Annotated in this window: 48 protein-coding genes, 1 tRNA gene and 1 rRNA gene (1 of these 50 running past the window's edge); 20 read left to right on the top strand and 30 right to left on the bottom strand. The window is 66.7% G+C overall.

The genetic code is table 11. The annotated features are described in order from the left end of the window. The 7 genes from ctaD to BMW51_RS13660 all read right to left on the bottom strand — a co-directional run. A protein-coding gene (ctaD, locus tag BMW51_RS13690) for a cytochrome c oxidase subunit I (RefSeq protein WP_093007407.1) crosses the window boundary here: on the bottom strand, positions 1-1,111 show its beginning. The gene continues 1,412 nt to the left of window position 1, outside the view; only the first 1,111 of its 2,523 coding nucleotides appear in the window; its start codon is at positions 1,109-1,111; the stop codon falls past the left edge of the window. 22 nt (positions 1,112-1,133) lie between these two features. Beyond that, positions 1,134-2,009, bottom strand: a complete 876-nt coding sequence (gene coxB, locus BMW51_RS13685) for a cytochrome c oxidase subunit II (RefSeq protein ID WP_245708545.1) — start codon at positions 2,007-2,009, stop codon at positions 1,134-1,136. 145 nt (positions 2,010-2,154) lie between these two features. Further along, a complete protein-coding gene (locus tag BMW51_RS13680) occupies positions 2,155-2,457 on the bottom strand; it encodes a cytochrome o ubiquinol oxidase subunit IV (RefSeq protein ID WP_093007403.1) in 303 nt (100 codons plus the stop codon). Next, positions 2,454-3,080, bottom strand: a complete 627-nt coding sequence (locus BMW51_RS13675) for a cytochrome c oxidase subunit 3 (protein WP_093007401.1) — start codon at positions 3,078-3,080, stop codon at positions 2,454-2,456. Before BMW51_RS13675 ends, BMW51_RS13680 begins: the two co-directional genes overlap by 4 nt. After that, positions 3,077-5,167, bottom strand: coding sequence for a cbb3-type cytochrome c oxidase subunit I (locus BMW51_RS13670; protein WP_245708542.1), 2,091 nt, complete (start codon positions 5,165-5,167; stop codon positions 3,077-3,079). Before BMW51_RS13670 ends, BMW51_RS13675 begins: the two co-directional genes overlap by 4 nt. Positions 5,168-5,171: 4 nt before the next feature. Continuing rightward, a complete protein-coding gene (locus BMW51_RS13665) occupies positions 5,172-6,026 on the bottom strand; it encodes a cytochrome ubiquinol oxidase subunit II family protein (RefSeq protein ID WP_093007397.1) in 855 nt (284 codons plus the stop codon). A gap of 23 nt (positions 6,027-6,049) precedes the next feature. After that, the gene (locus BMW51_RS13660) at positions 6,050-6,346 is read right to left on the bottom strand and encodes a hypothetical protein (RefSeq protein ID WP_143051874.1); all 297 of its coding nucleotides are present in this window, start codon (positions 6,344-6,346) and stop codon (positions 6,050-6,052) included. Between the two features lie 303 nt (positions 6,347-6,649). On the opposite strand from BMW51_RS13660, the gene BMW51_RS13655 reads away from it, so the two are divergent. Further along, positions 6,650-7,192 (top strand): hypothetical protein, encoded by a 543-nt coding sequence (locus tag BMW51_RS13655; protein WP_143051873.1) that lies wholly within the window; start codon positions 6,650-6,652, stop codon positions 7,190-7,192. 94 nt (positions 7,193-7,286) lie between these two features. On the opposite strand, the gene BMW51_RS13650 is transcribed toward BMW51_RS13655, so the two are convergent. Then, positions 7,287-9,497 (bottom strand): beta-glucosidase, encoded by a 2,211-nt coding sequence (locus tag BMW51_RS13650; protein WP_245708539.1) that lies wholly within the window; start codon positions 9,495-9,497, stop codon positions 7,287-7,289. Between the two features lie 402 nt (positions 9,498-9,899). On the opposite strand from BMW51_RS13650, the gene BMW51_RS13645 reads away from it, so the two are divergent. From BMW51_RS13645 to BMW51_RS13610, 8 genes are all read left to right on the top strand, one after another. Next, entirely contained in the window at positions 9,900-12,902 is a 3,003-nt protein-coding gene (locus BMW51_RS13645; protein WP_143051872.1) for a TonB-dependent receptor plug domain-containing protein, read from the top strand. Between the two features lie 28 nt (positions 12,903-12,930). Then, positions 12,931-14,616 carry a carboxylesterase/lipase family protein gene (locus BMW51_RS13640; protein ID WP_093007389.1) on the top strand — a complete coding sequence of 562 codons (1,686 nt, stop codon included), beginning with the start codon at positions 12,931-12,933 and terminating at the stop codon, positions 14,614-14,616. Between the two features lie 61 nt (positions 14,617-14,677). After that, positions 14,678-15,607, top strand: coding sequence for a LysR family transcriptional regulator (locus BMW51_RS13635; RefSeq protein WP_143051871.1), 930 nt, complete (start codon positions 14,678-14,680; stop codon positions 15,605-15,607). A gap of 92 nt (positions 15,608-15,699) precedes the next feature. Then, positions 15,700-17,004, top strand: coding sequence for a CitMHS family transporter (locus tag BMW51_RS13630; RefSeq protein WP_093007385.1), 1,305 nt, complete (start codon positions 15,700-15,702; stop codon positions 17,002-17,004). After that, the gene (locus BMW51_RS13625) at positions 17,001-18,332 is read left to right on the top strand and encodes an acyclic terpene utilization AtuA family protein (protein ID WP_093007383.1); all 1,332 of its coding nucleotides are present in this window, start codon (positions 17,001-17,003) and stop codon (positions 18,330-18,332) included. The genes BMW51_RS13630 and BMW51_RS13625 overlap by 4 nt, the downstream gene beginning before the upstream one ends. Then, on the top strand, positions 18,333-18,650 hold the full coding sequence (locus BMW51_RS13620) for an AtuA-related protein (protein ID WP_093007381.1): 318 nt from the start codon (positions 18,333-18,335) through the stop codon (positions 18,648-18,650). Beyond that, positions 18,650-20,650 carry an alpha/beta hydrolase domain-containing protein gene (locus BMW51_RS13615; RefSeq protein ID WP_093007379.1) on the top strand — a complete coding sequence of 667 codons (2,001 nt, stop codon included), beginning with the start codon at positions 18,650-18,652 and terminating at the stop codon, positions 20,648-20,650. The genes BMW51_RS13620 and BMW51_RS13615 overlap by 1 nt, the downstream gene beginning before the upstream one ends. A gap of 32 nt (positions 20,651-20,682) precedes the next feature. Then, a complete protein-coding gene (locus tag BMW51_RS13610) occupies positions 20,683-22,917 on the top strand; it encodes a beta-glucosidase family protein (protein ID WP_093007377.1) in 2,235 nt (744 codons plus the stop codon). A 171-nt stretch (positions 22,918-23,088) separates the two neighbouring features. Here the strand turns inward: BMW51_RS13610 and BMW51_RS13605 are convergent, their stop codons facing one another. The 11 genes from BMW51_RS13605 to BMW51_RS13560 form a co-directional block, all read right to left on the bottom strand. Beyond that, the gene (locus BMW51_RS13605; protein ID WP_093007375.1) at positions 23,089-24,486 is read right to left on the bottom strand and encodes an FAD-dependent oxidoreductase; all 1,398 of its coding nucleotides are present in this window, start codon (positions 24,484-24,486) and stop codon (positions 23,089-23,091) included. Beyond that, positions 24,486-26,996 carry a TonB-dependent receptor gene (locus BMW51_RS13600; RefSeq protein WP_093007373.1) on the bottom strand — a complete coding sequence of 837 codons (2,511 nt, stop codon included), beginning with the start codon at positions 26,994-26,996 and terminating at the stop codon, positions 24,486-24,488. Before BMW51_RS13600 ends, BMW51_RS13605 begins: the two co-directional genes overlap by 1 nt. Then, positions 26,993-27,298: a hypothetical protein gene (locus BMW51_RS15905; RefSeq protein WP_143051870.1), complete on the bottom strand. Its 306-nt coding sequence runs from the start codon at positions 27,296-27,298 to the stop codon at positions 26,993-26,995. Before BMW51_RS15905 ends, BMW51_RS13600 begins: the two co-directional genes overlap by 4 nt. Positions 27,299-27,463: 165 nt before the next feature. Continuing rightward, positions 27,464-28,864, bottom strand: a complete 1,401-nt coding sequence (locus tag BMW51_RS13595; protein WP_093007371.1) for a carbohydrate porin — start codon at positions 28,862-28,864, stop codon at positions 27,464-27,466. Between the two features lie 31 nt (positions 28,865-28,895). Further along, a complete protein-coding gene (locus BMW51_RS13590; RefSeq protein WP_093007369.1) occupies positions 28,896-29,966 on the bottom strand; it encodes a phosphotransferase in 1,071 nt (356 codons plus the stop codon). Between the two features lie 58 nt (positions 29,967-30,024). Beyond that, positions 30,025-30,804 (bottom strand): SDR family NAD(P)-dependent oxidoreductase, encoded by a 780-nt coding sequence (locus BMW51_RS13585; protein WP_093007367.1) that lies wholly within the window; start codon positions 30,802-30,804, stop codon positions 30,025-30,027. Continuing rightward, positions 30,801-32,294: a class I adenylate-forming enzyme family protein gene (locus tag BMW51_RS13580; RefSeq protein WP_093007365.1), complete on the bottom strand. Its 1,494-nt coding sequence runs from the start codon at positions 32,292-32,294 to the stop codon at positions 30,801-30,803. The genes BMW51_RS13585 and BMW51_RS13580 overlap by 4 nt, the downstream gene beginning before the upstream one ends. After that, a complete protein-coding gene (locus BMW51_RS13575; RefSeq protein ID WP_093007363.1) occupies positions 32,287-33,093 on the bottom strand; it encodes an SDR family NAD(P)-dependent oxidoreductase in 807 nt (268 codons plus the stop codon). The genes BMW51_RS13580 and BMW51_RS13575 overlap by 8 nt, the downstream gene beginning before the upstream one ends. Next, on the bottom strand, positions 33,086-33,424 hold the full coding sequence (locus BMW51_RS13570) for an EthD family reductase (RefSeq protein ID WP_093007361.1): 339 nt from the start codon (positions 33,422-33,424) through the stop codon (positions 33,086-33,088). Before BMW51_RS13570 ends, BMW51_RS13575 begins: the two co-directional genes overlap by 8 nt. Positions 33,425-33,428: 4 nt before the next feature. Next, complete coding sequence (locus BMW51_RS13565; RefSeq protein WP_019517662.1) at positions 33,429-34,259, bottom strand: enoyl-CoA hydratase/isomerase family protein; 831 nt, start codon at positions 34,257-34,259, stop codon at positions 33,429-33,431. Between the two features lie 35 nt (positions 34,260-34,294). After that, complete coding sequence (locus BMW51_RS13560) at positions 34,295-35,002, bottom strand: carboxymuconolactone decarboxylase family protein (protein ID WP_093007359.1); 708 nt, start codon at positions 35,000-35,002, stop codon at positions 34,295-34,297. A gap of 222 nt (positions 35,003-35,224) precedes the next feature. Here BMW51_RS13560 and BMW51_RS13555 point away from each other — a divergent pair, with 222 nt between their 5' ends. The 6 genes from BMW51_RS13555 to BMW51_RS13530 all read left to right on the top strand — a co-directional run bounded on the left by BMW51_RS13555 (position 35,225) and on the right by BMW51_RS13530 (position 42,893). Continuing rightward, positions 35,225-36,463, top strand: a complete 1,239-nt coding sequence (locus tag BMW51_RS13555; RefSeq protein WP_093007672.1) for an acyl-CoA dehydrogenase family protein — start codon at positions 35,225-35,227, stop codon at positions 36,461-36,463. Beyond that, the gene (locus tag BMW51_RS13550; RefSeq protein WP_093007357.1) at positions 36,460-37,536 is read left to right on the top strand and encodes a phosphotransferase family protein; all 1,077 of its coding nucleotides are present in this window, start codon (positions 36,460-36,462) and stop codon (positions 37,534-37,536) included. The genes BMW51_RS13555 and BMW51_RS13550 overlap by 4 nt, the downstream gene beginning before the upstream one ends. A gap of 70 nt (positions 37,537-37,606) precedes the next feature. Continuing rightward, positions 37,607-39,976 carry a TonB-dependent receptor gene (locus tag BMW51_RS13545; RefSeq protein ID WP_093007355.1) on the top strand — a complete coding sequence of 790 codons (2,370 nt, stop codon included), beginning with the start codon at positions 37,607-37,609 and terminating at the stop codon, positions 39,974-39,976. Between the two features lie 19 nt (positions 39,977-39,995). Next, positions 39,996-41,246, top strand: coding sequence for a spinster family MFS transporter (locus BMW51_RS13540; protein WP_245708537.1), 1,251 nt, complete (start codon positions 39,996-39,998; stop codon positions 41,244-41,246). Further along, positions 41,243-42,133, top strand: a complete 891-nt coding sequence (locus BMW51_RS13535) for an SDR family NAD(P)-dependent oxidoreductase (protein WP_093007352.1) — start codon at positions 41,243-41,245, stop codon at positions 42,131-42,133. Before BMW51_RS13540 ends, BMW51_RS13535 begins: the two co-directional genes overlap by 4 nt. Beyond that, positions 42,111-42,893: an SDR family NAD(P)-dependent oxidoreductase gene (locus tag BMW51_RS13530; protein WP_245708536.1), complete on the top strand. Its 783-nt coding sequence runs from the start codon at positions 42,111-42,113 to the stop codon at positions 42,891-42,893. Before BMW51_RS13535 ends, BMW51_RS13530 begins: the two co-directional genes overlap by 23 nt. A gap of 3 nt (positions 42,894-42,896) precedes the next feature. Here the strand turns inward: BMW51_RS13530 and BMW51_RS13525 are convergent, their stop codons facing one another. The 7 genes from BMW51_RS13525 to BMW51_RS13495 all read right to left on the bottom strand — a co-directional run bounded on the left by BMW51_RS13525 (position 42,897) and on the right by BMW51_RS13495 (position 49,689). Next, positions 42,897-43,910, bottom strand: a complete 1,014-nt coding sequence (locus BMW51_RS13525; RefSeq protein ID WP_093007350.1) for an NADP-dependent oxidoreductase — start codon at positions 43,908-43,910, stop codon at positions 42,897-42,899. After that, positions 43,907-44,920 (bottom strand): acyl-CoA dehydrogenase family protein, encoded by a 1,014-nt coding sequence (locus BMW51_RS13520; RefSeq protein ID WP_093007348.1) that lies wholly within the window; start codon positions 44,918-44,920, stop codon positions 43,907-43,909. The genes BMW51_RS13525 and BMW51_RS13520 overlap by 4 nt, the downstream gene beginning before the upstream one ends. Before the next feature lies 1 nt (position 44,921). Beyond that, on the bottom strand, positions 44,922-46,097 hold the full coding sequence (locus tag BMW51_RS13515) for an acetyl-CoA C-acetyltransferase (protein WP_093007346.1): 1,176 nt from the start codon (positions 46,095-46,097) through the stop codon (positions 44,922-44,924). An 18-nt stretch (positions 46,098-46,115) separates the two neighbouring features. Continuing rightward, complete coding sequence (locus tag BMW51_RS13510; RefSeq protein ID WP_093007344.1) at positions 46,116-47,291, bottom strand: acyl-CoA dehydrogenase family protein; 1,176 nt, start codon at positions 47,289-47,291, stop codon at positions 46,116-46,118. Next, positions 47,291-48,439, bottom strand: a complete 1,149-nt coding sequence (locus BMW51_RS13505) for a thiolase family protein (protein WP_093007342.1) — start codon at positions 48,437-48,439, stop codon at positions 47,291-47,293. Before BMW51_RS13505 ends, BMW51_RS13510 begins: the two co-directional genes overlap by 1 nt. Then, a complete protein-coding gene (locus BMW51_RS13500; protein ID WP_093007340.1) occupies positions 48,436-48,852 on the bottom strand; it encodes a Zn-ribbon domain-containing OB-fold protein in 417 nt (138 codons plus the stop codon). Before BMW51_RS13500 ends, BMW51_RS13505 begins: the two co-directional genes overlap by 4 nt. Positions 48,853-48,915: 63 nt before the next feature. Beyond that, on the bottom strand, positions 48,916-49,689 hold the full coding sequence (locus BMW51_RS13495) for a helix-turn-helix transcriptional regulator (protein ID WP_093007338.1): 774 nt from the start codon (positions 49,687-49,689) through the stop codon (positions 48,916-48,918). Positions 49,690-49,835: 146 nt separating this feature from the next. Between BMW51_RS13495 and BMW51_RS13490 the strand changes: the two genes are divergently transcribed. Next, entirely contained in the window at positions 49,836-50,582 is a 747-nt protein-coding gene (locus BMW51_RS13490) for an SDR family NAD(P)-dependent oxidoreductase (RefSeq protein ID WP_245708535.1), read from the top strand. Further along, the gene (locus BMW51_RS13485; protein ID WP_245708534.1) at positions 50,579-52,294 is read left to right on the top strand and encodes a class I adenylate-forming enzyme family protein; all 1,716 of its coding nucleotides are present in this window, start codon (positions 50,579-50,581) and stop codon (positions 52,292-52,294) included. The genes BMW51_RS13490 and BMW51_RS13485 overlap by 4 nt, the downstream gene beginning before the upstream one ends. Here BMW51_RS13485 and BMW51_RS13480 read toward each other — a convergent pair. After that, complete coding sequence (locus BMW51_RS13480; RefSeq protein ID WP_245708530.1) at positions 52,291-52,914, bottom strand: TetR/AcrR family transcriptional regulator; 624 nt, start codon at positions 52,912-52,914, stop codon at positions 52,291-52,293. The genes BMW51_RS13485 and BMW51_RS13480 overlap by 4 nt on opposite strands. 46 nt (positions 52,915-52,960) lie before the next feature. Then, positions 52,961-53,656, bottom strand: a complete 696-nt coding sequence (locus BMW51_RS13475; protein WP_093007332.1) for a carboxymuconolactone decarboxylase family protein — start codon at positions 53,654-53,656, stop codon at positions 52,961-52,963. 156 nt (positions 53,657-53,812) lie between these two features. Between BMW51_RS13475 and BMW51_RS13470 the strand changes: the two genes are divergently transcribed. From BMW51_RS13470 to BMW51_RS13460, 3 genes are read left to right on the top strand one after another with little or no spacing between them, the layout of a single operon-like run. Further along, complete coding sequence (locus BMW51_RS13470) at positions 53,813-54,553, top strand: SDR family NAD(P)-dependent oxidoreductase (RefSeq protein WP_093007330.1); 741 nt, start codon at positions 53,813-53,815, stop codon at positions 54,551-54,553. 10 nt (positions 54,554-54,563) lie between these two features. Then, positions 54,564-55,325, top strand: a complete 762-nt coding sequence (locus BMW51_RS13465; protein WP_093007328.1) for an SDR family NAD(P)-dependent oxidoreductase — start codon at positions 54,564-54,566, stop codon at positions 55,323-55,325. After that, entirely contained in the window at positions 55,322-56,491 is a 1,170-nt protein-coding gene (locus tag BMW51_RS13460; protein ID WP_093007326.1) for an acyl-CoA dehydrogenase family protein, read from the top strand. Before BMW51_RS13465 ends, BMW51_RS13460 begins: the two co-directional genes overlap by 4 nt. 882 nt (positions 56,492-57,373) lie before the next feature. Here the strand turns inward: BMW51_RS13460 and BMW51_RS13455 are convergent. Together BMW51_RS13455 and rrf are read right to left on the bottom strand one after the other, a co-directional pair. After that, positions 57,374-57,450 (bottom strand) — tRNA-Met (locus BMW51_RS13455). Between the two features lie 93 nt (positions 57,451-57,543). Beyond that, a 5S ribosomal RNA gene (gene rrf, locus BMW51_RS13450) occupies positions 57,544-57,658 on the bottom strand. Between the last annotated feature and the right edge of the window lie 13 nt (positions 57,659-57,671).

Genomic DNA, 57,671 nt, shown 5'->3' with positions numbered 1-57,671 from the left:
TCGCGATCGCGCCGAGTGCGAATAGCAGCGGGGTCGAGAAGACGACGCGCCCGGCCCAGAGCGTCGCGATGAACACGAAGATCTGCACGCCTGTCGGTATCGCAACCGCTTCGGATGCGGCGGAGAAGAACGCCAGGCTGATCTTGGGCAGTCCGGTCGCGAACATATGGTGGACCCACAGACCGAAGCTCAGGAACGCGGTGCCGACCGCCGCCAGCACGATCCACGGATAGCCAAGAATGTGGCGCCGCGCGAAGGTCGGGATCATCATCGCGAACAAGGCGATCGACGGCAGAAAGACGATGTAGACCTCCGGGTGGCCGAAGATCCAGAACAGGTGCTGCCACAGCAGCGGATCGCCGCCCTTCGCGGGATCGAAGAAGGGCCAGCCGAGCAGCCGCTCGAGCTCGAACAGCACGTCGCCCGCGATCAGCGGCGGGAAGGCGAACAGGATCATGACCGCGACGACCAGGATGTACCAGGCGTATAGCGGCATCAGGTTCAGCCGCATGCCCGGCGGGCGGCATTTCAGCACACCGACGATCAGCTCGACCGCGGCGGCGACCGATGACACCTCGATGAAGCTCAGCCCCAGCATCCAGATGTCGGCGCCCAGCCCCGACAGATCGGTGCGGGTGGTGAACGGCGGGTACATGAACCAGCCGCCGTCGGGCGCCACGTCGAAGAAGATCGAGCCGGAGACGAACACGCCGCCGATCAGGAAACTCCAGTAACCGAAGGCGGACAGCCGCGGAAACGGCAGGTCGCGCGCGCCGAGCAGCTGCGGCAGGAGGATGATCGATACCGCCTCAAACATCGGGACGGCGAACAGGAACATCATCATCGACCCGTGCAGCGTGAACAGCTGGTTGAAGGTCGATGCGGTGACGAGATCGTTGGACGGGACGGCGAGCTGCGCGCGCATGATCAGCGCCAGCACGCCCGCGAACAGCATGAAGCCGAATGCGGTCAGCGTGTACCACACCCCAACTCGGTTGTTGTTGACATCGGTCCAGCGGAAGAACCACCCCGACGGCGGCTTCCACACCGCGCGCAGGCGCTCCTCCTGCGCGGCGCGGAGCGCGGGATCGTCCTGCGCGTGAAGGCTCATGCCGGCGTTCCCGCGCGAGAAATCATTTCAGCGTTTCCAGATAGCGCGCGATCGCCAATGCGTCGGCGGGCGCGAGATGCGTGTAGCGCGGCATGCGCGCGCCGGGCTTCACCGCCGGTGCGTTGCGAATGAAGCGGACGAGATTGGCGGTGCTCATCGGCATGATGCCTGCGCCCAGCGTCGCGCGACCGGCGATGTGCGAGAAATCGGGTCCGATCCTGCCAGTGGCTGGCGTGCCCGCGACCGCGTGGCAGCCGCCGCAGCCGTTGTCGGCGAACATGCGCGCGCCGCGTTGCGCCACGAGCGTGGCCGGCGTGGGCGGCGGACGGCGTTGCTCGGTGAGCCAGCGATCGAACGCGGCCGGCTCCATCGCGACCACGTCGAACGCCATCAACGCGTGGCTCAACCCGCAGAATTCTGCGCACTGCCCGCGGTAGCGCCCTGCCCTCGTGGCGCGCGCCACCAGCCGGTTGGTGCGGCCGGGGATCATGTCGACCTTGCCCGCCAGCCCGGGTATCCAGAAACTGTGGATCACGTCGCCCGCACTCAGGCGAAAGTCGACCGTACGGCCGACCGGAATACGCACCTCGTTCGCCGCAGCGAATGCGCCGCCGTCAGCCGCGCGGTAGCCGACGCGCCACCAGAATTGCTCGCCCGACACGTCGACCACCAGTGCACGATCGTCGGCCTTCATCGGGCGCATCGCCGGCAAGGTGCCGATCAACAGCGCCGCGAGCACCACTGTCGGCACGATCGCGCCTGCCCACAGGACAAGCCGCATCCCGCCGCGATGCCCGATTGCGCCCTGCCGCGATCGAATCGCGATCGTGAACAGGGCAGCGACAATCACGAAGATCAGCACGCCGCCCGCCGTCATCAGCAGCGTCAGGTCACGCATGCTCGCAGCTTCGCTACCGAAGGTCGAAAAGGCGGACTGGCGCGACATATGGCCGTTTCGACCCGTAAATCGCCATTGATGCAAGCGGCCAGTGGCCGCGCAACAGAACGTTACACGCCGAAACGGATCGAGAGCGCGTCTGCCGTCACATCATCCGCTCGCGCAGGTTGAACAGGATGACGAGCGTCCCTGACACCATCAGCGTCACGATCAGGGTCGAGAACAGCACCAGCAACAGGTCGTCGCGGGACGACCTAGCGAGGCTGATGTGAAGAAAACAGCGGAACTGCACGACCACCTGCACCAGACCGAGCCCGAGAATGATCGCGAGCGTAGTGCCCGCAGACGCGACCGGCCAGTGCACTGCGGCGAAGGCGGCAAGCGTCAGCGCGAGCGCTAGCATGAAGCCGGTCAGATAGGTCAGCGTCTCGCGCCGGCGGTCGTTCATGGCAGATGCGCCTGCAGGTAGACGACGCTCAGGATCGCGATCCAGATCACGTCGAGGAAATGCCAGAACAAACTGAGGCGCAGCACGTTGATCCGCACGCGCGCGTCGAAGCCGTAGGCGCCGATCTGTGCTGCCATGACCAGCATCCAGACGCAGCCTGCCAGCACGTGAATCCCGTGAAGCGGCACGAGTGCGAAGAACGCCGACAGGAACGCGCTGCGCGTCGGATAGGCGCCGTCGGCGAACATGGTCGCCAAATCGTGCCCCTCCAGCGCCAGAAACGCGATGCCGAGCACGAAGGTCAGGCCCATCCACGCCAACACCGCGCGCCTTGTCTCGTCATACTTCATCGCCAGCACGGTCAGGCCGATCGTCAGGCTGCTGGTGAGCAGCAGCAGCGTCTCGGCGAGCGCGCTGTCGAGCTTGAACTCGCGTGCAGGCGTCGGACCGCCCGCGGTCGCGGCGAGTGCGGTGCCGTAGATCGCGAACAGCAGCGCGAAGATCACGGCGTCGCTCATCAGGAAGATCCAGAAGCCGAAGATGCCGCTCTCTGCGTTGGCGTCGGGCCGGTTCTCGGTCCCGCCCATGTTGATGCCGGCGTGCTGCAGCGACGGCTCGCTCATGCCGCTGTCTCCGCCAGTCCCTGATTTCGCGGCGTGAATTCCACGTCGCGCCCGATCGGTGTCGCCGCGTTCAGCGCGTCGTGCCAGCGATGCTCAGTTTCGGCGACCTCCGCCGCGGGGATGGTGCGGTGCGTGTCGCGCACGAAGCTGCGCAGGATCAGAGCGGCAACGATCCCCAACACGGCGATGATCGCGAGCCACCACATGTGCCAGACGAGCCCGAACGCCGCACCCAAACCGGCCACGCCGATCGACAGGCTGGTGACACTGTTTCGCGGTACGCTGATCGCGTCGTAATGCGCGTGTCGGCGATAGTGACCGTTGTCGCGCTTGCCGTCGTAGAAAGGGTCTCGGCCGTCCACGTGCGGGATCACCGCGAAATTATATTCGGGCGGTGGAGAGGAGGTCGACCATTCGAGACTGCGTCCATCCCACGGATCGCCCGCGAAAACGCGGTTCGCGTCGCGTTCGCGGATGCTGACCACCAGCTGCACCACCAGCGAGGCGAGCGCGCACAGGATAACGAGCGCGCCGGCACCGGCGACGTAGAGCCACGGGCGGAAATCGGGCTCGAAAATTTCGCTGGTCCGTCGCGCCATCCCGCTCGCGCCCAGCACGTAGAGCGGCATGAAGGCGAGGTAGAAGCCGATCACCCAGCAGGCGAAAGCAATGCGTCCCCAGCGCTCGTTCAGCCGGACGCCGAACGCCTTGGGAAACCAGTAGGTATAGCCCGCGAGCAGGCCGTAGAGCAGGCCCGGGATCAGCATGTTGTGGAAGTGCGCGACCAGGAACAGCGTGTTGTGGAACACGTAGTCGAGCGGCGGGATCGCGAGGATGATGCCGGTAAAGCCGCCGATGACGAACGTCACCATGAACGCCAGCGAGTAGAGCATCGGCACGCTGAAGCGCACCTCGCCGCGGAACATGGTCCAGATCCAGTCGTAAATTTTTACCCCTGTCGGTACGCCGATCGTCATCGTCGCGATGCCGAACACCGTGTTGATGTTCGCCGACTGCCCCATCGTGAAGAAATGGTGCACCCACACGGTGAAGCTCAGCACCGCAATCGCCATCGTCGCCAGCACCAGCGAGACGTAGCCGTATAGCTCCTTCGACGAGAAGGTGGAGACAACCTCGGAATAGATGCCGAACGCGGGCAGGATCAGGATGTAGACCTCGGGATGACCGAACAGCCAGAACAGGTTGGCATAGTTCATCATGTTGCCGCCAAGGTCGTTGGTGAAGAAGTGAAAGCCCAAATAGCGGTCTAGCGCGAGAAGCGCGGTCGCGACGGTCAGCGGCGGCATGGCGAAAATCATCAGGATGCTGGTGCACAGGCTCGTCCAGCAGAACATCGGCATACGCATGTAGGTCATGCCCGGCGCACGCAGCTTGAAGATGGTGCAGGCGATGTTGATGCCGCCGAGCGTCGATCCGATCGAGCCGAGCGTCACCGCCCATATCCAGTAATCCGGCCCGACGTCCGGACTGAAAGCAAGCCCGGTATACGGCGGATAGCCGCTCCACCCGCCAGTCGAGAAGCGGCCGACGACCAGGCTCACCATCATCAGGATCGCGCCGCCGCCCGTCAGCGACAGCGCGACCGAGTTGGCCCAGGGAAAGGCCATGTCGCGAGCCCCGATCTGCAGCGGCATCACGTAGTTGATCACGCCGGTCAGGAACGGCATCGCCATGAAGAACACCATGATCGAGCCGTGGGTCGAGAACAGCTGCGAGAAATGGTCGGACGAGAGGAAGCCGGGATCGCCGATCGCTGCGGCCTGCTGCATCCGCATCAGCACCGCTTCCACCACCGCGCGCGACAGCATCACCAGCGCGATGGCGACGTACATGATGCCGATTTTCTTATGATCGAGGCTCGTCACCCATTCCACCAGCGTGCCCCAGCGTCGATAGCGGGTCAGCAGCGCGACGGTAATGACGAAACCGATGATGACGAGCGAGGCGGCGCCGGCACCGATGATCTCGCTCGCATTCGGGTTCTCCCACGCGCGGACGAACGGCAGGTCGTGCCAAGTGAAACGGCCGAGTACGGCGGGCCAGATCGGAGAATAAGCGGTCTGCACGAGCTCAGGACGCCTTTCGCATGGCAGAACGGTGGCCGGCGTGGGGGTGAGAAGCACCGCCCGTCGCAGCGATGACGTGGTCGAAGAACTTTGGCGGCACCGCGGAAAAGGTCTGTGGACCGGTCGTATTCTGCCGCGACAAGGCAGCCCAGGCGCGCTGATCTAGCGGCCGCCCTGTCCCTCGGGCACGCGCCAGCCACGCGGCGTATGCCGGACCGGTCATGCTGATGACCGGAAACTTCTGCTGCGCGAACTTCTCGCCGCTGAACTGCGTGTTCTCGCCGCGAAAGATACCCGGCCGGTCGACCGCAAAATTCATCCGCGTGCGCATGCCCGCCATTGCGTACACCTGCCCCGCCAGTTGCGGCAGCAGCAGCGACTGCATCACGGTGCCGCTGGTCAGCGAGACATGGATGGGCCGGCCGGCGGGCACCGCCAGCTGGTTGACGGTCGCGACACCCTCACCGGGGTAGATGAACACCCATTTCCAATTCAGCGCGATCGCCTGAACACGGACCGGCTCGCCCTGCCCGGCCCGGCGTGTGTAAGGATCGTCGCGCTGCGTCGCCGGCCACAGGAGGATCGCAAGAAGCACGACGATGCCGATCGGCGGTATCCAAATGAAACCTTCGAGCGTCCAGGAGAACGCCCATTTGGGCCGATAAGCGTCATTGGTGTTCGATCGCCGATAATGCCACGCGATCAGCGGAACCAGGATCACGACCGGCACCCAGACGAACAACAGGATGCCCGACACCAGCAGCAGCAGATGGCGCTCGTGGCTCGCGACCGGCCCTTGCGCATTCAGGATGCCGTGGTCGAGCGCGGCACAGCCGTTCAGAATGGCGAGCGCAAGCATCGCTGCGGCCGATCGAACGCCCTTCAACGAACGCGTCGGATCGTGGCGCGGCGGAGTTCGCGGTCGTCGCGCGCGTCGTACAGCCACAGCGTTCCCTTGTTGTCAGCCAGCGAGGCCGAGAAGGCGATATCCCGTGAACCGTCTACGTCGTTCTGCGGCGATATCAACGGCTCGCGCAATCGCACGTCGACGCGTGTGCGATCAGGTGCGAACGCAACTTGGCCGACAGCCCTGGCAGGATTCTCGGCCGAACCATTGTAGAACATAATCGCGTGTCGAGTCCGCCGCGCGCGCTGTTGCGTAGTGCGACCCTCGCCCATTTACCGAGCCTGGCTGCGAAGACCTGCGTCGTGTCAGCCGACGGGCGATGACGGTGCACCAGCGTACACTCATCGACTATGCCACCGTGGCGGGCTCGTCTTACCTTCAGATAGGCAAATATCTGAACAAGCGATAGTCGTCTTACATGCGAGCAGAACTATCTCGATAAGGTAGAAGCCTTGCCTATATCTTAAACAAGGACCATCGAAAGCACCGACACTATGTCCATATTGCTAAGTGGCCAACGGGATCTCTCGACAATCGATGTATCGAAATTGTAAATCTAAGCGCCGAGATCGGCGTTGATCACGCCGCACTCGCAGCCAATAGCTGGTAAAAAAGAAACACGTGGGGCTACATACCTGATGTCTATACGGCTCTTCATCGGCGTCCTCGCCTCGATCGTTACACCAGCGATGGCTCAGCAAGCTCCGGCGCCGGTCAGCAATGCGCCGCTCTCGCTCGACCTGATCTGTACGGGGCGCGGCACGCTGCACACGACGCAGAAAGTGCCGGACGGCCGCGACAAGGAAGGACGCAAGCGAACGCGCAGCCAGAGCGTGGATGAGCCGTTCGGTGGAGCCCTACGCTTTCGCATCCGCGATGCCGTTGCCGAGGCTCTGCCGCCCGAGCCGATGTTGTCCCAGGTCGGCGTCGGTGGCTGGCGCCCGGTCAAGAAGCTGGCGACGACGGACGCGACGATCACCGGAAAGATCGATCTCGGCTTCCTCTACGCGCCCGTGTTCGAGATCGATCGTTACGCCGGAACGATCTCGATCTCCGGCTCGATGAACACGTTCCAGGGCGAGTGCCAACCCTATGACGGCAGCCAGCGACAGTTCTAGGAAAGATCGATAAAGGCTGTTGCGGCGATCAAGACCGGCTTCAACGCTGCCAAATTACGGCAGCGTTGAGCAAGGTGGCTGGGTCGACAGCTGCTCAGGACGCCGGCCGCCATCCCGCCGGCAGCTCCAGCTTCGGCAGCGTGACGGTTGCGGTCTGGTCGATCTGGTCGGAGGCATGTCCCAGCATGACCTGGTAGGTTCCGGGGGCGATGGTCCAGTTTCGCGCTGCCTCGTTGAAGGTTGCGAACAGACGCGGGTCGATCGCGACGCTCACCTGCCGCGTTTGACCCGGCGCGAGCATCACGGACGCGAACCCGCCGAGCCGCTTGGGTGCTTCCCACCCGTTCCCCGCGACATAGACCTGCGGCACCGCTTTCCCAGCCACCTTGCCCGTGTTGCGGACGGTGAAGTCGGCGCGCACGCCCTGCCCGGCCCGCGTCGCGCGCAGCCCGTTCATCGCGAAGCTGGTGTACGACAGGCCGTGTCCGAACGCGTAAGCGGGCTTCTGCCCCTTCTGCTCGAACCATTTGTACCCGACCGTCGCACCCTCGCTATAGGTCACGTCTCCCTTCGCCGGCTCACCCGGGTGCGGCAGCTGCGCGACGGCGTCGGGGAAGGTCACCGGCAGATGGCCCGAGGGATTGAAGCGCCCGAACAGCACGTTGGCGATCGCCTCGCCGCCCGCGGTTCCGGGAAACCACGCCGCGACCAACCCTGCGACCTTGTTGCGCCACGGCGTCAGCACCGCGCCGCCGCTTTCCAACACCACAACAGTGCGCGGGTTTGCCGCGGCAACGGCGTCGATCAGCCCATTCTGGTTGTTCCCGAGTTCAAGCGGCACATCGAACGCCTCGCCCGCCCATTGCGTCGCGAACACGATGGCGACATCGGCGTCTCGTGCAGCAGTGGCCGCAGCGGCTGAATCGCTGCCATCGACGAACGTCACCTGAGCATCCGGCGCCTGCCGCCTGATCGCCTCCATCGGCGATGACGGATAATACATGATCGGCCCCGGCCAGAACGTCGGCTGCAAGCCTGGCACCGCGTTTCCGCCCTTGGGGTAGACCAAGGAGGAACCGCCGCCTGCCAGTACGCCCTTGTCGGCGTGCCCGCCGATCACGACGATCCGCCTGGCCGCGCGCGACAACGGCAGGATCGCGCCTTCGTTGCGCAGCAGCACCATGCTCGCTTCCGCTGCCTGCCGGGTCACATCGGCGTGCGCGGCGAGCGTCGCGTCGGGCAGGTCGAATGGCGCAGCCTCGATCGGATGATCGAACAGCCCCTTGGCGAACATCGTGTGCAGGATGCGCCCGGCCATCTGGTCAAGCTGGGCCTGCTTGACGGTGCCGTCCATCAGCGCCTTGTCTAGGTCAGCGCCGAGATACGGTTCCTTGTCGAACGGATAGCCCGATTGCTGGTCGAGACCGGCGGTAATCGCGGGCGCGGTGGAATGAACCGCGCCCCAGTCGGACATGACATAACCCGGCCAGTTCCAGTCGCGCCGTAGCACCTCGTTCAGCAGCCACGGGTTCTCGCACGCGAAGGGGCCGTTGACCCGGTTGTACGAACACATGACCGAGCCCGGATCGGCACGCTCGATCGCGAACTGGAACGCGAGCAGGTCGGACATGCGCGCCTGCGCGGGGTCGATGATCGAGTTACCCGCGTTGCGATCGGTTTCCTGATCGTTGATGGCGTAGTGCTTGATCGTGGAGACGACATGGTTCGACTGGATGCCCGCGATCTGCGCGCCGACCATCGTGCCCGCGAGCAGCGGGTCTTCGCCGCCATATTCGAAGTTGCGCCCGTTGCGCGGCTCGCGCGCCAGGTTGACGCCGCCGGCCAGCAGCACGTTGAAGCCGGACGCGCGCGCTTCCGCGCCGATCATCGTGCCACCGCGTTCGGCGACCGCGCGGTCCCACGTCGCCGCGATTGCGAGGTTGGAGGGCAGCGCGGTGCGCTCGCGCTTGCGTGGCGCGCCGCCCTGGCTGGCGACGCCGATGCCCGCATCCGCCTGCCACTGCGGCGGGATGCCGAGCCGCGGAACGCCGGGAACGTAGCCCGCCGACCCATTGCGCGCCTCCGCTGGCGCGGTGAACTGCTTGGGCGGGAAGTCGGTGGCGAAGAACCCCTGCACCAGCACGCGTTTCTCCGCGCGCGTCATCTGCGGCAGCAGCAGCGCGACGCGGCGGTCAGCGGGCAGCGACGCGTTCATCCACGGACGCGCGCCGGCTGGCATGTTCCGGTTTGCAGGCGCCTGCGCCGCAGCACCGGCGAGCGGCAGCGTGGTGAACAGGGTCGCCACCAGCAATGTAGCGCGAGCGAGCCTTTGTGACTGGTTACGCAAGATAATACCTCCCCCACATGTGCATGCTCGCGCGTGGCAGCGCGGCAATCGGCCGGCCGCTATCATGCACGCGATCGTTGCAGCGATAATGAGCATCGCATCAATCGCGTCAAACTTCGAATTGTTATCGACCGATCAGCTTGCGGCATCAATGCCACTCCGAGATCGATAGTGTTTCCGAATAGGTCGATCGCCAAATTCTATTTTTTTGTTGGTCGGGCTTGCGGCACATCAATCAACAACGGTCTCCTTGAACGCCGCCGGCCATCGCTGACGCTGCCAAACAGCCAGCGATTTCACGAACGCACGAGGAGGCGCGACAAGCCGCGCGGGAACGCGGCGCCGATGGGGAGGATATTCGTGAAGCCGACAAAGCGCGTCATTCATCTGGGCTCGAGCACGCTGGCACTCGCCATCGCCGCCCACGTCTCCGTAGCGTCGGCGCAGGCGCCAGCGCAGGGCGGTGCCGCCTCGCCCGCCACGCCCGCGCAGTCGACCACCGACGAGCCGGTCGCACCGCCGATCCCCACCAACGCGCAGACCGCCGACGCACCCGCCGGCGCGCAGGTCACGACCATCGAGCAGCCCGCGTCCGAGCCGGAAGCCGCCCAAGCGACGGACGACGCGGGCGCGGGGCAGGACATCATCGTCACCGGCACCAACATTTCGGGCGTCAAGCCGGTGGGATCGCAGACGCTGGCGATCGACCGCTCGCAGGTGCTGGCGACCGGTTACACCAACGTCAACGACGTGCTGCAGACGATCCCGCAGGTGCAGAACAATCCGAACTCGGGCGGCTCAGGTCCGGTCTATCGCCAGGGTGGCACTGCGGGGTACGGCGGCAACTCGACGCAGGGCACCGCGATCAACCTGCGCGGGCTCGGCACCTCCGCGACGCTGACTCTGGTCGACGGCCGCCGCGTCGTGCCGAGCGGCGCCGCCAGCACCTTTACCGAATCGATCCAGATCCCGGTCGCCGCACTCGAACGGATCGAGGTGGTGAGCGACGGCAATTCGGCAATCTACGGCTCCGACGCGATCTCGGGCGTGATTAATTACGTCCTGCGCAAGAAGTTCGACGGGCTGGAGGTGTCGGGCCGCGACACGTTCAACCGTTACAACAACGTGTGGGGGGTCTCGGTCACCGCAGGCAAGAGCTGGGACACCGGCAACATCATCGTCACCTACGATCACGAGGACCGCGACCCTTTCACCAGCGGACGCTCGAAGTTCCTGCGCCGCGACCTGACCCCGCTCGGCGGTGTCGACTCGCGTGCCAACAACGCGACACTGGGCGTGTCGACGCCGACGCTCGTCACCGGCGGCAACGGCGTTCCCTACGCTTACTATACCATTCCGACGAACGCCGCGCCCGGCACCACCTTCGCACAGCTCACGCCCGGCGCGAATCTGGTCGATCAGTCTGATTTCACCGACTTCGTCGGCCGACAGAAGCGCGATCAGGCTGCGGTATTCATCAACCAGGACCTGACGCCGACGCTGTCGCTGTACCTCGAGTCCTTCTACACCAAGCGCGAGACGTCGAGCCGGAGCTACGGTAATTCGCGCGTCGGCAACAACGTGCTCGTCTGCCAGGGCAGTCCGTATTACATCAACGGCGCGCCGGCTTCGGCATCGGCCGCCAACGCGGACTGCGGCGGCGCGCTGGCGCAGACGGTCGCGGTCGATCCGATCACCTTTTTCGGTGGGCCGTCGGTGACGAAGAACCCGACCGAGACGGTCAGCGTGACCGGCGGCATGACCGGGCATCTACCCAACCGCTGGAACATCGATACCTACTTCACCTACGCGCACGATTCGACCTGCGGCATCTGCAATTTCGACAACAACGCGAACGGTGCGGCCCTCGCCGCGCAGATCACCGCGGGCCGCATCAATCCTTACGGCAACGCGCCGCTCTCCTCCGAGCAGTACGCGACCTTCCTCGGCACCAACACGCAATACTCGTACAACACCTTCGTCGATTCGGTGGTGAAGCTCGACGGACCACTGTTCTCGCTGCCCGGCGGCGAGGTGCGCACCGCATTCGGCGGCGAGCTCGCCTACAATCGACAGCATCTACGCAACGGCAGCAACAACGCGTTCGAGAACGATCGCACCAACAACAACTTCGCGATCACCAACGATAGCACCACGCAGCGCAGCACCGCGAGCGTGTTCGCCGAACTGTTCGTGCCGATCGTCGGCAGTGACATGAACGTGCCGCTGATCCAGGAGCTGAACCTCGACGCCGCGGTCCGTTACGACGATTATTCCGACTTCGGCGGCACCACCAATCCGAAGTTCGGCGCGACCTGGACCGTCAACGACTTCCTGTCGATCCGCGGATCATGGGGCACCTCGTTCCGCGCACCCGCGCTGACCGACACCAACCCGAACAATTACTCGTCCGCGGTGATCGGCCTGCCATTCGCGAACAATTCGGGGCGGCAGGATATCGCACTGCTCTATCCTGGGTTCAGCAGCACCTACATCCTGCTCGGTGCGAATCGCGACCTGCGTCCGGAGACGGCCACGACCTGGTCGGCGGGCTTCGACGTCAAGCCGGCGGGCAGCGGGTTCCGCTTCTCCGGCACCTATTACAACACGCATTATTCGAACCAGATCGTCGGGCAGAATGTCGGGCTGTTCCTGTCCAATCCGGCCAATGCGGCGCTTTACAGCCAGTACATTCAACCGGTCAGCAACCCGGCGAACTGCGTCAACGGCAACCCGGCAACCTATGACCCGCGTCTCGCCAATTTCATCGCCGCCAATCCCGCGCTCTACAACACGCCGGTCCTCAGCGCCTGCACGGTCGGCGTGATCCTCGATGCGCGCAACGCCAATGCCGCCACGACCTTTCAGGACGGACTCGACTTCCAGACCTTCTATCAGTTCGAGACCGGCTTCGGTCGCTGGAACATCGGCGCCAGCGTGACCAAGATCCTGAACCAGACGCTGCAACAGGTACCCGGCGGCGCGACGGTCAACGTGCTCGACACCTATTACTACCCGGTCAGCCTGCGCGGACGCGGGCAGTTGAGCTGGAACTTGGGCGGGCTCGGCGTCAACGCGTTCCTGAACTACACGGGATCGTACACCAACACGATCCCGATCACGGGGCGTGACCAGACCAAGGTGCCGTCGTGGAAGACGCTCGACATCGGCATCACCTACTCGGTCCCGCGTACCAGCGGCGTGCTGGGCGGCGTGCGGCTGAGCGCCAATTTCCAGAACATCACCAACGAGGACCCGCCGCTCGTGCTGACGCAGGCCGGGGCGAATTACGGCGCGTATGACCCTTCCAACGCCAACATTCTCGGGCGTATCGTGACGTTCCAGCTAACCAAAGCCTTCTGACGCGCAGCCTTCAACGGAGTTTCATCCCATGACCAAGTCACCTTTCGCGGTGCTGGCGGCCGTCGCCGCCCTCGCCACGCCCGTTGTCGCGATTGCGCAAGCCGGCGCGCCCGTCGTCAAGACCGACCGCGGCCAAGTGCGCGGCAGCGTCGAAAACGGCGTCGCCAGCTGGAAGGGCATCCCCTTCGCCGCTCCTCCGGTCGGGCAGCTCCGCTGGCGCGCGCCCCAGCCCGCCGCCGCCTGGACCGGCGTGCGCGACGCGACCGCCTATTCGCACGACTGCATGCAGGTGCCCTTCCCCAGCGACGCCGCCCCGCTCGGCACCACACCCGCGGAGGATTGCCTGTATGCCAACGTGTGGAAACCGGCGAGCGCGGGCGCGAACGCCAAGCTGCCGATCATCGTGTGGATCTATGGCGGCGGCTTCGTCAACGGCGGCGCCTCGCCCCCGACCTACTCGGGCGCGAACCTCGCCAAGCAGGGCGTCATGTTCGTCAGCTTCAATTACCGCGTCGGGCGCTTCGGCACCTTCGCACTTCCGCAGCTGACCAAGGCGAACGCCGACAACGGCATGCTCGGCAATTACGGTGTCATGGACCAGATCGCCGCGCTCAAGTGGGTGCAGCGCAATGCCGCCGCGTTCGGCGGTGATCCGAACAACGTCACCATCATCGGCGAGAGCGCGGGCGGCATGTCGGTGCACATGCTCAACACTTCGCCGCTCGCGCGCGGGCTGTTCAACAAGGCCTTCGTGATGTCGGGCGGCAACGGCCAATCGGATAAGAAGACGCTCGCCGATGTCGAGCAGGTCGGCGCCGCCTTTGCGCGGTCGAAGAATATCGATCCCGCCGCGCCCGATGCGCTGGCGAAGCTGCGCGCGCTCAGCGCCGAAGACGTGACCGACGGCCTCAGCATGATGCAGATGTTCCGTCCCAAGGCCGGGCCACCCACCAACACCGGCCCGTTCGTCGATGGCAAGGTCGTGGTGAACCTGGGCGACGCGTACAGCAGCGGCAATTTTGCGCGCGTGCCGACGATCATCGGTGCGACCAGCGCCGACATGGGCGGCAAGTCGGGCTTCATGATCGCGGGCGCGCGCGACGCGTCGGCCGCCATCGCCGACAAGGGCGTGCCGGTGTGGGAGTATCGCTTCTCCTACGTCGCGGACTCGGTCGGGCAGCCGGGCGCGCAGCACGCCACCGACATCCCGTTCTTCTTCGACACGCAGGCGATCAAGTACGGCGACAAGACCACGCCGCGCGACAATCAGGTCGGCGACACGATCAGCCGCTACGTCGTGAATTTCGCGAAGACGAGTGATCCGAACGGCGGCAGCCTGCCCGAGTGGCCGCGCTACACGCGCGCCGGCGACCAGATCATGGACTTTACCGCCGACGGCCGTGCGGTGGCACAGCGCGATCCCTGGGGCGCGGACATCGAAGCGGGCAAGGCGCGGCTGGCGGCGGCGACCGCCTCGGGTCGCTACAACACGCTCACCACCACGCTCGGCACGCTGCTCGACAATCCGGGCGCGAAGGCGGTGCTCCAGCGACAGATCCCCGACGTGCTCGCCAGCCCGCAGATCGGCATGGCGCGCGGCGTGACGCTCGAGGCGCTGCAGTCCTATCTGCCCGCGCTCACCGATCAGAAGCTGCGCGCGATCGACGCCGATCTCGCCAAGGTGCCGGTGACCGACACCGCGGCGGGCAAGTAGACCAGACGATCTCGTCCTGTGTCGCCGGCAAGCGGCACAGGACGGATTGACCACGTCGTTCGTGCCCGCCACCCTCCCGCCGATGCGCCGCTCGCCCAGCATGTCCAGCCTGCGCCTGTTCATGCAGGTCGCGTACAACCGCAGCTTCAGCGAGACCGGGCGGCTCACCAACGTCTCGCAACCGGCGCTCAGCCGCACGATCCGGCTGCTCGAGGAACAGCTCGGCACGCGATTGTTCGACCGCGACAGCCGCAACGTCCGCCTGACCAGCGCGGGAGAGGCGTTGCTGCCGATCGTCGAACGGCTGACAGCCGACTTCGACCATGCTTTCACCGAACTGGCGCAGAATTTCGCCGGGCAGCGCGGGCGCGTCGTCATCGGTGCCCTGCCGTCGGTCGCGGCGGGTGCGCTGCCGCGTGTCATGGCAACGTTCCTGGCTGCGCACCCACAGGTCGAGGTGATCGTGCGCGATCACCTGTCCGGCACCTTGTACCAGCAGATGCAGGACCGGCAGGTCGATCTGGCGGTCACCACGCCACCGCCCAGCAGCGACTTTCATTTCGCGCCCTTGTTCGACGATCGGCTCGACCTGATCGTACCCGCGGGCAGCGCGCTCGACGTTCCCGCGCCGGCACGCTGGGACATATTCGTCGACCATCCATTCATTGCGATGGCAGCGCGCAGCAGCGTGCGCGACCTGACCGACGCCGCGATGAGCAAGGCGGATGTCGCGGTGCGCCCCTTGTACGAATGCACCCAGCTGGCGACGGTCGGCGCGATGATCGAGGCTGGGCTCGGCATCACCGCGCTGCCACGCTCGTGTCTGGGCATGCTGCACATGGGGGCGCTCGCGGCGCGGCGGCTCGAGGCGCCGGTGATCGAGCGGACGATCGGCATCGCGCACCCCGTCAATCGCACCCTCGCCCCCGCGGTGAAGGCGTTCCGGCTCCACTTCCTCGCGCATCAGCACACCTGCACCGCGATCGCATAAACTGATCGATCGATCAGAATTTTCTAATTGCTGAATAGCGTCGCCGCCCGCAATTTGTCGGACGACCGGCAACAGCCGGGTCGGGGAGGATCATGCTCGCACTCATCGGCGCATCGGCGATTCTGTTGCTGTTGCTGCTCATCCTCTCGAACCGCATCTCGCCCCTCGCCGCGTTGATCCTGGTTCCCGTGGCGGCTGCCGTGATCGCCGGGCAAAGCGCGGACGTGCCCGGCTACGTCGCCGCCGGCTTGTCCAAGATCGCGCCGGTCGCGGCCATGTTCGTCTTCGCGATCCTGTTCTTCGGCATCATGACCGATGCCGGGCTGCTCGCACCACTGGTCGCGCTGGTGCTGCGCCTGGTGGGCGAGCGACCGAGCCGGATCACGCTCGGCACCGCCGCGCTCGCGCTGCTGATCCACCTCGACGGGTCAGGCGCGGTCTGCTTCCTCGTCACGATTCCGGCGCTGCGTCCGCTCTACGATCGGCTCGGCATGGATCGCCGCGTGCTCGCCTGCACGGCCTCTCTGGCGGCAGGCGTCAACTTCCTGCCGTGGACCGGCCCGACGCTGCGCGCGTCCGCCGCGCTGAAGGTTCCGATGACCGACCTGTTCACGCCGATGATCCCGGTGCAGGCGACTGGGCTTGTGTTCGTCTTCGCAGCCGCCTGGTGGCTCGGCAAACGCGAGGAACGACGCATCGCCGCCGGGAGTCCACGCCCGACCGTGCAGGGCGATGCAGCCATTCCAAACACCGCCGACGATGATCGAACGCTCCACCGCCCCCGCCTCTTTCCCCTGAACGTCGCGCTGACGATGTTGGTGGTCGGCGTGATGATCGCCGGCGTCGTCGAGCCCGCGATCGTGTTCATGGTCGGCACCGCAATCGCGCTGGTACTGAATTATCCCGATGCAATGGCGCAGCGCGCCCGCGTCGACGCGCACGCCCGCGCGGCGCTGCTGATGGCCACCATCCTCCTCGCCGCCGGTGCGTTCACCGGCATCATGAACGGATCGGGGATGATCGGCGCGATGGCGCAGACCGGCGCGACGCACGTTCCGGCTCCGCTCGGACAGCACCTGCCGGCCCTCGTTGGCGTGGTGGCGATGCCGCTCAGCCTCGTGTTCGATCCCGATTCATTCTACTTCGGCGTGCTGCCCGTGATCGCGCACGTGTCCGACGCTTTCGGAACGTCGGGGATTGCGGTCGCGCGCGCGGCGCTGCTGGGGCAGATGACGACCGGCTTTCCGGTCAGCCCGCTGACGCCGGCGACCTTCCTGGTGGCCGGGCTGAGCGGCGTCGAACTCGGCGCACACCAGCGCTTCTCCATTCCCTGGCTGTTCGCCGCGAGCCTCGTGATGCTCGCCGCCGCCCTGCTGCTCGGAACGATCCCGCTGTGAACCGCACCATCCGCATCGGCGCCGGCGCGGGCTTCGCCGGCGACCGGATTGAACCCGCGATCGAACTGGTCGAGCACGGCGACCTCGACTTCCTCGTGTTCGAGTGCCTGGCCGAGCGTACCATTGCGCTGGCGCAGGCCGCGCGCCGCGCCGACGCAACCTCAGGCTATGACCCGCTGCTGCTGAACCGGATGCGTCGCGTCCTGTCGGCGGCGCGTGCGCGCGGCGTGCGGATCGTCACCAACGCGGGCGCGGCAAATCCCATAGCAGCCGCAACCGCCGTCGCAGCGCTCGCACGTGACATGGGGATCACCCGGCTGAACGTCGCGGCCGTCACCGGCGACGATGTGCTAGACTATATCGTCACTCACGATCTGCCGCTAATCGACCGCGCGGGTCGCACCGGAGACCTGGCCGGCGTCATTTCCGCTAACGCCTATCTGGGTGCCGCACCCATCATGGATGCGCTCGCGCAAGGGGCCGATGTCGTGATTACCGGACGGGTCGGCGACCCCGCGTTGTTCCTCGGGCCAGTGGCGCACGCGTTCGGTTGGTCGCTCGACGATCCCGAGATGGCGGGCCGTGGCACGTTGCTCGGCCATCTGCTCGAATGCGCCGGGCAATTGACCGGCGGCTATTTCGCCGACCCGCCGCGCAAGCACGTCCCGGACCTGGCCCGGCTCGGCTTCCCGATCGCGGAGGTGGCAGCGGACGGAAGCGCGGTGCTGACCAAGGTCGCAGGGTCCGGCGGGCGCCTGACGCTCGCCGGGTGCAAGGAACAGTTATTGTACGAAATCCTCGATCCCGGCGCTTACCATCAGGCCGACGTGGTCGCCGACTTCCGCCGCGTTCGTTTTCGGGAGCTCGCGCCCGATCGGATCGCGGTCGATGGCGGAACCGGCCTTGCGCGTACGGGCAAGCTCAAGGTGTCGATCGGCCACGACGACGGCTTCATCGGCGAAGGACAGATTTCCTACGCCGGCCCCCGCGCCGCCGAGCGCGCGCGGCTGGCGGGTGAGATCGTGCGCGAGCGGCTGCATCTGATCGGCGCGCAGCACGACGAGCTGCGTGTCGATCTGATCGGTGCCGACCTGCTCGATCGATCGCGCGACGACCATGCAGCGCGCGAAGTGCGGTTGCGTGTCGCCGCGCGCGCCGCAACCGAACAGGCCGCAGACTTGGCGGGCATGGAGGTCGAAGCGCTCTATACCAATGGCCCCTTCGGCGGCGGCGGCGTGGTGCGCAGCGTGCGCCCGGTGGTGGCGATCGCCTCCACGCTGATTCCCGACGATGTGGTCCGCCCGCGCGTGACGATGGTGGAGGCGTAGATGCTGCTGGGTGACGTGGCGCACGTGCGCACCGGCGACAAGGGTGAAACCTCGCAGATTTCGGTGATCGCTTATGATCCGGCCGACTTCGCCTTGCTCGCCCGCGAGGTGACGGAGGTGCGTGTCGCGCGACATCTGGGGCATCTGCCGATCAGGCAGGCGACGCGCTACGAATTGCCGGAGCTCGGCGCACTCAACTTCGTGCTCGACGGAGCGCTCGCGGGTGGCGTGACCCGATCGCTCGCGCTCGATGCGCACGGCAAGACCATCGGCGCGCACCTGCTCGACCTCCCGATCGGCGAGGAAGAGCCCGCGTGATGACGCGCAAGCAGCTCGCCTTCCTCCTGCTGGCTGCCAGTAGCGCGAGCGTCGCCAATGCACGGCTGACGCGCCTTCTCGTCACCAGCCAGGAGGACGTGGCCCCGGCCCGTCCGGGTGCTCCCGCCTATCGCGTCATGCGCGGCCATTACGACGGCGAGGTTAATCCCGCCGACGCACGTAATCTTATCATCACCGATCTCAGCAGTGCACCGCGGCTCGCCAACGGCCGTGTCGCCTATCGCGCCACCTTCGCGATCGCGGTTCCCGCCGACCTTACACGAACGAACGGCTTCCTGTGGTACGACGTGCCCAATCGCGGCAACGGCAGCGTCGCGGCGGACCCGGACGGCGCGATCCGTGTGGTGAGCGGATGGCAGGGTGACCTCGCCCCGCAACCCGGCGCGCAGACGCTGGAGGTGCCGGTCGCACGCGGTCAGGACGGACCGCTGACCGGCCCGGTGCTCCAGCGCTTCACCGACGTGCCCGCCGGCACGCGCAGCGTTGCAATCACCGGCAGCATCGGGCGCCCGACCGCGCGGCCCCTACCCGTCACGCCCGACACCCACCGCGCGCAACTGTTCCACCAGGCGAGCGATCATGCTGCGCTGGTGCCGGTGGCCGCACGCGACTGGGCCTTCGCCGACTGCCGTGACCGCCCGTTTCCGGGCCGTCCCGACCCGACGCAGCTCTGCCTGCGCGGCGGCTTCAAACCTGCCACCGCCTATACGCTCACCTATCGGGGCCGCGATCCGAAGGTGCTGGGATTGGGGTTCGCGGCGGTGCGCGATCTGAATGCATTCCTGCGCTACGTTGCGCGCGACGATGCGGGAATGCTCAACCCGGTGGCGGGGCTGGTGCGCTGGCCGATCATCACCGGCACGTCGCAATCGGGCAATTTCACACGCAGCCTGATCGCGCTCGGCTTCAATGCGAGCGAAGACGGGCGGCGTGTGTTCGACGGCGCCAATCCCAACATCGCCGCGCGCCAGGTGCCGCTCAACATCCGCTTCGGCGTACCCGGGGGTGCCGCGGGATTGTTCGAGCCCGGCAGCGAAGGTGCTTTGTGGTGGTCGCGCTACGACGACCGCGCGCGTGGCCGCGGTGTGTCGAGCCTGCTCGATCGTTGCCGCGTCGACAACACGTGTCCGCGGATCATGGAAACCTTCGGCTCGGCCGAGTTCTGGGGCCTGCGCATGTCGCCCAATCTGGTCGGCACCGACGCGCGCGCGGACCTGCCGTTGCCGCCTGAGGTACGCCGCTACTATTTTCCCGGCACGACGCACGGCGGATCGTCCGTCGGCGGCTTCCCGCCGGGAGGCGAGAAACCGCCCGCCGGCGCCCCGGCGTGCCTGATGGCATGGAACCCCAATCCGTCCGCGGACACACGCCGCGCGCTGCTAAAGGCGCTCGCGGAGTGGGTCGCGCGCGGCAAGGAACCGCCCGCCAGCCGCTATCCCACGCTGGCGCGGGGCGAGCTGGTCGAGCCGACGGCCGCGGCGATGAACTGGCCGCGCATTCCGGGTGAACCGCTGCCCGACGGCAAGCTGAACGCCTTCCTCGATTACGATTTCGGCCCCGGCTTTCGCTACAATGACCTGTCGGGCGTGATCGCACGACAGCCGCCGGCGATCCGGCAGGTGATCCCCTCCCTCGTCCCCCGCGTCGACCGCGACGGCAACGAGGTCGGCGGCGTGCCATCGGTGCAGATGCTGGTACCGCTGGGCAGCTATACCGGCTGGAACGTGCAGGCACGCGGTTATGGTGCCGGTGGCGGCTGCGGCTTCGTCGGCGGGTTCATCCCCTTTACCCGCACCGAAGCGGAACGGCGTTCGTCGGGGGACCCGCGCCCCTCGCTGGAGGCGCGCTACCGCGACCACGCCGGCTTCGTTGCGCAGGTCCGCCGTGTTGCCGCCGAACAGGTGCAACACGGCTGGCTGCTCGCCCCCGACGCCGAACGGCTGGTGAAGCAAGCCGAGCAGAGCAACGTGCTCCGATGAGCCGACCACACACACCAAACCGGGAGAACCACATGATCCGTCACACGCTGTCGCTTTGCTCCGCGCTCGCTCTGGTGCTCGTCGCCGATGCCGCCACCGCGCGTGAGGCGCCGCCCGCCGATCAGGCGGGCGCGCGCGCCGAGGCGACGCTGGCGAAGATGCGGACGGAGGAGAAGACGATCCTCACCCACGGCATCATGCCGCTGCCGTTCGGCCCAAACCCACCCAAGCTACCCGCCGATGCGATCGCCGGCGCGGGCTATGTCGCGGGTATTCCGCGGCTGAGCGTGCCATCGCTGCGCGAAACCGATGCGAGCCTGGGCGTCGCCTGGGTCGGCGGCATTCGCAAGGATGGCGCGACCGCCCTTCCCTCCGGTCTCGCAATGGCATCGACCTGGAACGACGCGCTGATCGAGCAGGGCGGGCGCATGATCGGCGGCGAGGCCCGCGCGAAGGGGTTCAACGTGCTGCTGGCGGGCGGCGTGAACCTGCTTCGCGATCCGCGCAACGGCCGCAATTTCGAGTATCTGGGCGAGGACCCGCTGCTCGCCGGGACGCTCGCCGGGCACGCGATCCGCGGCATCCAGTCGAACCACATCATCTCGACGATCAAGCATTTCGCGCTCAACGGTCAGGAGACCGGGCGAAAGTTCGTCAACTCGAAGATTTCCGAAGCCGCCGCGCGCGAGAGTGACCTGCTCGCGTTTCGCATCGGCATGGAGATCGGCAACCCCGGCTCGGTCATGTGCGCCTATAATCAGGTCAACGGCGAACAGGCGTGCGCGAGCGAGTGGCTGCTCAACCGCGTGCTCAAGCAGGACTGGGGCTACAAGGGCTTCGTCATGTCCGACTGGGGCGCGGTGCCGAGCCTCGATGCCGCGTTGAAGGGGCTGGACCAGCAATCGGGTGCACAGCTCGACAAGGCGGTGTTCTTCGCCGACAGGCTAGCCGCTGCCGCAGCTAGCAACCCTGCCTACCGGACGCGGCTCGACGACATGAACCGCCGCATCCTGTGGGCGATCTACGACAACGGGCTTGACCGCTTCCCCGCGCGCGCCGGCGGTGCGATCGATGCGACCGCCAACGCGCAGGTCGCCGAAGAGGTCGCGAAGCAGGGCATCGTGCTCTTGCGCAACGAACGCAATGCGCTGCCGCTCGCGGCGTCGGCGAAGCGGATCGCAGTGATCGGCGGATATGCCAACACCGGCGTTCTGTCGGGTGCGGGTTCGAGCCAGGTGCAGAGCGCGGCAGGACCGGCGCTGTCGATCCCGCTCGGCGGCACCGATCCGTTCTCCGCCTTTCTCTCGCAATCCTACCAGCGTTCGGTCCCGCTCGAGGCGATGAAGGCGCTCGCGCCGCAAGCTGACTTCCACTTCCGCGATGGCCGCTACATCGCCGACGCGGTGACACAGGCGAAGCAGGCCGATGTCGCGATCGTCTTCGCAACGCAGTGGTCGACCGAGGGGCTCGACCAGCCCGACCTGAGCTTGCCGAACGGGCAGGATGCGCTGATTGACGCGGTGACGCGGGCCAATCCGAACACGATCGTGGTGCTGGAAACCGGCGGCCCCGTGCTGATGCCGTGGCTCGACCGGACCGCGGCGGTGATAGAGGCGTGGTACCCCGGCGCGCGCGGCGGCGAGGCGATCGCCGCGGTATTGTTCGGGAAGGTCAATCCGTCCGGCCACCTGCCAGTCACTTTCCCGGCATCGATTGACCAATTACCGCGCAAGTCGGTCGACGGTTTCGACGCACTCGAACCCGATTTCGCGGGCAATCCGCCACACGGCGACATGAAGCTCGACGCCGATTACGACATCGAAGGATCGGACCTCGGCTACCGCTGGAACGCACGGCGCGGGTACAAGGCGCTGTTCCCGTTCGGCCACGGCTTGTCCTACACTCGTTTTGGGATCAGTGCGCCGCGCATCAATGGCCTGAGCGCAGCGATGACCGTCACCAACACCGGGCAGCGCAGCGGGGCCACCGTGGCGCAGCTCTATCTCACCAAACGTGGTAGCGAGGCGACGCAGCGGCTGGTCGGCTATCGCCGCGTCGATCTCGCCCCCGGCGCGTCGCAGACGGTCACGATGGCGATCGATCCGCGCCTGCTCGCCGACTGGCAGGGTGATGGCTGGACGATGCCGGCTGCGGGCTATTCCTTCGCGAGCGGGTCGTCAGCTGAAGAGCTGGGCGAAGCGGTGAGCTTTCGATTGCCGGCGCGTCGCTGGCACGACGCCCCTATCGGACAGACAACGCGCAAGTAGCGATAGGTTCTTGGTCCCCAGCGCCGATGTAAAAACCGGTTGATCCAAGGCTGGCTGCTGGGCCTATCGAGGCGAGCGGATTTGATTGTGGTGTAAGGAGCGGTCGCTGGCTTGACCGTTCCTCCTAGAACAGAGTCTGCAAGGTCGCTGCCTTGTAGGCTCTCCCACTGATCAAGCCGATGACGTGGCTTTCGCGAACGGGTGCGTGCTGAAGACGTCGAGCTTGCGAGTCCAGCCGGCCGAGCGTGCTGCCGTTATTCCGAATGTCATGGCCAGCGCCAGTCCTCCCGCGTAGCCAGAGCCGTAGGCGCCGGCCGCGTCCGCTCCGGCGGCGAACAGTCCGGCGACGCGCGAGCCGTCACTGCGCAGCACGTGCGCGCCGGTGTCGATCGTCAGCCCGCCGAACGTGAAGGTAATCGCAGGGTGAACAATGAGCGCATAGAACGGCGCCTTGTCGATCGGTCGTGCATCCTCGCTGCGCGGCGGATGTTGCCGCTCCCATCCGTGCCGGGCGGCGTCGTTGAAGCTGGCGAGCGACGCGATGATCGCCTCGCCATCGAACCCGTGCGCGCTCGCGAACTCGCCTACAGCAGCCGCATCTGCTGCGACAATACCCTTGCCACCGTTCGCCAGCGCGACCTCGAGCTTGTCTTCCGCGACCCCGATCGAGACGACGGGAACGGTCGCGTAACTTTCGTGCACGCGCCTGTCCCACACGCACAGCGCCCGCGCGTTCGGCTGGATCAGGGTCTCGTAAGTGTTGGTGTGGTCGCCGCGCGTTTCATCGCAGAAGCGTTGCCCTGCCTCGTTGAAGAGCAACGCGTGTTCGGAGTGATATTGCGACAGCGCAACGAACAACCGCTCGTCGCCCCACGCGCGCGGCTCGCTGACCAGATGCCCGTAGAAGCCGCGGTTGGTCCCGGCCACCTCTCCCCCAACCTCCTCGCCCAGCCGCAATCCCGCGCCGTCGCTCACCGGGTTGGAGCGCAGCAGCATGTCGCGCGCGTTTGGATGGATGAAGCGTTCGCGAAGTTCGGGCGACGCTTGAAATCCGCCGGTTGCGAGCAAGGTAGCAGCCGCGCGGACCAGCACGTCGCCGTCGGCGTGCCGCGTCAGCGCGCCGGTGATCGCGCCGGCCTCATCCCGCGTCAGCTCAATCGTCTCTGTGTCGAGCATGATGTAGCCGCCGTGCTGCTCCACGAGGGTGGCGCAGCCGCGAATGTGGCCGGCGATGTCGATCTGATATCCCTGCCCGTGCAGCACATCCATGCGCGGCGATATATCGATCTCACGATGGCGCAACCACGCGACCGCGTCGGGATAGGTGTCGAACACCACCTGGCCGAGCGCGGGATCGCCGCCGCCGTAGAGGGTCATCTTCTCCGGCGACGACGCCGTCCAGAGCACGCCGCCGGACAGAACCGCGGAGCCACCGAGCGCGGCGGCGCGCTCGACCACGATCACGCGCGCGCCGCGTTCCGCCGCCCATCCTGCGGCAGACATGCCGGCCATGCCGCCGCCGATAACGAGCAGGTCGCACTCGACCTCGTGCGCCTGAACGTCAGTCATCAGAACTTCGTCTCCAGCTGCAGCACGACCGCGCGCGGCTCGCCGGCGACGGTGTAGACCTCGCCACTGCCGCCGGGCTTGTCGATGCCGATCGTGGCGTAGCGGCGATTGGTCAGGTTGCGCCCGATCAGCGCGATCGAGTAGCGACCTCCCTCCATGTCGAACCGCGCGCCCGCGTTCAGGGTCAGGAAGCCGTCCTGGTACGACACCGGATTGAGGTTCAGGCCGCTGTAATAGCCCGTCGTATAGCGGACATCGGCATTGAGCGTGGTGGCCACGTCGGGGGTGAGGTCGAAGGTCTTCAACACACCTGCGGTGCCGATGAACTTCGGCGCACGATAGACCTGGCGTCCCGAAAGATCCTGCGACGTGGTGTTGCCGGTAGCCACGCAACCTTGCGCGGCCGTTTGCCCGGTATAGCATTGCGCGCCGGGGAAGCGATCGTAATGCGCGTCGTTATACGAGGCTGTTCCACGCAGCGTCAGACCGCCCGCCGCGCGGTATGCAGTCTCGAACTCGATACCCTGCGCGACCGTGTTGGCCGCATTCTGCGTCACATAGGTCAGCGTATTCGCCGACACCGCGAGGATCGAGGTCAGCGGCAGCCCCTTGTAGATGTAGCGATAGCCGGTCAGGTTCGCGGTCAGGCGGCCGTTCATCAGCGTCGATTTCGCGCCGATCTCGAAGCCGTCGACCGTTTCCTCGTCGAAGCTGAGCGTATCAATCGTCGTGATCGCGCTGAGCGCGCCCGGGTTGGAGAACCCTCCCGCGAGAAAGCCGGTCTTGTACGCGCCGTACAGCGTCAGCTCGCGGCTGGGCCGCCATGTCAGCGTCGCCTCGGGTGAGATATTGTCCTGGCTCTTCTCACCCACGATGCGGACGCCGGCGGGCAATTGCGCCGTCACGAGCGGGTGGCGATATACGTTGCCCGAGTTGATCTCGTTATGCTGGCGCGTGTAGCGCGCGCCGCCTGCAAGTTCGAGTTTGGGCGTGATGTTGAGCACGGCCTGCCCGAACACCGACCACGCGCTCGACTTGTTGAGCTGCGTGTTGTCGTTGGCGTTGTAACGTCCGGTTGCGGGATCACGCGGCAGTGGCCCGCTCGCCGCGCCAACGAACAGATCGCGCTTGTTGTGTTCGTAGTGACCGCCGCCAGCGAAGTTGAGCGCGCCATCGAACGAGGTCGTCGCGCGCACCTCCTGATAGAAGCTCTTGTTCTTCTCGTTACTATACGACCAGAAGTACGAGTAGGACGTCGCGTCGGCGTTGCCCTGGCTCACATAATCATAGTCGTAATAACCGGTCACCGATGTCAGCGTGACCGCATCACCTTCGTAGTTCAGCGTCAAGGTCGGCAGCAGCGTATTGTTGCGCGAGAACGGCGCGCCATTGTTGTAGCGATTGACCTGAGACCAGTTCTGCAGAATTTGCGGCGAGATCCAGCCTTGCGACGATTTGTCGTTCAATTTGCAGTCGCCGGTCGGATCGACGATGCCTCCTGTGGTGACCGGCTTCGTGCGCCCGCCGGGACAGCCCATGATCTCGCTGAAGCTTTGAATTCCCTGGCCGCGATAGCTGCTGGCGAGCAGCTTGAAATTGGCGGAGAAGCCGGCATCATTGTCATAGGTAAGCGTAACACGACCGGCCAGCTTGCGCTCGGCGCCCAGTCGCGAGAAAGCGGCGGGAACGAACGTGCTGCCGGTCGCGGCGCTGCGCACCACGTCGACAACGCCGCGATCCTGATTGCGGATATAACCCTCGCTGCTGCTGCCGAACACCGCGACGCGCAAGCCGAACCCATTGCCGAGCGGACCACCTGCCGCCGCCTCGACCTGGAGGTTGTCGGAGGTGAATTCGTACCCGGTCCGCGCGTAGGCGTTGAAGGTCTTGCCGGGATTGGCCGAGCGAATGGAGACGACGCCGCCGGGAGAGTTCTTGCCGAAGAACACCGCCTGCGGTCCCTTGAGAACGTTCAATTGCTCCACGTCGAACAGGGCATCGTTGAGCACGCGGCCGCGGCTGATCGCCATGCCGTCGAAGTCGAGCAGCACCGACTGCTCGACGCCGCCGTCGATCGACGAGGAACTGACACCACGCAGCGAGATGGACGAAGCCGAGCCGGTAAAGCCGCGGTCGAGCGTGATCTCGGGCGCCGCGATCCTGATGTTGGCAACCGAAGTCAGGTCATATTGCCGGATCTGCTGCTGGTCGATCACCGTGGCGGCGACGGGCACATCCTGCAATCGTTCAACACGACGCCGGGCCGTCACCACGATCTCGCCACCGTCGCCGGCACCCGGACGGGTGGCTTGTTCCTGCTGGTCGACGGAAAGCGGTGAAGCAGGAGTGCTGGCCGAACCTTGCGCAGCATCACCGCCCGGCACCTGCGTCGTCGGCGGAATGGCGGGCTGATTGCTCGCCGGCGCAGTCTGCGCTTGCGCGGCAGCCGCAGTCGACAGCGTCGCCAGACTGACTGCCGTGAGCAGGCACTTCGTCCACTTGGCCTTCATCTACCCTCTCCTCCATGACGGCGGCCTCTCTGGGCCGCCTTGTTCTCGCGATTGCTGATCCTGACCCATTCGCGCGCGCTGCCGGGGCGACAGTCGTCGAGGCGAGTTTTCGTGGGGTCTTCGTCCGCCTGTCTGGCCTGTGGCATCGGCATGATGGCACGCGCCCCGGCGACGCCTTGAACCGCATCGGCAGGACTGCTGAAATTCTGGAGCGCGCGTGTTATGGAAAAGGCGGACGCCGCCGCGATGTCGCGATCCGGCATCTTCACTGAAGTCGAACGGTTCGATTGCTCGAAAGCCACGGTTCAACGATCCTCACCCGAGACGATCGCCGGAGTCGTTCGTCCGGTCGGTCGATTACTTCGATCTAGTCGACCGACCGGTCGGCTGTCAACGCTTCATTATCGCCGATCATCTGCTAATCGGCGACGCAGCGCGGGCCGACGCTGCTCGTGAGGCGCCTGAGATCAGAACAGCGTGATGATGCTTAGATAGCCGTTCAGCGCAGGCGAGAAGCGCGGCGTGTAGATCGGGTGCACGGTCACGCCCAGGCCGGGCTGCAGGTAGCTACCCGCGCTGACACGCAGCGCATAGCTGGCGGTCACGGCAAAGGTGTTGCGGTAATTGCCCTGTCCCGGCGGCGTCCGCGCCGCCAGCCCTTGCGGGCTGTAGACGTTGAAGGTCGAGACGAGCGAGGCCAGGTCGAATGGCCGGCTCGCGAGCAGGCCGACCGCGTACAAGCGCCCTTCGTAATATTGCGTGTAGAAGTTCTGCTGCGGTGGTGCATAATTGATCGTGCCGCCGGCGTAGATACCGCGGAACGGCTTGGTCGGATCGACCTGCGTCAGCTGCCGATCCGCCGCCGCAAACAGCGCGAAATTGTCTCGCGTCTCGCCCGGACGACCGAAGCGGGCGAACTGCGTCGTATTGTAGATGCCGCCAGCACGGATCCAGGTCGATTTGACGCCAGCAGCGGAGGGCCGATTGAAGCCCACCTCGTCGATCATCAGCACGCCCGTTTCAGGCGGGGAGAAGCGGAAACCGCCTGGGTTCACCGCATTCTCCGCCGCCGCGCCACCTGGCGGCAGGCTGCGCTGCACGCCGATCTTGTTGTACAAGCCGTTCTTCGACTTGACCCGCAGGTTGAACCCGGGCGCCGCAAACCCGCCGTAGCTGAGGCCGAGCTGGAACGGGATCGTCGCCTGCGGCCCTAGGTTACCGGTCGCCAGATTGCCGCCGACGTTGATGCCGAGGAACTCCTGCGTATTGTCGATATATCCGAGCTTGAAGTCGACCGCGCCGCCGAACAACTCCTGGTAGTAATGCAGGCGACCGATCCGCACCTTTTTCGGACCATTCACCGCGGGAAAACTGTTGTTGATGACGGAGAAGGTGGTCGCGAGCTGCCCACCTTTCAGCCCCACTTGCCCTAGATCATAAGTCGCCGTCAGGCTGACCGTCGTGTTGGTGCGGGTGATGCGCTGACCGTTGTAAAGCTGAGGTCCTTTATAACCGCGGTCATTCTGCAGGAAATCATATTGGAAATTGGCCGTATTGATCGGCGATATACCGATCCCGATGTCGGCCAAGGCGTCTCGAACGCCGAGCTTGTCTCCCAGGATCGTATCCGCGACCTTCGGATAGGGGATCGCCCAGCCTTTCAGGCTCAGGTCATCGAACCGCTTGTAACGGTCCGGCGCCGGCGTTTGGCTGTCGTCGGGCAGGGCGGAGACGGTGGCGGGCTGCACGTCCGGTGTCGATGACGGCGCAGCCTCCTGTGTCGTGGTTTGGGCGCCGACCGCGACAGGCGCCGAGGCGGCCAGCGCAGCGGCTGCTACGATCGCAGCGCGATCGATCGTGTTACGCATCTACTCTCTCCAATTGATCACCGCAGACTGGTCAGCGGGTGCCCGCACGCTCCGCCTGCGCCCACGCCAGTCGCATCAATTCCGGCAATACTTCGACGCGCTGCCGCGCTTGCGCCGACGCCGCCGAGCCGCGCAGCACGCGCCCCTTGATCCCGTGGAAGATCGCTGCGAGCCGAAAGAAGTTGAACGCGACGTAGAAGTCGTAGTTCGGCAGGTCCGAGAGTCCGCGATGCGCGCAGTAAGCCGCGACGTATTCGCCCTCGCTCGGCAAGCCGAGCGCGCCCACGTCCGCACCGCCCAAGCCCGCGACGATGTACGGCGGCATGCGATACATCATGGTATGATAAGCGAAGTCGGCGCCGCGGTGGCCAAGCGTGGAAAGCTCCCAGTCGAGCACCGCGAGGATGCGCGGTCCGGCGGACTCGAAGATCATGTTGTCGCAGCGGAAATCGCCGTGGATGATGCCCGTGTCATCGTCGCCCGCCGGTACGTTGGCGTGCAACCAGTCGATCAGGCGATCCATGTTTGCATCGCGCCCCGCCTCGGTGTCGGCGTGGTACTGCCCCGACCAGCGCGCGATCTGCCGCGCGAAATAGTCGCCGGGGCGGCCGTAGTCGGCGAGGCCGACCGCGGCGGGATCGATCGCGTGCAGGTCGGCAATCGCGGCGTTCATCGCCTCGAAATAACCCGCGCGCTCACCTCGGGGCACGTCGCTGAACGACGCGTCCCAGAACACGCGCCCTTCGACCAGATCCATGACGTAGAAGGGCGTGCCGATCACCTCGGCCTCGGTGCACAAAGCGTGAACGTGCGCGACCGGGTAGCCGATCGAGCCGAGCGCGCTCAGCACGCGCGCCTCACGCTCGATCGCGTGCGCTCCCTTCAGCAGCACGCCCGGCGGCTTGCGTCGCAGCACATAGGCGCGCGTCGGCGTGTCGAGCCGGTAGGTCGGGTTCGACTGACCACCGCGGAACTGCGTGACCCTGAGCGGCCCGGCATAGCCCGGCACGTTGGCGCGCATCCACTGCTCAAGCGCGGCCTCGTCGAAGGCAAAGCCGGCGCGGACGGCCGTCGTGCCGATATTGTCGGCGGCGTCGGTCACGATATCTTCTCCAAAACCTTGAGCCGGTGACGGAACCGCGGCCCCGATCAGGCGCGCGTCAGAGCGTCTGGCCGTCGTCCAGCGTGACGACCGATCCGGTCATGAAGCGGCTGGCATCCGATGACAGGAACAGGATCAGCGCGTCGAGCGCGTCCTCGTCCATCACGCGCGGCCGCGCGAAGCCGGCGAGCAGTGCCGCGCCCGCGGGCTGGTCCCAAATCGCCTCGTTCATCTCGGTCGCGACATAGCCAGGGCAGAGCACGTTGACGTTGATGCCCTTCCCCGCCCAGTCCTTCGCCAGCGAACGCCCCATCTGCGCGACCGCCGCCTTGGTCGCGGCATAGGGTGCGATGCCGGCCGCGGGCTGGTGCGCGGTGATGGAGGAGATGATGGTGACACGGCCGTTGCCGCGCTCGCGCGCGCCGGCGGCAACCATGCGGCGCGCGCCTTCCCGCACGGTCAGGAACACGCCGCGCAGATTGACCGAGACCATGCGGTCGAAATCGTCGACGTTGAGCCCCATCGCACTGCCCGCGACGTTCAACCCTGCATTGGCGATCACGGTGTCGACCGGGCCGAATCGCGTCGCCGCGGCGTCATAGGCCGCGATGATCGACGCCTCGTCGGTGACATCGAGCGTCACCGCGAGCGCCTCACCACCTGACGCCGCGATCTCGTCAGCGAGTTCGGTCAGCAATTCGACCCGACGCGCGCCGATCACGACCTTTGCCCCGCTCGCCGCCAGCAACGTGGCGAAGCGCCGGCCGAGGCCGGAGGATGCGCCGGTGACGAGCGCGACCCGCCCCGACAGGTCGAACGAGAAAGCGGGCACGCTCACGCGGGCACCAGCGTGCTGATCGCGTGCGCGGCCATCGCCTTCTTGTCGAGCTTGCCCGTCGCGCCGACGACCATGTGGTCGACCAGCAGCAAATGCTCGGGCCATTTCTTGCGCGACAGACCCTCGGCTTGCAGGTGCGCGATTACCTGATCGAACGTCACCGGCTCCGCACCATCGCGGATGCGGCACACGGCGCACGCCTGCTCGCCCAGCTTGCGTTCGGGCACGCCGACCACCGCGACTTCGGCGATGGCGGGATGGCGCAGCAACGCTGCCTCGATCTCGGCAGGGTCGATGTTGAAGCCGCCGCGGATGATCTGATCCTTGATCCGGCCGACGACCTTCACGAACCCGTCGTCGTCGCGCGTGATCTCGTCGCCGGTCAGGTAGAAACCGTCGGCGGTCAGCCGCTCCTGCCCCGTACCAAGTCCCTCGGCATACCCGAGGAACAGCGACGGGCCGCGCACGCCCGCCTGCCCGCGCACGCCGCGCGGCAGCGGTTGCTCGTTGGCGTCGAACGCTTCCTCCTGCGTGCCCGGAAATGGGATACCGTCGAAATTCTGCCGCCGATCGAGCGGGTCGCCAGGACGCGCCGAGCTGTGCCCCATGCACTCGGACATGCCGAACATGCGCAGCGCCTTAAGCCCGAGCAGCCGGTCGGCGTCGGCGATCAGTTCGGGCGTCATCGCGCTGCCACCGACTGCACAGGCCCGCAGCGGCAGCCGGCCTACCCAAGCGCCCGTGCGCGCGGCCTCGACCATCGTGAACAGGTGCGTCGGTACCATGATCGCCCAGCCACCATTGTACCTGACCGCGCGGTCCATCGCGGCGGACGGCTCCCACGGATCGATCATAACGAGCGGATGGCCGAGCGAGAGCGCGAAATGCGCGGTGAAGGTATAGCCGGGTGCGCTGTCGAGCGGGACGATGCCGAGGATCGAGTCACCCGGTTGAAGCTCCGCAATCGCGGCGCACGCGCGCGTGGCGTAATTGAGCGCGCCGCGGCCGTGCATCACACCCTTGGGCACGCCGGTCGAACCCGAGGTGAAGCCGATCAGCGCGACATCGGTGCGTGCCGATCCACCAGCCGCAGGGCTAGTCGCCGGTTCGATCGTCACGGCATCATCGCTGCCGGCCTGCGCGTGCGCCGCGTGGCCGAGCCGTGCCTCCAGCACGGCGCGATCGGCGGGCGTCAGCTTGGGCGAGTAAGGGCAAAATGTAGCACCGAGCGACGACACGGCGAGCGCGATCGCCAATGTGCCCGCGCGCTTGTGTCCGGCAACGAGCACGCGCGATCCGGCTTCGACACCGGCTGCACGCAGATCAGCCGCGACGGCGTGCGCGCGCTCCTGCAATTCGGCGCGGCTCCAGTGGCGATCGTCGCAGTCGATCAGCGCCACCGCGGCCGCGTCGGCCTGCGCGAGCCGTTCGAACTGCGTCCACAGGCTGTCGTCGCTCCAGTGGAGATCGCCGGCAGAAAAGTCAGCCAAGAGATTGTCCCCCGTCCACGAGGAAGGTTTGTCCGGTGATGAAGCTGCCCGCGTCCGAGGCGAGCAGCGCGAGCGTGCCCGACACCTCGTCGGGACGGCCGAAACGACCGAGCAGGATGCCGGCGCGGGTCTTTTCCTGGATCGCGGGATCGAGCGTCTCGGTCATGCCTGTCTCGATCGAGCCGGGCGCGATCGCGTTGACGCGGATGCCGTGCTCCGCCCATTGCGCGGCGAGGTCGCTGGTCAGATGCACGATCGCCGCCTTGCTGGTCGTGTAAGGCACGACCTGCCCCTCGCCCGGCCGATAGGAGATGAAGGCGCCGACCGAGGCGATGTTGATGATCGCACCCTGCCCTTGCGCGATCATGTGACGCGCGGCGTGGCGGCAGGCGAGGAAGGTGCCGGTCACGTTGACGTCCATGACCTTGCGCCAGCCCTTGAGCGGGATGTCCTGCGGCAGACCCCACCACGATGCGCCGGCATTGTTGACGAGGATGTCGAGCCCACCGAGCTGGTCGATCGTCTCGACGATCGCACGCTCGACCGACTCCTCGTCGGCGATGTCGCAGGCGATGCCGATCGCCTGCACGCCGAAGCGCCGCCCGATGTCGGCCGCAAGGCCTGCGCACTCCTCGCCGTTGCGCGACGCGAGCGCCACCGCGCAGCCGAGGTCAGCGAGCGTCGCCGCCATCGCCTCGGCGAGCGCACCGCGCCCGCCGGTGATCAGCGCGCGTCGCCCGTCGAGGCGAAAGGCGCCGGCGGCGAAGCCGGGCGACAGCGTTGCGCCAGCCTCAGCCATTGCTCTGCCCGCCGAGCAGATCGATCTCGTCGGTGATGAGGATGATGCGGCGGCCACCCATCCCCTTCGTCTGCGCGGTCGCTGCCTTCCACTCAGGCGACGCGAAGGCGACGTCGAGCGCCGCCTGGTCGGCGAAGGTCAGCACGGCGTGCCCGTCCCAACCCGGCACCTCGGGGCTGTCATAGTCCTTAGTCACGACGCCGTGGCGATACGCGACCAGACCGGGCAGCACCTTGGCAGCATCGGCGTGGGGGCCGCGCCACCATTCGGTGAAGCGCGCCTGCGTCCAGTCGTTCGGGCGACTGGCGAGCACGACCATGCTGACCGCCATCGCCTTAGTTACCCGTCCAGACCGGCTTGCGCTTCTCGAGGAACGCGGCGACGCCCTCCTTCGCGTCGGCCGAGTGGTGGACGACGTTGCAGGTCATCGTCTCGAGCGTGATCAGCGAGTTGGTGTCCGCGTCCATGCCGCGATTGAGCGCCATCTTGGTCATCCACATGCAGAACGGGCTCTTGTCGATCAGCGGCGCGCAGAAGTCCTGGATCAATTGCTCCAGCGCATCGCCACTCGGCGCGGACGCGTTGCACAGGCCCCATTCGACGCACTCGGTGCCCGACAGCAGCTTGCCGGTCAGCATCAACTCCTTCGACTTGCGCATGCCGATGTAGCGCGGCAGGCGGTAGATCGGCCCGGCACCGCCGAACAGCGCGCGGCGTATGTGGAAATCGCCGATCTTGGCGTCGTCGGCGGCGATGCCGAAATCACACGAGATGAACAGCTCGAACCCGCCCGCGACCGCATAGCCCTCGACGCAGGCGATCGTCGGCTTCTTCATGTTGTAGATCTTGTCATAGGTGCGCGCAGAATCGATAGCGAGCTGGAGCGAGGTGCTCGATTCGTGCAGCACTGGCCCGACGAGCTGATCGAGGTCGGCACCTGCGCAGAAGGTGTTGCCGCGGCCGCGGAACACGACCGCGAGCGCGTTCTTGTCCTCGGCGGCGCGGTCGACTGCGGCCTCCAGGTCGCGCAGCAGCTGCGGGCTGACGCAATTGCGCTTGTGCGGGCGATTGAGCCAGATCGTGCAGATGCCGTTGTCGGCCAGCTCGTACTGGATGACGTCGGTTTCCTGCGTCACCGGCTGCTTGTTCACATATTCGCTTGCCATGATGTTAGCTCCCTCGAAGGTTGGTGTGTGATAGGTCAGGCGGCTGGTTCGGCCACCGTTTCGAGCAGGCCGCCCACCGCCATCCAGGCGGCGATGCCGGCCGCCGGAATGGCGCAGAGCGTCGCTTCGGCGATTTCGGCGTCACTGGCACCGGCGCGGCGCGCGCCGTCGACGTGGCGCGCCGCCATCGGGCTGTAACCCGCCGCCAGGATCGCCAGCAGCAGCAGCTCGCCGTGCTTGGGCGACAGCGGATTGGCATCGATGCTGCCGCGACGCATCAGGTAATAGGCATCGGCGGCGCGTGGCGACAGGCGCATCAACTGCGCGAGCGGCGGCGGGATCGTGCCGAAATAATCGAGGAAATTGGCCTCTGCCTCACCGGGCTGCGCCGTGACGCGCTCGGCATCAGGGGCGGCGTCGCCGAGCGGCACGCACTCCTGCACCAATGCCGCAAATTCACCCGCAGCCCCCTCGCCGCGAAGGCTGCTGAGCACGATGATGCCGGCGAGCGCGTCCGTCGCCGACAGGCCGAGCGCGACCCCACGCTTCAGCTCCTGCCGCGCCAGATCGGGATAGCGACGGTCAGTCGCGGCGACGGCGACGAACAAGGCCTTCAGCCGCGCGGAAATCGCACCGTCGGTATCGATCACCGCGCGAAAATCGGCATATCCGGCGAGCGTATATGGGGCATGGGCACGCAGCAGCGCGACCTTGTCCAATGCTGTTTCTTCGTGGTTCGACATCGTCGCTCTCCTGTCGATCATTGTGTCGACCGCCCGGTCGGGCGTCAACGGACTTTCTTCCACCTAACCCTAGTGACAGGGCGGCTGGTCGCATCAGTCATCAACTACGAAACACGTTGACACCCGACCGGTCGGTCGAATAGCCATGCTGCCGACCGAATGGTCGAACGATATGCCTGATCGCGTAGCGGACAACCAGCAGCGATCATCAGGGGATGGATGATGAACTTCGAGCAGTCGGAACGATCGCTGGCATGGATGGAGCGGGTACGCGCGTTCATGGACGCGCACATCATTCCCGCGATCCCGACCTATCACGCGCAAGCCGCCGCGATCGATCGTTGGACCGAAATTCCGCCAGTATTCGAAGAGTTAAAGGCCAGGGCCAAGGCCGAAGGCTTGTGGAATTTCTTCATGCCGCCGTCGGATCACGACGACGAATATTTCACCAGCCCCGGGCTCACCAACCTCGAATATGCGCCGATCGCCGAGCTGATGGGCCGCGTGTCGTTCGCGAGCGAGGTATTCAACTGCATGGCGCCCGACACCGGCAATTTCGAGGTGCTCCACCGCTACGGCACGCCGGCACAGAAAGAACGCTTCATGCTGCCACTGCGCGACGGCGTCACGCGATCGGCCTTCCTGATGACCGAGCCCGCGGTCGCCTCGTCGGACGCGCGCAATATTCAGACCGCCATTCGTCGCGACGGCGATCACTACGTCATCAACGGCCGCAAATGGTGGTCGTCCGGCGCGGGTCATCCCAAGTGCGACTTCTTCGTGCTGATGGGCAAGACCGATCCCGACGCCGCCGCCTATCATCAGCAGTCGATGATCCTGGTGCCGCGTGACATGCCGGGCGTGACGCTGGTGCGTCACCTGCCGGTGTTCGGATACGACCACGCGCCGCACGGCCATTTCGAGGTGCTGCTGGAAGACGTGCGCGTGCCGGCGGAGAACATGCTGCTCGGCGAAGGGCGCGGGTTCGAGATCGCGCAGGGCCGCCTAGGGCCGGGCCGCATTCATCACACGATGCGCAACATCGCGACGATGGAGGTCGCGCTGGAAAAGATGTGCCGCCGACTGCTGACGCGCCGCACCTTTGGCAAGACGATCGCCGAGCATTCGGTGTGGGAAGAGCGGATCGCGCGCGCGCGCTGCGAGATCGAGATGGCGCGTCTGTTGTGCCTCAAGGCCGCGCACATGATGGACACGGTCGGCAACAAGGCCGCGCGCGCCGAGATCGCGATGATCAAGATCGCCGCGCCCAAGATGGCGCAGCAGATCGTCGACGACGCGATCCAGGCGCACGGCGGCGCGGGCGTGACCGACGACTTTGGCCTCGCCGAACTGTGGGCGAACACGCGCATCGTTCGCCTGACCGATGGACCCGACGAGGTGCACGAACGGCAGCTCGCGCGCATGGAGCTCGACAAGTACCGCGCGGAGCTGGCGGCATGAACGCGCCCGCGGCGATGATCGGCCAGACCGCGGCGGTCGCGCCCGGGAGCGCGTTCGACGAGGCGGTGCTGGAACGGTATCTCACCGGCACAATCCCCGGCTTCGCGGGTCCAATGCGGGTGGAGCAGTTCCAGGGTGGGCAATCCAATCCCACGTTCCTGCTCCATACGCCCGACGCGCGCTACGTGCTCCGACGCAAGCCCGCCGGTGTGCTGCTCGCCTCCGCGCACGCGGTCGACCGCGAGTACCGCGTGACCCGCGCGTTGTTCGAGGCAGGACTGCCCGTGCCTGAGCCGCTGGTGCTGTGCGAAGACCTGGATGTCATCGGCTCGATGTTCTACGTCATGCGCCACATTCCCGGCCGCGGCTTCTGGGACCCGCGCATGCCGACGCTGTCGCCGCACGAACGCGCAGCGGTGTACGATTCAGCGAATGAGACGCTCGCGCGGCTGCACCTAGTCGATTACGCCGCACTCGGGCTGTCCGACTACGGCCGCCCGGGCAATTACTTCGCACGCCAGATCTCGCGCTGGTCGCGGCAGTATGAGGCGTCGCGCACCGACGATCTGCCGGAAATGGACCGGCTCGCCGCCTGGTTGCCGGGGGCAATCCCGGCGGGCGACGATCGTACCACGATCATCCACGGCGATTACTCGTTCCACAACCTCCTGATCCACCCGACCGAGCCGCGCGTCGCGGCGGTGATTGATTGGGAACTATCGACGCTGGGCGATCCGCTGGGCGATCTGACCTACCATATGATGGAGTGGTTCCGGCCCGAGGGCGTCGACGTGCGCGGCACGTTGCGCGGCGCCGATCTCGCTGCGCTCGGCATCCCGACCGCGCGCGATTACGCGCAGGCGTACCGCGATCGCACCGGGTTCGACGTCGATCCGACCCACCCCTTCTACACCGCGTTCAACCTGTTCCGGGTCGCGGCCATCCTGCAGGGCATTGCGGGGCGCGCGCGCGACGGCGTGCAGACCGCCGACAACGCGGGCGAGATCATCCAGCGCATCAAGCCGCTGGCGCGCGCCGCATGGGCCTCCGCGCAGCAGGCGGGCGCCAGCTGAACTGATCGCCTTCACCACACGCCAACGATGATGCGACCCGCAGCGATAGCGGGCGACGAGGAGAGGCCGGATGATCACGAAACCGAAACATTGGGCGCTGGGCGTCTCCGCGCTGGCGCTGATCGCCCCCGCGGCCCACGCGCAGACGGGCAATCCGGCGCTGACCGCACCTGCCTCGCCCGCGCCACCACCCGCGCAGACGCCCGCATCGCAGCAGCCGGTGGCGGCAGAAGCGACGTCGACGCCCACGGCTGCGGCAACGCCCGGCGACGACATCGTCGTCACCGCAACGCGCCGCGCCGAGCGGCTGCAGGACGTGCCGATCGCGGTTAGCGCGCTCGGGTCCGAGCAGATCCAGGCCCGCAAGGTCGATAACTTTTCCGAGATCGTGAAGATCGCGCCGGGTCCGACCTTCGTGCCGGTCAAGGGCACGTCGGTCATCACCGTGCAAATTCGTGGTCAGGGAACGATCAACGACTCGCCCGGTCTCGAGAGCCCCGTGGGCGTGTACATCGACGACATCTTCTACGGCACGCTCGCTTCGTTCGACGCCAATCTGTTCGACGTGTCACAGGTATCGGTGCTGCGCGGTCCGCAAGGGACGACCTTCGGGCGCAACGCGGTCGGCGGCGCGCTGGTCATCACCAACAACCTGCCCGAAATGGGCGCGAGCACCGGGCGCGCCAGCGTCACCGCGTCGGATTTCTCGGGCGGACGCGGCGGGATCGAGGCCGACGGCTTCATCAACGTGCCGCTCGGCGACACGCTCGCCGGGCGCTTCGCCTACGGGGTCAAGGATGTCGGCGGATATCAGCGCAACCTGCAAACGGGCCATTACCTCGCCAACAACAAGGTCGCGGCGTACCGCGGATCGCTGCGCTGGCAGCCGAGCGACAAGTGGGACGTGGTCGGCAGCCTGTCCTATCTGAAACGCGGCGGCTACGGCGACGGGCCGACCATCGTCGGTGACGGCTCGCTCGCCGCCGCGGTCAAGGCGCGCACCGACGGCGACCTGCACAAGGTGCTGCTCGACGATGACGGTTACACGCGTCGCACGATCGTCGCCGCGCTGCTCAACGTCGGATATGAAACCGGGATCGGCCGGGTCAGTTCGATCACCGGGTACCGGTACCTCAAGTCGCGTCTGGCCGAGGATGCGGACGGCGGCCCCAACCCCGTCAACTACCCCTCGCTCAACACCAACGACGAGTGGCAGGTGAGCCAGGAGTTCCGCTTCACCTCCGATCTGGGCGGACCATTCGACTTCGTCGCCGGCGCGTATTTCGGCTACGAGGATCTGAACCACAGCATCGTGTTCGGCTTCGACGGGCGCGACCCGAACCTGTATTTCTCCGTGCTCAACCAGGGGCGCTACACACCGGGCCAGGTGTTTGAGGGTCAGATCGAGAACCGCAGCTTCGGCCCCTACGCGGAGGGCAAGTACAAGCTCACCGACAAACTCTCGCTGACCGCTGGACTGCGCTACAGCTACGAGCGCAAGACCGGCTACACGCGTCATATCGGGTCGTCGCCGTTCCAGGGCGGCGCTTATTACCAGCAACTGCCCGCCAACGGCGACGCGGTCGACAGCTGGACCGGCTGGACCCCGCGCTTCATCGCGGAATACCGCCCGGTACGCGGCAGCCTGTTCTACGCCTCCGCCTCGCGCGGCTTCCAGGGCGGCGGGTGGAGCTTCAACGTCCGCACGCCCGCCGCGGCGGCGACCCCGCTGAAAGCGCAGACGACGTGGAGCTATGAGATCGGCACCAAGACCGACCTGTTCAATCGCGCGCTCACGCTCAACATTGCCGCCTTCCACGCCGACACGTCAGACCTGCAGGTCCGCTCGCAGGTCAACGGCGTGTTCCAGGATTCGAACGCGGGCAAGCTGCGCGCGCGCGGCGTCGAGGTCGAGGCAGTGGTCCGCCCGGCGCGTGGCCTGTCGCTCGGCGCCAATTACGCCTACACCGACGCCTTCTACCAAAGCTTTGTCGGCTGCACTGCGGGCGGGCTCGACTGCACCGGCAACCAGGCACCGTTCACGCCCAAGCACGACTTCACCGCATTGCTCGACTACACCGCCGACCTGGCGAATGGGTCGTCGCTCGCCTTCCACTTCGACACGAAGTTCGCCAGCGCATTCCAGGTGACCCCGACCGGGCTCGGGCAGCGCGCGGTGCCGCTGACCGAGCGCAAGAACGTCGCCAGCACGTCGCTGACCTATACGCCGCCATCCGGCCGGTGGGACGTGCGCGTGTGGGCGCGCAATCTGTTCGACAAACAGTATGTCACCAACGGGCTGCAGTATAATTTCTATCACGTCACCCGCGCCGAAGTGGCGGCGACCCCCGGCGGCCTGGGCGCACTCGACGTCGAGCGTGTCAGCGTCGCGCCGCCGCGCCAGATCGGCGCCACGCTGACGCTGCGGTACGGGAAGTGACATGCGCGAAGGATCGACCATGACCGAAGCTCCGAGCGCCGGCGCGCGCAGGCTGGCCTTGCTGCTGCTGATCGTGGTGTCGGTGTTCAACTACCTCGATCGCACCATCATCTCGATCCTGCAGGTGCCGATCAAGCGCGACCTGTCGCTCAGCGACGCGCAGCTCGGCGCGTTGACCGGTCTCGCCTTCGCGCTGTTCTACTCGACCTTGGGCGTGCCGATCGCGCGGCTGGCGGATCGCTACAGCCGGCGCTGGGTGATCGCGGGATCGATCGCGCTGTGGAGCGCGATGACCGCGATCAGCGGCTTCTCGACCAGCTTCGCCGCACTGGTGTTCTTTCGCATCGGCGTGGCCCTGGGCGAAGCGGGCAGCATTCCCGCGACCCACTCGATGCTCGCCGACTATTACCCGCCCGAGCGGCGCGCGACGGCGCTCGCGATCTGGGGGCTCGCGCTGCCGATCGGCGTGATGCTCGGCTATCTGAGCGGCGGATGGCTGGCGCAGGCGATCGACTGGCGCGCGGCACTGTGGATCGTCGGCGGTGTCGGCGTCCTGCTCGCACCCCTGATCCTCGCGCTGCTGCGCGAGCCCGCACGTGGCCGCTTCGACAGTGGACCGGCACCCGCCGCAATGCCGTGGCAAGAGGGCTTGCGCGTCATGGCGCGTCGACCCAGCCTCCTACTGCTGTTCGCGGGTGGCGCGCTCAACAATCTGGTGCTGAGCGTCGCGCTCAACTGGAACGCGCCTTTCTACGCGCGGCTGCACGGCATGGCGCTCGGCGACATCGCCACCGCCTTGTCGCTGATGACGGGGATCGGCGGCGCGATCGGCATCTTTGCCGGAGGCTGGCTGACCGACCGCGTTCGTATCGACACGCCCGAGCGACGCCCGATCCTGACCGGCATTGCGCTGCTGCTGACCACGCCGGCGGCACTGGTTCAGTTGCAGGCGGCCTCGACCGCCGTCTCGCTGGCGGCAGGAGCGGTCACCGTGCTGCTGCTGTTCTTCTACTACGCGCCGATCATCGCCATGACGCAGTCGCTGGTGCCCGCATCGATCCGCGCCTTCACCTCGTCGATCCTGCTGCTGAGCGTCAACATCATCGGCCTGGGTCTCGGTCCGTGGCTGACGGGCATTCTGAGCGACATGCTGGGCGGCGCGGACCATTCGCTGCGAACCGCCATGACGATGATCTCGTTCTTCGGACTGGCCGCGGGCGGGTGCTTCCTGCTCGCCGCGCGCTTCTACGCAAAGGATTTGCGGAAATGACCAACTGGACCAACGGGTGCGCCGTGATCACCGGCGCGGGCAGCGGCATCGGCGCGGCGCTGGCGCGCGAGGCGGCGGCAGCGGGCATGAACGTCGTGCTGGCCGATATCGCGGAGGCAGAGGCGCAAGCGGTCGCAGCCGAGATCGGCGCGGACCGCACGCTGGTGGTGCGCTGCGACGTGACGCGCGAAGGCGATTTGATGGCGTTGGCCGACGCGGCCGAGGCACGGTTCGGGCGCGTCGGATTGTTGTGCAACAACGCCGGGATCGTCCCGGGCGGTCGCCACCGCCGCGTCTGGGAATATAGTGACAATGACTGGCAATGGTCGCTCGGCGTCAACCTGAATGGCGTGCTGCATGGCATGCGAGTGTTCGTCCCGCGCCTCCTCGCGGCGGGAGCACCCGCGCACATCCTCAACACCGCATCGGTCGCGGGCGTGGTCAGCGGGTCGGGGTCGGCCTGCTACGGCGCGGCGAAGCACGCGGTCGTGCGCGCCACCGAGGCGCTCTACGCGGGCTTGCAGGAGATCGACGCGCCGATCGGCGTCACCATGCTGCTGCCGGGCCTCGTCGCCACCCGCATCTACGAGGCGGAGCGATCGCGTCCGCAGGCACTGGCCCATCCCGAAGGAACGCCGCGCGAATCCGCCGACCTGGAGGCGATGCGCGACGATCTGTACCGCAATGCGATCACCGCGGAACAGACCGCCCAAATCGCGTTCGAGGGCATTCGTCGCGGCGACTTCTACGTGTTCACGACCGACGCGTTCGATCCCGCGATCGCGGCACGCGCCGACGCGATCCTGGCGCGCCGCAACCCGACGTTCGAGAGCATTGTCGCGATGAGCCGCAAGGATGCGGGGCTTGCCGACACGAGCGATCAGTGACGCGGTGAAATCGTTCGCCGATCGCCACGTCCTGGTCACCGGCGCGGCGAACGGGATCGGCCTCGCCGCCGCGCACGCCTTCCTCGACGCGGGCGCGACCGTGTGGCTGGCGGACCGCGACCGCGAAGCACTGGACGCCGCCTGCGCATGCCTGCCCGATGGAAAGCCTCATCACGCGATCGCGCTCGACGTCACCAACGAGGCCGGCTGGACCCGTGCAGCGGCGCTGATCGACGATCAGGCGGGACGGCTCGACGTGCTCGTCAACAATGCGGGACGCGGCAACTTCTGTGCAATTGCCGATCTGTCGCTTGACGAGTGGCGGGCCGTCCGCGCGGTTAACGTCGACAGCCTGTTCCTCGGTACGCGCGCGATGATGCCGCTGCTCGAGCGGTCCGATCACGCCGCGATCGTCAACATCGCCTCGATCCGCGGGATCATCTCAGGCCCGGGCTCCAGCGCCTATTCGGCCGCGAAGGGAGCCACGCGCATGTTCAGCAAGGCCGCGGCGATCGAGTTCGCCGCGCACGGATCGCGCATCCGTGTCAACACGATCAACCCCGGCCTGATCGACACGCCGCTCGCCCGCGCGGTCTTCGACGATCCCGCGATCAAGGCCAGGCGGCTGGTCGACATTCCGCTCGGGCGGGCGGGGAATGTCGAGGAGATCGCGGCGGCGATCCTCTTCCTCGCGGGTGACGGTGCCCGCTACATCACCGGCACCGACGTGACGATCGACGGCGGGCAGACCGCCGGCTGAGCGTCAGGCGGCGACCAGCAGCGTGCCCGCATTCCCGCCGGAGAACAGGTCGACGAAGGCGTCGGGCAAGCGCTCGAACCCGCGTCGCACGTCGACCTGCACGGAGACGCGTCCCTCCGCCTGCCACTGTCGCAACCGCTCGCGGGCCGTCGAGGCGCGATCGACGAAGTCACCGACCACGAAGCCTTCCATACGGATCCGTCCGTAAACGATCTTCATCATGTCGCTCGGACCAGGCGCGCCGCCCGGCCGATCATAGGCCGAAATCTGCCCGCACAGCACGATCCGGCCGTGATCGGCCATATTGTCGACCGCCGCCTGCAACTGCTCGCCGCCGACATTGTCGAAGAACAGGTCGATCCCTGATGGGCATAGTTCGGCGAGCCGCCCGGCGACGTTCTCCGCGCGGTAGTCGATCGCGGCATCGACACCGGTGACCTCGACCAGATGCCGGCACTTTGCCGCGCCACCGGCGATGCCGATCACGCGGCAGCCGGTGACCTTGCCGATCTGACACACGAGCGAGCCGACCGACCCGGCCGCACCCGACACGACCAATGTTTCGCCAGCGACCGGGCGTCCGACGTCGAGCAGGCCGAAGTACGCGGTCAGGCTGTTAGGCGAGTAGAGCCCCATCGCATCCTCGAACGACACGTCGTTGGGCACCGGGAACGGCGGCACGGCCGCGCTGTCCGGGCGCACGACGCTCAGATCCTCCCAGCGCGCCATCGCGACCATGCGGCTGCCGACCGCATAGTCGGCGTGTTCGGATGCGATTACCTCGCAGGCGGTCATGCCCGCGATCGTACCGCCGATCGGGATCGACCCGCGATAGCTTCCGCCGTCATTCAACCAGTTGCGAATAGTGGGTGCGACCGAGAACAAGTGGTTGCGCACCAGCACCTCGCCCATCCTTAGCACCGGTCGCGCAAACGGTTCGCTCACCAGCGCGAAGTCGCTCGCCTTGACTGGACCGTCGGGCCGCGCGGCCAGCGTCCAGCGCCGGTTGACGCTCATGCCGCCAGCGCCCGCCGCGCCTGAGCAGCGCTGCCGGACGCGCGCGCGAGCAGCATGACGCGGCGAAGCCCACGCCCGACCGCCAGCTCGTCGGTCACGCCCATGCCACCGTGCAGATGCACCGCATCCTCCGCCACTGCCTGCGCCCTTTCCGCGATGTAGGCTTTGGCAGCCAGCGTTGCGCGGACGAACCCCGTGTCGCCCCGATCCTCGACGGCCGCCTTCAACAACAGCGAACGGCTCTGCTCGATCGCGACGAACATGCGCGCGAGCTTGTGCTGGACGACCTGAAACGACCCGATTGCGACACCAAACTGCTTGCGCTCACGCGCGTAGGCGACCGCCTGCTCGTAGAGCGTCGTCATGGCGCCGACCAGCTCGGCCGTGTGGCACAAACGCACGGTTGCGAGACACGCCGCTACGTCGGCCGCACTAACGTTCAGCGCGGTCGCGGCACAATTGGCGAGCAACACCGTCGCGCCCGGCGTCCCGTCGATCAAGCGCACCGGCGTGACCATCACACCCGTGGCCTCCGGTTCGACGACCCACGCGCGCTTATCAGCGAGAACGACGATCGCGGCCGCTTCCGCTGCCCAAGACACAATGCCGAGATCGCTCGAGAGCGTGTCGCCGCGCGCATCAACCGGTGCCTGTGCGAGCGCCAGATGTTGTTCTCCCATCAGCGCCCGCTCGACCCAGCGGCTGGTGAGGTCCGCGTCGCCCGCACGCGCGATCAGGTCGGCCGCGCCGCCGATGCTCTCAGCGAGTGGCGTGATCGCGAGCGCGCGCCCAATCTCCTCGGCGATGATCGCCGCGTCCTGCGGCCGTCCGCCGGTGCCGCCCGCCGCCTCGGGCAGCAGGAAGGACAGTAGGCCGAGTTCGGCGACCGCGCGCCACACGTCGCGCGGCATCGGTCCCTTGCCCATCGTGGTCGCGTCACTACCGTCTGCGAGGAAGCGCCTGACCGTGTCGCGCAGCAGCACCTGCTCGTCGCTGGGGATCAGGTCCATCTCAGACGCGCTCCACAATCGTCACGTTGGCGATTCCGCCACCCTCGCACATCGTCTGCAACCCGTAGCGACCGCCGCGCGCGTGCAGCGCGTGGACCAGCGTCGCCATCAACTTCGTACCCGTCGCGCCCAGCGGATGACCGAGCGCGATCGCGCCGCCGTTGACGTTGAGCTTCGTCGTATCGGCACCCAGCGCCTTCAGCCACGCCATCGGAATTGAGGCGAATGCCTCGTTGACCTCGAATAGGTCGATGTCGTCGAGTGACAGTCCGGCGCGCTGCAACGCGCGCCTGGTCGCCGGAATCGGCTCCTCCAGCATGATGACGGGATCGCCCGCGGTGACGGTCAAATTGTGAATGCGCGCGAGCGGGGTCAGGCCGTGCTGCTTCACCGCCTGTTCCGACGCGACCAGCACACCGCTCGCCCCGTCGCAGATCTGGCTCGCCGAGGCAGCCGACAGCGTGCCGTTGGGGCTAAGCAGCTTCACCGTGCCGATCGACTCGAGCGAGGCGTCGGCGCGGACGCCCTCGTCATGGTCGTGGACGTGCCGGCTGCCATCCGCCTCGGTCGTGGTGACCGGCACGATCTCGGCCTTGAACGCACCCGCGTCGCGCGCCGCCACTGCCTTGCGGTGGCTGTCGAGGGCGAACTGGTCGAGCGCGGCGCGATCGAAGCCGTATTTGTCCGCGATCATCTGCGCGCCGGTGAACTGGCTGAAGCTTTCCACACCGAAGCGCTTCTGGATGCTGGGCGCGAACGGGCCGCTGCCCATGCCCGCCTGCGCGGCGAGCGTGACGGGCGAGCCCATGTGAACGCGCGACATGCTCTCCACCCCGCCCGCGATCACCAGGTCCTGCGTCCCTGACATCACCGCCTGCGCGGCGAAGTGGAGCGCCTGCTGCGAACTGCCGCACTGGCGGTCGATCGTGACCGCAGGAACGCTCTCGGGCAGCGACGAAGCGAGCACCACGTTGCGCCCGAGCGCGAAGGTCTGCTCGCCCACCTGGCTGACGCAGCCGATGATGACGTCGTCGATCGCCGCGGGGTCGACGCCGGTTTCGGCGAGGATCGCGTCGATTACCGTGGCGCCGAGGTCGGCGGGATGGATGTCGGCCAGGCGACCGTTGCGACGACCACCGGGTGTGCGGCGAGCGGAAACAATGAAAGCGTCAGGCATAAGCAAATCCTCTGCGCGTCACAGGCCGACCGCGGCCTTGGCGATGATGTTGAGCTGAACCTCGCTGGTGCCGCCGAAGATCGACCAGGCACGCGCATTCAGGTAGCGGACCGAAGCGAGCGCCGCCTCGGGCGGGCCGATGCCTTCAGCTGCGTCGGCGGCATGGAACGGGCGTTCGGCGGGCAGTTGCAGGCCGGCCAACCCGAAGGCGTCGACCGCCAGCGCCTCGATCCCTTGGCGCACCTCCGACGCGATCAGCTTGACCGCGAGGCTGCGCGGGTGCGGCGGCTCGCCGTGCTCGATCTCAAGCAGCGTGCGAAGCTCGCTCATCTCCAGTGCCTCGGCCTCAAGCCGCAGCCGCACCGCGCGATCGGCGAGTTCGCTCGAAAAATCGGCGGCGCGCTCCAGCCGATCAAGATCGGCAAGCAGTTGCGGCGCGTAGCCTGTGCCGCCACGCTCGTTCTCCAGCAGGAACTTGGCGATCGTCCAGCCCTGCCCTTCCGCGCCGATCAGATTGTCGGCGGGCACGCGAACGTTTTCCAGGAACACCTCGTTCAGCTCGTGATCGCCCGACGCGCTGATGATCGGGCGCACGGTGACGCCGGGCGTGTTCATGTCGATTAGCAGGAACGAGATGCCGCGCTGCGGCTTGCCGGTCGCATCGGTGCGCACCAGCGCGAACAGCCAATTGGCGAACTGCGCCTGCGTGGTCCAGATCTTCTGCCCGTCCACGATATAATCGTCGCCATCACGCACCGCGCGGGTGCGCAGCGAGGCGAGGTCGGAGCCAGAGCCTGGCTCGGAGAAACCCTGCGCCCAGATATGCTCGCCGCTACGCAAGGGCGGCAGGAAACGTGCCTGCTGCTCATGGGTGCCGTAGCTGAACAGCACCGGGCCGACGAGCTTCAACCCCATCCCCGGCAGCACCGGCGCGCCCGCGCGTGCCACTTCGTTCTCGAAAATCCAGCGCCGCACCGCATCCCAGCCGGGACCGCCCGCCGCCTCGGGCCAGAAATAGGTCAGCCAGCCCTGTCGGTCGAGCGCGCTCTGCCACGCGCGATAGACGTCGGGTTCGGCGAACACGCCCGAGGTAAGCGTCGCGCCACGCCGCATCTCAGGCGTCAACGCCGAGTCGAGAAAGGCGCGAACCTCGTCGCGGAAGGCGAGATGCTCGGGAGATAGCGTCATGTCCATCACGCGCGCTCCACGATGGCGACGCCCGAGACGCCGGGTGCGCCGTAGACGTGGGAATAGCCGAGCCGCGGATCACCAGGCACCTGTCGTGCCTCCGCCTGACCGGTCAGCTGGCGATAGTTCTCGTACACCTGGCGCAGCCCCGAGGCACCGATTGGCTCTCCGCAGGCAAGGCAGCCGCCATCGGTGTTGACCGGCAATTGCCCGCCGATGTGCGTGCGGCGCTCGGCGATCCACGCCTCCTGCTCGCCGTCGGCGCAGAAGCCGTTTTCCGCCATGTGCATGATCTCTGCGCCCGACTCCGTGTCCTGCAACTGCGCCACGTCGATGTCCCCGGGCGCCACGCCTGCCATCTCGAACGCCGCGCGCGAGGCGATGACGGTCGGCGACGGCCCCCGCTCGATCGTCAGCGCGGGCGAGAAGACCTCGAACGAGCCCGGCGGCCGGCTACGCACCGCCGCCGCGCGCAGCCGCACCGCGGGCAGACCGAGCTCGCGCGCGCGCTTCTCGCTGGCGAAGATCAGCGCCACCGCGCCTTCCGCCGGCGAGCAGAACATGAACTTGGTCAGCGGATCGCTGACCATCGTCGACGACAGGATCGTCTCCGCGTCGACCGCCTCGCGCCGCCATGCATGATCGGTCAGCGCGCCGTTCTCGAACGCCTTCTCGGCCACCCTGGCGAGCGTCGGCGCGGTGATGCCGTGCGCGGCCATGTAGCGCTGGATCTTCATCGCGAAGAATTGCGTGGTGAGCATCAGCCCGGTCTCACCATACCATTCGGGCAGGCCCCATTCGGCAGGCTTGGGATCGAACGCGCCGCGCGGATGCTTGTCGAAACCGACAGCGATGCCGAGGTCGAACTCGCCCGACTTGATCGTCGTGTAGGCGCCGAACATCGCCGAGCCACCGGTCGCGCACCCGTTGGCGACGTTGATGAACTGCACGCCAGTAAGCCCCAGCTCGGACACCATCGTGTCCGCCTTCCCCGCCGCGTCCGACCCGCCATAAGCGAACTGGATGTCGCTCCACGACAGCCCCGCGCCGGCGAGCGCGGCGCGCACCGCATACGCGCCCTGCTGCAACCCCGTCCGCTCGGGCGTGCGCCCGAAACGGTGGATGCCTGCACCGATGATGTAAACGTCGCTCATGCCGCAGCTCCGATCGGCGCGAAGGCGAACGACAGCCGCGTCGAGCCGTCGTTCAGTGTGAATGGCTCGGGTACCAGCCGCATCGGCATGTCGATTGCGAAGCCGTCGAGCGCGGCACCGGTCAATCGCCCTTCGACAATCACGGCGTTGCCGAGCGCGACATAGCCCACCGCATAGGGCTCGAACGCGTCGGGTCCGGCATAGGGCGGCGACTTGGGGCGGAAGCGCTGCACGGTCCAAGACCACAAGGTGCCGGTGCGCGGCAGGGTGACCTCCTCGAACCGCTCGGCGTCGTTAGGCGCGGGAAAGACGATCGCGCCCGTCTCGCGATCGCGCCCGGCGAGCAAGGTGATCCTGCCGTTAGGGTCGATGGTCAGCAACCGATCGTCGATCGGCGGCGGCGCGTCGCGCATGTCGTCTCTCCTCTTGATGGAGAAACTAACCCGCGCTCGGTTGGCGCGCTTCTGACCTTTGGGTCAGCGCAATGTGCCGAGGAAGCCTAGTTGCGCCGCCTTGAACAACGCCTGGTCGCGATTGACTGCGTCGAGCTTCTGCGCGGCGGCACGAATGTGGAAGCGGATGGTGGTGCGCTTCAAGCCCAGGATCAACGCGATCTCGTCGTTGGTCTTGCCCGCCGCCGCCCAGCGCAGGCACTCGACCTCGCGCTTGGTGAGCGCCAGTCCGGCGAGTTGCTCGCGCGGGCGCTCGGTTGCCTTGACGTAGCTGGCGATGAAGATGCGCGCGAGCAGCGCCAGCGCCTCGTCGTGCTCCTGGTAGAGCGCGGACAGGTCGTCGACCGCCTCATCGGGATGGATGAAGCTCGCCGCGCCGATCTGACCGAACGGCAGGTGTACCGGCACGACGATTGCCGCGCGGGTCAGCGCGCGCGCCTCGAAGTCGGACAGGTCGAGCGACTGGAGCAGCGGACTGGGCGAGCGCGCGTGGATGCCGTGCGCGTTGCACCAGAACGGCTCCGCCTCCAGCCGGCACGCGCGCGGCAGGGGCGAGGTGAGCGCCAGTTGCGGCACCTTCCACCAATCGACGTGCGCGCCCTCGGGCTGGAACACTGCACTGGCGAGGACGCTGCCGTCCGCATCGGTCATCGGCGCGGAGGCGGCGATGTTGTGCGTCACATTGACGTACAGCCCGGTCAGATCGGCGACCGCGTCGCGGAACGCCTCGGCCGCGAGCCGGATATCGGCCGGCGCGTTGATACGGACCGAGTCGATGATCGTGTCGGCGATCAGCATGTAGAGCGGCGATGGCAAGCGGGAACGATCATGCGACCTTGGGTATAGGCGCGCTCGTCCGGCCTGACCATTGTGACAGGGCTGAGCTCTCTGGTCGCGTGGTAACAGGCGGCGAAAGCACCAGCAGCGTGCGCGGGAGAGCGATCGTGACACCAGTCCCCAGCTTCGATTTCACTGGCAAGACCGTGCTCGTGACGGGCGGCAGCCGTGGGCTGGGACGTGCGATGTCGCTGGGCTTCGCCGCCGCCGGCGCCAGCGTCGTGGTGTGCAGCCGCAAGCGCGAGGCGTGCGATGAGATGGTCGCGGAGATCGTCTTGGGCGGTGGCCGCGCCGCGGCGATCGCCGGCAACGTCGGCAACTGGTCGAGCCTTGATCGCCTGATAGACGACGCGGTCGCCGCGTTCGGGGGGCTCGACTGTCTGATCAATAACGCCGGGATCGCGCCGGTCGCGGACAGCTCGGCCGCGATGAGTGAGGCGCTGTTCGACAAGATCGTGGCAGTGAACACCAAGGCGCCATTCCGCCTGTCGGCGCTGGCCGAACCGCATTTGCGCGCGCGGCATGGCTCGATCATCAACGTGACCAGCATCGGCGCGATCCGCCCATCGCCCGCCTACCCGGTCTATGCCGCGGCGAAGGGCGCGCTCAACATCCTGACGCGGTCACAGGCAATGGAGTTCGGACCCGCGGTGCGCGTCAACGCGATCATGGCGGGGCCGTTCTGGACCGACATCTCCGCCGGCTGGCGCGAAGAGTACGATCGCGACGCGCCATCTGCGCTTCAACGGATCGGGCGGCCCGAGGAGATCGTCTCCACCGCGCTTTACCTCGCCAGCCCGGCGTCGAGCTACACGACCGGCGCGATCATCCGCGTCGACGGTGGCGTGTTGTGAACCGGACTGCTCCGCCCGCGATGAGCATGGCGGAGGCGCACGCGCGGCTGACCGCACCCGACAGCGCCTTCGCGATCGAGCGCCGCGTAATCGATGGCGTTTCGCAACGCTGCTGGGTGCACACGCCCGCGACCGCGCGCCAGTTGCTGATCGACGCCGCCGTGCACGACGCACGCGACTTCCTGATCTTCGAGGACGAGCGCATCGGCGTCGGCGGGTTCCGCAAGGCTGTGTCGGCGCTCGCGCACCACCTGCGCGACGGTAGCGTTCGACCCGGAGACCGCGTCGCGATCGCAATGCGCAACCTGCCGGAATGGCCAGTCGTCTTCTTCGCCGCGCTGTCGATCGGCGCGATTGCGACGGCGATGAACGCGTGGTGGCAGCACGCCGAACTGGCGTACGCGCTCGAGCATTGCGGCGCGACGCACCTGTTCGCCGATGCGGAGCGGCTGGATCGGCTCGCTACCCTGCCCGGCGGCGTGCGCTGCTACGCTGTTCGCGGTGCGATGCCCGGAGCCACGTCGCTTACCGACATCATCGGCACGACCGCGCACTGGAATGCCCTGCCCGATCGCCCGCTGCCCGCGGTGTCGCTCGACGCTGACGATGCGGCGACGATCTTCTTCACCTCGGGCACGTCGGGCAAGCCAAAGGGCGTGCTGGCGAGTCATCGCGCGATATTGAGCAACATCACCGGTGCCGCCTTCGCGGGTGCACGAGCTAGTCTGCGCGACCGCGGAACGCTTCCCGTCGCAGATCCGGACGCAGCGCAGAGCGGTGCGCTGATGGCGGTGCCGTTCTTCCACGTCACCGGCGCGTTCGCGGTGCTGTCGCCGGCGCTGCACGCGGGAAATAAGCTCGTGCTGACGCATCGCTGGGACGCGGGCGAGGCGCTGCGGCTGATCGAGCGTGAGCGGCTGAACTGGGTCATCGGCGTGCCAACCATGATGCTGCAGCTCGCCGATCACCCCGACGCCGCAACGCGCGACCTGACCAGTCTGGTGAGCCTGGGCTACGGCGGCGCAGCAGCGGCACCCGACCTAGTCGACCGGCTGGCGAGCGCGGTGCCGCAGGCGGTGCCGGGGCACGGCTGGGGCATGACCGAAACGTGTGGCCTGACGCTTACACATTCGGGGAACGACTATCGCCGGCGGCCGACGAGTTGCGGCGCCCCGGTCGCGGTTGCACGCGCGGAGGTCCGCGGCGAGGACGGCCGGCGCATTCTGCCGGCCGATCAGGTGGGTGAGCTGTGGGTCTCGGGTCCGAACGTAATGCGCGGCTATTGGAACGATCCGGCGGCGACCGCGGCGGTGCTGCAGGGCGGTTGGCTGCGCACCGGCGATCTCGCCCGCATCGATGCGGAGGGCTTCGTCCACATCGTCGACCGCGCCAAGGACATCGTCATCCGCGGCGGCGAGAACGTGTTCTGCATCGAGGTTGAAAACTGCCTCTACGAGCACCCGGCCGTGCAGGACGCCGCGCTGGTCGGCCGTCCCGACCGCATGCTCGGTGAGGTGCCGGTCGCGGTTGTCGTGCTGCGCGGTGGCGCGAAGGCGAACGGTGAACAGTTGCGCGCGCACGTCGCTGCGCAGCTCGCCGCCTTCAAGGTTCCAGTAGAGGTCGTGCTATCGTCCGCGCCACTGCCGCGCAACGCGGCGGGAAAACTGCTCAAGCGCGACATCCTCGCCGCGCTCGGCCAGCGGGAGGGCTAGTCGGCTTTCAGTCCCTCGAAGAACGGCTGGCACAGCGCGTCCGCGACTTCCTCGGGCGTGCGCTTGGACGCCATCGGCGGGTACCATTTGTACGCCCAGTTGCACATGCCAAGAAAGCCGTAGGTGGTAAGAACGGGATCGCATGGTCGGAACGTGCCGGTTTCGATGCCCTTGCAGATCAACGCCTTGACATGCTCGAAGTAGTCGCGCCGTGCCTGTCTGATCGCATCGCGCATCTGGCCTTCGAGATCGCCGTAATTGTCCATAAACGCGCGAACGTAGCCCGGATGGTTGGCGATCTGCCGCAGGATGTCGACGCAGGCCGAGCGCAATCCGGCAAGCGGATCGTCGCTTTGTGCATGCTCAAGCCCGCCCAGCAACGCACGAATATGCGTGTCGTGGATGGCGTACAGGATCGAGATCTTGCTGGGAAAGTAGTGGTACAGCGTCGGCTTGCCGAGCCCGACCTCGTCCGCCAGCATTTGCATCGAGGTGTTGTGATAACCGACCTTGTCGAACAGGCCGGCGCAATGTTCGATGATCTCGGCGCGCTTCTCATCATGCGCCTCGGTGGTCGCCCGCTTTCTCGATTTCGCGACCATGATCTCTCCCGTCTTCATGCGCGCGGCCATCCTAGTCCGTCGCGGACCTTGCGTCCATCGCGCCTCATGCGGCCTTTGGCTGCATCGCGGTCGCACCGACGACCCAGGCCGACAGTCCCGCGACCGGCACGGCGCACAGCACTGCCTCCGCGACCTGCGCCTCGGTCGCGCCCGCGCGCCGCGCGCCGTCCATGTGAACGCGCGACCATTCGCTATAGTCGGCAGCCAGCACCGTCACCAGCAGCAGCTCGGCATGATGCGGCTCAAGCGCGGTGTGCGACAACGTGCCTTCCCGCATCAGATAGTAAGCGTCCGCGCCTTCGGGCACGAGGTCGAGCAGCAGCTGGAGAGAGGGCGGTACCGTGCCGAAATACCCGACGAAGTTGCGCTCGGCCTCGCCCTCGGCAACGTTAACCGGGACCTCCTCGGCGGCGATCGTTGCGGCGTCGCCGTAGATCGACCGCAATACTTCGCCGAAGCGGAGCGCGGCGCCCTCCCCGCGCGAACTCGACAGGATGGTCATCGCCGCCGCGGCGGCTTCGAGCGCCAGCCCGGCCTCCTTGGCTGCCTGCAGCTCGCGCTGCGCCATCGCCTCATACCCCTTGGTACAGGCAGCGGCGGCGACGAACAGGCGCTTGATCTCGGCCGGCAGCGCTGCATCGCGCTCGATGACGCTGCGAAAGCGTTGGTAGCCCGCGATCGTCTTGGGCGCATTCTGTCGCAAGCGGCCGTTTTCCAGCAGCAAATTGGTGCCGACCATTACCTTCAATCCTTTACCATCCGACCATACGGTCGAGCGTGAAAACTAGCATTGCAGCAGCGCACGTCAACCAACCCCGTCATTGACGACCGACCAGACGGTCGAGTAGGTACAGCGAATGACATTGAACATGTTGGCGCAGCAGGAGAACAGGTGATGGGCGTACTCGACAGGCGGGTCGCCCTCGTCACCGGCGCTGCATCGGGGATCGGTCGTGCAACCGCGCAAAGCTTCGCTCGCGAGGGTGCTCACGTCTGGCTCGTCGACCGCAACGCCGACGGGCTCGCGCAGGTACGCGCAGAGTTGGACGGCGATCACCATGTCCACCAACTCGATGTCACCGACGAGGCGGGCTGGATCGCGCTGGCGAACTCGCTCGACCGACTCGACGTCCTAGTTAACAACGCGGGCTTCGGCGTTTTTCGCTCGATCGCCGACACCACGCTGGAGCATTGGCGTTCGATCATGGCCGTCAATCTCGACAGCGTATTTCTCGCTACCAAATACCTGCTGCCGTTGCTGGCGCGCTCGACGCACGGCGGTGCGATCGTCAACATGTCGTCGATCCGCGGCATCGCGGGTGCTGCCAACACCGCTTCCTACTGCGCATCGAAGGGCGGCGTACGGATGTTCACCAAGGCGACCGCGCTGGAGTGTGCCGCGCTCGGCAACAACGTGCGCGCGAACTCGATCCATCCCGGCCATGTCGCCACGCCGCTGACCGCGGGCGCGCACGTCAGCGAGGAGGATCGTCGCGCGCTGCTCGCCGACACGCCGATCGGGCGCAAGGCGATGCCAGAGGAGATCGCAGATGCTATCCTGTTCCTCGCCAGCGATGCATCGCGCTACATGACCGGCGCCGAACTGGTCGTCGATGGCGGCTCGACCGCGCAATAAGGATCATTGCATGAAGATAGCAGGACTGGCCGCGATCGTGACCGGGGGCGCCTCGGGTCTCGGCGGTGCGACCGCAGCGATGCTCGCGGCGCGCGGGGCGAAGGTGACGATCGTCGACCGCGACGCTGACGCCGCCCGCGCGCACGCAAGCTCGATTAGCGCACGCGCGGCCGCGCTCGACGTGACCGACGACGCCGCGATCGAACAGACGCTCGCCGAGGCGGAGCAGGCAAACGGCGTTGCCCGGATCCTGGTCAATTGCGCCGGCGTCGCGCCCGCGATCAAGACGGTGAACAAGGATGGCGCGCCTCACCCGCTCGCCGCGTTCCGACAGGCGATCGAGGTCAACCTGCTCGGCACTTTCGCGGTGCTGGCGCGCTTCGCCGCACGGCTGGCGTCGGCGGACCCGATCGGCGAGGAGCGCGGCGTAATCGTCAACACCGCCTCGGTCGCAGCGTTCGACGGGCAGATCGGACAGGCGGCCTATGCCGCGTCAAAAGCCGGCGTCGCGGGCATGACGCTGCCGGTCGCGCGCGATCTGGCGCAGCACCGCATCCGCGTGATGACAATCGCGCCGGGCATCTTCCTGACTCCGATGCTGAAGGGCCTGCCGCAGGCGGCGCAGGACTCGCTCGGCACGCAGGTTCCGCATCCCAGTCGGCTGGGTCACCCGGAGGAATATGCCGCACTGGTGGAGGCGATCGTTACCAACCCGATGCTCAACGGCGACGTGATCCGCCTCGACGGTGCGATCCGGATGGCGCCGCGATGACGCGCGGAGCCGATATCGCGACGCAGGTCGCCGCGTTCGTCCGAGAGACGGTGGCGCCGTTCGAGCGCGACCCGCGCTGCGGCACGCACGGCCCCTCGGACGAACTGGTACAGGAACTGCGCGGCCTGGCGCGCACGGCGGGCGTGCTCACCCCGCATATTCTCCCGGACGGCAGTCACCTGACGCACCGCGAAACCGCGCAGGTGCTGCGCGCCGCTGGGCTCTCGCCGCTCGGTCCGCTCGCGGTCAATGTCATGGCGCCCGACGAGGGCAACATGTACCTGCTCGGCAAAGCAGCGAGCGCGGAGCAGAAGACGCGCTTCCTCGACCCGCTGGTCAGCGGCGAGGCGCGCTCGGCCTTCTTCATGACCGAACCGGCCGCCGATGGTGGAGCAGGCTCCGATCCGTCGATGATGCTGACCACCGCGGTCGCGGACGGCAACCACTGGGTGGTGAACGGGCGCAAGGCGTTCATCACCGGCGCAGACGGCGCGCGCATCGGCATCGTCATGGCGAAGGCCGAGGAAGGCGCGACGATGTTCCTCGTCGACCTGCCCGACGCTTATGAGAGCGGCGCCATCACGATTGAGCGCGTGCTCGACACGATCGACTCCTCGATGCCCGGCGGCCACGCGGTGGTGCAGATCACTGATCTTCGCGTCCCCGCCGACCAGATGCTCGGCAATCCCGGCGAGGGGTTCAAGCTCGCGCAGATCCGCCTGGCGCCCGCGCGGTTGACGCACTGCATGCGCTGGCTGGGCAGCTGCCAGCGCGCGCACGAGATCGCGACCGACTACGCCAACCGGCGCCACGCCTTCGGCAAACCGCTGATCGATCACGAAGGCGTCGGCTTCATGCTGGCGGAGAACCTTATCGACCTGAAGCAGGCCGAGCTGATGATCGACTGGTGCGCCGACGTACTCGACACCGGCGCGCTCGGCACCGCGGAAAGCTCGATGGCGAAGGTCGCGGTGTCGGAAGCCCTCATGCGCATCGCCGATCGCTGCGTGCAGGTCATGGGCGGCACCGGTGTCACCGGCGACACGATCGTCGAGCAGGTGTTCCGCGAAGTTCGCGCCTTCCGCATCTACGACGGCCCGACCGAGGTGCACAAATGGAGCCTCGCCAAGAAGATCAAGCGCGACTGGCGCGCGGCTAATCTATGACCAAGCGAGATACCACGAACGTCTGCCACTTTCACGAGGGTGCACTTCCACTCAGAGAACACAAGATCATACCGAACGTCAGTGCGACGGTCACCTACAAGGTGGCTGAATCGGTGAGATACTGTTTGACGATACCTCGCTCTGGACCGACACGCGCGGCGCCGGCTCGCCAGCGTAGCGGCGAGCAACGCGTACCTGCCGTCCCTTTCACGCGTCGAGCGTTGTTTACAGATCGCCAGCTGAACCGCGACGACGGACCTTCATCGTTAACCCGGCCCGCCAGATGCCAGCTGAAGCGCTGACGGACTTGAGGACCCGCTGCCAGACCGCTTACGTCCTTTCGGCGAAGAATCGTTCAACGAACGATCGATAGCAGCTTGGGGCACGCCCGAGTAGCGCGCGAGGGTTAGCGGACTGCCTCCGGCATAGCCATGCTCGAAGGAGTGAGCGCACCTGGGGAGATAGGTGTCGACCAACCAGGGCTGCCAGCCACGACCGCCCGCCCAACCGGCCGAGTCATGGGTGGCTCAATTGGTCTGAACAGGCTCGCGGCTTGGACAACTGGATCGCCGTTGATTGATCATGTCGCTGCGAGAAGCGGCCGGTGGGGAGTATGATTGTTCGGAGCTGCGACCACCAAGCGCAGAATGCGGGCAGACGGCGTTGTAGAAGCCGAAATTACGGCGGATGCAGGCGCGCGCTTCGGGAACCGAGGCATAAGCGTTGAGATACTATTCCGGACAGGCCGCTTGCTCATCTTGCCTCCTGCTCCCGGCCGGCATGGCCGCTGTCAGATCGACAGTCTACTTATGCCCGCTATCCATGTTCCCCGAACGAGCTCTAGGCCCCGGACCGGGTGGTCTGAGGCTTTCGTGGTATTGTTGGTTGCGGGGGCTGGATTTGAACCAGCGACCTTCAGGTTATGAGCCTGACGAGCTACCGGGCTGCTCCACCCCGCGTCGGCTGGATGTTGGTCCAGCGGGATATGGCCTGCGTGTTGGCAGGGGGTAACATTGTGATGGGTTCTTTGTGTGTGTTTCACCGGCGTCAATGCCTGGCGGCGACCTACTCTTCCATCGCTTGAGCGATAGTACCATTGGCGCAGAAGGGTTTCACGGCCGAGTTCGGGATGGGATCGGGTGGGACACCGACGCTATGGCCACCAGGCAATGATGCCGGT

The organism is Sphingomonas palmae, from assembly GCF_900109565.1.
Lineage (GTDB): Bacteria > Pseudomonadota > Alphaproteobacteria > Sphingomonadales > Sphingomonadaceae > Sphingomonas > Sphingomonas palmae.
This window is presented reverse-complemented; position numbering and strand designations above follow the sequence as displayed.

Coding starts and splice junctions, on each gene's coding strand:
- coxB (WP_245708545.1), bottom strand. CDS start 2,009: ATGCGTGACCTGACGCTGCTGATGACGGCGGGCGGCGTGCTGATCTTC.
- BMW51_RS13680 (WP_093007403.1), bottom strand. CDS start 2,457: ATGAACGACCGCCGGCGCGAGACGCTGACCTATCTGACCGGCTTCATG.
- BMW51_RS13675 (WP_093007401.1), bottom strand. CDS start 3,080: ATGAGCGAGCCGTCGCTGCAGCACGCCGGCATCAACATGGGCGGGACC.
- BMW51_RS13665 (WP_093007397.1), bottom strand. CDS start 6,026: ATGCTTGCGCTCGCCATTCTGAACGGCTGTGCCGCGCTCGACCACGGC.
- BMW51_RS13660 (WP_143051874.1), bottom strand. CDS start 6,346: ATGGGCGAGGGTCGCACTACGCAACAGCGCGCGCGGCGGACTCGACAC.
- BMW51_RS13640 (WP_093007389.1), top strand. CDS start 12,931: ATGACCAAGTCACCTTTCGCGGTGCTGGCGGCCGTCGCCGCCCTCGCC.
- BMW51_RS13630 (WP_093007385.1), top strand. CDS start 15,700: ATGCTCGCACTCATCGGCGCATCGGCGATTCTGTTGCTGTTGCTGCTC.
- BMW51_RS13620 (WP_093007381.1), top strand. CDS start 18,333: ATGCTGCTGGGTGACGTGGCGCACGTGCGCACCGGCGACAAGGGTGAA.
- BMW51_RS13615 (WP_093007379.1), top strand. CDS start 18,650: ATGACGCGCAAGCAGCTCGCCTTCCTCCTGCTGGCTGCCAGTAGCGCG.
- BMW51_RS13610 (WP_093007377.1), top strand. CDS start 20,683: ATGATCCGTCACACGCTGTCGCTTTGCTCCGCGCTCGCTCTGGTGCTC.
- BMW51_RS13605 (WP_093007375.1), bottom strand. CDS start 24,486: ATGACTGACGTTCAGGCGCACGAGGTCGAGTGCGACCTGCTCGTTATC.
- BMW51_RS13600 (WP_093007373.1), bottom strand. CDS start 26,996: ATGAAGGCCAAGTGGACGAAGTGCCTGCTCACGGCAGTCAGTCTGGCG.
- BMW51_RS13595 (WP_093007371.1), bottom strand. CDS start 28,864: ATGCGTAACACGATCGATCGCGCTGCGATCGTAGCAGCCGCTGCGCTG.
- BMW51_RS13575 (WP_093007363.1), bottom strand. CDS start 33,093: ATGGCTGAGGCTGGCGCAACGCTGTCGCCCGGCTTCGCCGCCGGCGCC.
- BMW51_RS13570 (WP_093007361.1), bottom strand. CDS start 33,424: ATGGCGGTCAGCATGGTCGTGCTCGCCAGTCGCCCGAACGACTGGACG.
- BMW51_RS13565 (WP_019517662.1), bottom strand. CDS start 34,259: ATGGCAAGCGAATATGTGAACAAGCAGCCGGTGACGCAGGAAACCGAC.
- BMW51_RS13560 (WP_093007359.1), bottom strand. CDS start 35,002: ATGTCGAACCACGAAGAAACAGCATTGGACAAGGTCGCGCTGCTGCGT.
- BMW51_RS13555 (WP_093007672.1), top strand. CDS start 35,225: ATGAACTTCGAGCAGTCGGAACGATCGCTGGCATGGATGGAGCGGGTA.
- BMW51_RS13550 (WP_093007357.1), top strand. CDS start 36,460: ATGAACGCGCCCGCGGCGATGATCGGCCAGACCGCGGCGGTCGCGCCC.
- BMW51_RS13545 (WP_093007355.1), top strand. CDS start 37,607: ATGATCACGAAACCGAAACATTGGGCGCTGGGCGTCTCCGCGCTGGCG.
- BMW51_RS13540 (WP_245708537.1), top strand. CDS start 39,996: ATGACCGAAGCTCCGAGCGCCGGCGCGCGCAGGCTGGCCTTGCTGCTG.
- BMW51_RS13535 (WP_093007352.1), top strand. CDS start 41,243: ATGACCAACTGGACCAACGGGTGCGCCGTGATCACCGGCGCGGGCAGC.
- BMW51_RS13525 (WP_093007350.1), bottom strand. CDS start 43,910: ATGAGCGTCAACCGGCGCTGGACGCTGGCCGCGCGGCCCGACGGTCCA.
- BMW51_RS13520 (WP_093007348.1), bottom strand. CDS start 44,920: ATGGACCTGATCCCCAGCGACGAGCAGGTGCTGCTGCGCGACACGGTC.
- BMW51_RS13515 (WP_093007346.1), bottom strand. CDS start 46,097: ATGCCTGACGCTTTCATTGTTTCCGCTCGCCGCACACCCGGTGGTCGT.
- BMW51_RS13510 (WP_093007344.1), bottom strand. CDS start 47,291: ATGGACATGACGCTATCTCCCGAGCATCTCGCCTTCCGCGACGAGGTT.
- BMW51_RS13505 (WP_093007342.1), bottom strand. CDS start 48,439: ATGAGCGACGTTTACATCATCGGTGCAGGCATCCACCGTTTCGGGCGC.
- BMW51_RS13500 (WP_093007340.1), bottom strand. CDS start 48,852: ATGCGCGACGCGCCGCCGCCGATCGACGATCGGTTGCTGACCATCGAC.
- BMW51_RS13495 (WP_093007338.1), bottom strand. CDS start 49,689: ATGCTGATCGCCGACACGATCATCGACTCGGTCCGTATCAACGCGCCG.
- BMW51_RS13480 (WP_245708530.1), bottom strand. CDS start 52,914: ATGAAGACGGGAGAGATCATGGTCGCGAAATCGAGAAAGCGGGCGACC.
- BMW51_RS13475 (WP_093007332.1), bottom strand. CDS start 53,656: ATGGTCGGCACCAATTTGCTGCTGGAAAACGGCCGCTTGCGACAGAAT.
- BMW51_RS13470 (WP_093007330.1), top strand. CDS start 53,813: ATGGGCGTACTCGACAGGCGGGTCGCCCTCGTCACCGGCGCTGCATCG.
- BMW51_RS13465 (WP_093007328.1), top strand. CDS start 54,564: ATGAAGATAGCAGGACTGGCCGCGATCGTGACCGGGGGCGCCTCGGGT.
- BMW51_RS13460 (WP_093007326.1), top strand. CDS start 55,322: ATGACGCGCGGAGCCGATATCGCGACGCAGGTCGCCGCGTTCGTCCGA.